The organism is Nitrosomonas marina (assembly GCF_900111605.1).
GTDB lineage: Bacteria > Pseudomonadota > Gammaproteobacteria > Burkholderiales > Nitrosomonadaceae > Nitrosomonas > Nitrosomonas marina_A.
On sequence record NZ_FOIA01000003.1, the window covers coordinates 1 to 57,671 of the forward strand.

General features: G+C 46.5%; 45 protein-coding genes (1 of these 45 running past the window's edge). 38 read left to right on the forward strand and 7 right to left on the reverse strand.

What is annotated here, in order from left to right:
* Nucleotides 1-2,768, reverse strand: a 2,768-nt coding sequence (locus BMY62_RS01905; protein WP_090655810.1) for an HzsA-related protein, incomplete at its 3' end; no start/stop codon positions are given.
* Between the two features lie 582 nt (nucleotides 2,769-3,350).
* Between BMY62_RS01905 and BMY62_RS01910 the strand changes: the two genes are divergently transcribed.
* The 9 genes from BMY62_RS01910 to BMY62_RS01950 all read left to right on the forward strand — a co-directional run bounded on the left by BMY62_RS01910 (nucleotide 3,351) and on the right by BMY62_RS01950 (nucleotide 18,120).
* On the forward strand, nucleotides 3,351-4,877 hold the full coding sequence (locus BMY62_RS01910) for a carboxypeptidase M32 (protein WP_256207390.1): 1,527 nt from the start codon (nucleotides 3,351-3,353) through the stop codon (nucleotides 4,875-4,877).
* Nucleotides 4,878-5,248: 371 nt separating this feature from the next.
* On the forward strand, nucleotides 5,249-6,622 hold the full coding sequence (locus BMY62_RS01915; protein ID WP_090655815.1) for a SulP family inorganic anion transporter: 1,374 nt from the start codon (nucleotides 5,249-5,251) through the stop codon (nucleotides 6,620-6,622).
* 131 nt (nucleotides 6,623-6,753) lie between these two features.
* Entirely contained in the window at nucleotides 6,754-7,161 is a 408-nt protein-coding gene (locus tag BMY62_RS01920) for a universal stress protein (RefSeq protein WP_090655818.1), read from the forward strand.
* A 420-nt stretch (nucleotides 7,162-7,581) separates the two neighbouring features.
* A complete protein-coding gene (locus tag BMY62_RS01925) occupies nucleotides 7,582-9,054 on the forward strand; it encodes a complex I subunit 4 family protein (RefSeq protein WP_090655820.1) in 1,473 nt (490 codons plus the stop codon).
* Between the two features lie 11 nt (nucleotides 9,055-9,065).
* On the forward strand, nucleotides 9,066-12,338 hold the full coding sequence (locus BMY62_RS01930) for a DUF2309 domain-containing protein (protein ID WP_090656149.1): 3,273 nt from the start codon (nucleotides 9,066-9,068) through the stop codon (nucleotides 12,336-12,338).
* A gap of 1 nt (nucleotide 12,339) precedes the next feature.
* Complete coding sequence (locus BMY62_RS01935; RefSeq protein WP_090655823.1) at nucleotides 12,340-13,908, forward strand: NADH-quinone oxidoreductase subunit 5 family protein; 1,569 nt, start codon at nucleotides 12,340-12,342, stop codon at nucleotides 13,906-13,908.
* A gap of 7 nt (nucleotides 13,909-13,915) precedes the next feature.
* Nucleotides 13,916-15,505, forward strand: coding sequence for a complex I subunit 4 family protein (locus BMY62_RS01940; protein ID WP_090655826.1), 1,590 nt, complete (start codon nucleotides 13,916-13,918; stop codon nucleotides 15,503-15,505).
* Nucleotide 15,506: 1 nt separating this feature from the next.
* Nucleotides 15,507-17,012 carry a complex I subunit 4 family protein gene (locus tag BMY62_RS01945; RefSeq protein ID WP_090655830.1) on the forward strand — a complete coding sequence of 502 codons (1,506 nt, stop codon included), beginning with the start codon at nucleotides 15,507-15,509 and terminating at the stop codon, nucleotides 17,010-17,012.
* A gap of 25 nt (nucleotides 17,013-17,037) precedes the next feature.
* Nucleotides 17,038-18,120, forward strand: a complete 1,083-nt coding sequence (locus tag BMY62_RS01950; protein WP_090655833.1) for a carboxysome shell carbonic anhydrase — start codon at nucleotides 17,038-17,040, stop codon at nucleotides 18,118-18,120.
* Between the two features lie 139 nt (nucleotides 18,121-18,259).
* On the opposite strand, the gene pip is transcribed toward BMY62_RS01950, so the two are convergent.
* Nucleotides 18,260-19,234 (reverse strand): prolyl aminopeptidase, encoded by a 975-nt coding sequence (gene pip, locus BMY62_RS01955; RefSeq protein WP_090655835.1) that lies wholly within the window; start codon nucleotides 19,232-19,234, stop codon nucleotides 18,260-18,262.
* 141 nt (nucleotides 19,235-19,375) lie between these two features.
* Between pip and BMY62_RS01960 the strand changes: the two genes are divergently transcribed.
* The 23 genes from BMY62_RS01960 (at nucleotide 19,376) to BMY62_RS02075 (ending at nucleotide 45,007) form a co-directional block, all read left to right on the forward strand.
* On the forward strand, nucleotides 19,376-19,615 hold the full coding sequence (locus BMY62_RS01960) for a hypothetical protein (RefSeq protein ID WP_090655838.1): 240 nt from the start codon (nucleotides 19,376-19,378) through the stop codon (nucleotides 19,613-19,615).
* Nucleotide 19,616: 1 nt separating this feature from the next.
* A complete protein-coding gene (locus tag BMY62_RS01965) occupies nucleotides 19,617-20,795 on the forward strand; it encodes a patatin-like phospholipase family protein (protein ID WP_256207391.1) in 1,179 nt (392 codons plus the stop codon).
* 85 nt (nucleotides 20,796-20,880) lie between these two features.
* Nucleotides 20,881-21,606, forward strand: coding sequence for a TerC family protein (locus tag BMY62_RS01970; protein WP_090655841.1), 726 nt, complete (start codon nucleotides 20,881-20,883; stop codon nucleotides 21,604-21,606).
* 40 nt (nucleotides 21,607-21,646) lie between these two features.
* A complete protein-coding gene (locus tag BMY62_RS01975) occupies nucleotides 21,647-22,072 on the forward strand; it encodes a universal stress protein (RefSeq protein WP_090655842.1) in 426 nt (141 codons plus the stop codon).
* Nucleotides 22,073-22,093: 21 nt separating this feature from the next.
* Nucleotides 22,094-22,858: a 3',5'-cyclic-nucleotide phosphodiesterase gene (locus BMY62_RS01980; RefSeq protein ID WP_090655847.1), complete on the forward strand. Its 765-nt coding sequence runs from the start codon at nucleotides 22,094-22,096 to the stop codon at nucleotides 22,856-22,858.
* A gap of 19 nt (nucleotides 22,859-22,877) precedes the next feature.
* On the forward strand, nucleotides 22,878-25,256 hold the full coding sequence (locus BMY62_RS01985; RefSeq protein ID WP_371264061.1) for a GspE/PulE family protein: 2,379 nt from the start codon (nucleotides 22,878-22,880) through the stop codon (nucleotides 25,254-25,256).
* Between the two features lie 86 nt (nucleotides 25,257-25,342).
* A complete protein-coding gene (locus BMY62_RS01990; protein ID WP_090655849.1) occupies nucleotides 25,343-25,846 on the forward strand; it encodes a DUF2141 domain-containing protein in 504 nt (167 codons plus the stop codon).
* 105 nt (nucleotides 25,847-25,951) lie between these two features.
* Nucleotides 25,952-26,776, forward strand: coding sequence for an alpha/beta hydrolase (locus BMY62_RS01995; RefSeq protein ID WP_090655851.1), 825 nt, complete (start codon nucleotides 25,952-25,954; stop codon nucleotides 26,774-26,776).
* Nucleotides 26,777-27,418: 642 nt separating this feature from the next.
* A complete protein-coding gene (locus tag BMY62_RS02005) occupies nucleotides 27,419-28,228 on the forward strand; it encodes a DUF547 domain-containing protein (protein WP_090656160.1) in 810 nt (269 codons plus the stop codon).
* Nucleotides 28,229-28,231: 3 nt separating this feature from the next.
* Nucleotides 28,232-29,086: a phosphate ABC transporter substrate-binding protein gene (locus BMY62_RS02010; RefSeq protein ID WP_256207392.1), complete on the forward strand. Its 855-nt coding sequence runs from the start codon at nucleotides 28,232-28,234 to the stop codon at nucleotides 29,084-29,086.
* The gene (pstC, locus tag BMY62_RS02015; protein ID WP_090655855.1) at nucleotides 29,076-29,918 is read left to right on the forward strand and encodes a phosphate ABC transporter permease subunit PstC; all 843 of its coding nucleotides are present in this window, start codon (nucleotides 29,076-29,078) and stop codon (nucleotides 29,916-29,918) included. The genes BMY62_RS02010 and pstC overlap by 11 nt, the downstream gene beginning before the upstream one ends.
* A gap of 4 nt (nucleotides 29,919-29,922) precedes the next feature.
* Nucleotides 29,923-30,777, forward strand: coding sequence for a phosphate ABC transporter permease PstA (gene pstA, locus BMY62_RS02020; protein WP_090655857.1), 855 nt, complete (start codon nucleotides 29,923-29,925; stop codon nucleotides 30,775-30,777).
* Nucleotides 30,774-31,604: a phosphate ABC transporter ATP-binding protein gene (locus BMY62_RS02025; protein ID WP_090655860.1), complete on the forward strand. Its 831-nt coding sequence runs from the start codon at nucleotides 30,774-30,776 to the stop codon at nucleotides 31,602-31,604. Before pstA ends, BMY62_RS02025 begins: the two co-directional genes overlap by 4 nt.
* A 733-nt stretch (nucleotides 31,605-32,337) precedes the next feature.
* Nucleotides 32,338-34,134: a hypothetical protein gene (locus BMY62_RS02030; protein ID WP_090655863.1), complete on the forward strand. Its 1,797-nt coding sequence runs from the start codon at nucleotides 32,338-32,340 to the stop codon at nucleotides 34,132-34,134.
* Nucleotides 34,135-34,175: 41 nt separating this feature from the next.
* On the forward strand, nucleotides 34,176-34,643 hold the full coding sequence (locus BMY62_RS02035; protein WP_090655864.1) for an Lcl C-terminal domain-containing protein: 468 nt from the start codon (nucleotides 34,176-34,178) through the stop codon (nucleotides 34,641-34,643).
* Between the two features lie 132 nt (nucleotides 34,644-34,775).
* A complete protein-coding gene (locus tag BMY62_RS02040) occupies nucleotides 34,776-35,054 on the forward strand; it encodes a type II toxin-antitoxin system RelE/ParE family toxin (RefSeq protein WP_090655867.1) in 279 nt (92 codons plus the stop codon).
* The gene (locus tag BMY62_RS02045; protein WP_090655869.1) at nucleotides 35,054-35,347 is read left to right on the forward strand and encodes a HigA family addiction module antitoxin; all 294 of its coding nucleotides are present in this window, start codon (nucleotides 35,054-35,056) and stop codon (nucleotides 35,345-35,347) included. The genes BMY62_RS02040 and BMY62_RS02045 overlap by 1 nt, the downstream gene beginning before the upstream one ends.
* Before the next feature lie 370 nt (nucleotides 35,348-35,717).
* The gene (locus BMY62_RS02050) at nucleotides 35,718-36,992 is read left to right on the forward strand and encodes an alpha/beta fold hydrolase family protein (protein ID WP_090655872.1); all 1,275 of its coding nucleotides are present in this window, start codon (nucleotides 35,718-35,720) and stop codon (nucleotides 36,990-36,992) included.
* Nucleotides 36,993-37,091: 99 nt separating this feature from the next.
* A complete protein-coding gene (locus BMY62_RS02055) occupies nucleotides 37,092-37,826 on the forward strand; it encodes an MlaA family lipoprotein (protein WP_218142916.1) in 735 nt (244 codons plus the stop codon).
* 138 nt (nucleotides 37,827-37,964) lie between these two features.
* The gene (locus BMY62_RS02060) at nucleotides 37,965-38,201 is read left to right on the forward strand and encodes a hypothetical protein (RefSeq protein WP_090655876.1); all 237 of its coding nucleotides are present in this window, start codon (nucleotides 37,965-37,967) and stop codon (nucleotides 38,199-38,201) included.
* 198 nt (nucleotides 38,202-38,399) lie between these two features.
* Nucleotides 38,400-41,078: a bifunctional acetate--CoA ligase family protein/GNAT family N-acetyltransferase gene (locus tag BMY62_RS02065; protein WP_090655879.1), complete on the forward strand. Its 2,679-nt coding sequence runs from the start codon at nucleotides 38,400-38,402 to the stop codon at nucleotides 41,076-41,078.
* Between the two features lie 100 nt (nucleotides 41,079-41,178).
* Complete coding sequence (locus tag BMY62_RS02070; RefSeq protein ID WP_090655880.1) at nucleotides 41,179-43,134, forward strand: DNA repair helicase YoaA; 1,956 nt, start codon at nucleotides 41,179-41,181, stop codon at nucleotides 43,132-43,134.
* A gap of 82 nt (nucleotides 43,135-43,216) precedes the next feature.
* Nucleotides 43,217-45,007 (forward strand): hypothetical protein, encoded by a 1,791-nt coding sequence (locus tag BMY62_RS02075; RefSeq protein ID WP_090655883.1) that lies wholly within the window; start codon nucleotides 43,217-43,219, stop codon nucleotides 45,005-45,007.
* Nucleotides 45,008-45,081: 74 nt separating this feature from the next.
* Here BMY62_RS02075 and BMY62_RS02080 read toward each other — a convergent pair whose 3' ends face one another.
* Nucleotides 45,082-45,606, reverse strand: coding sequence for a DUF2141 domain-containing protein (locus BMY62_RS02080; protein ID WP_090655885.1), 525 nt, complete (start codon nucleotides 45,604-45,606; stop codon nucleotides 45,082-45,084).
* Between the two features lie 87 nt (nucleotides 45,607-45,693).
* Nucleotides 45,694-47,967: a Tex family protein gene (locus BMY62_RS02085; protein ID WP_090655888.1), complete on the reverse strand. Its 2,274-nt coding sequence runs from the start codon at nucleotides 47,965-47,967 to the stop codon at nucleotides 45,694-45,696.
* A gap of 132 nt (nucleotides 47,968-48,099) precedes the next feature.
* Between BMY62_RS02085 and BMY62_RS02090 the strand changes: the two genes are divergently transcribed.
* Nucleotides 48,100-48,384, forward strand: coding sequence for a DUF2845 domain-containing protein (locus BMY62_RS02090; RefSeq protein ID WP_177170266.1), 285 nt, complete (start codon nucleotides 48,100-48,102; stop codon nucleotides 48,382-48,384).
* 152 nt (nucleotides 48,385-48,536) lie between these two features.
* Here the strand turns inward: BMY62_RS02090 and BMY62_RS02095 are convergent, their stop codons facing one another.
* Nucleotides 48,537-49,283, reverse strand: a complete 747-nt coding sequence (locus tag BMY62_RS02095) for a hypothetical protein (RefSeq protein WP_090655894.1) — start codon at nucleotides 49,281-49,283, stop codon at nucleotides 48,537-48,539.
* Nucleotides 49,284-49,504: 221 nt separating this feature from the next.
* A complete protein-coding gene (locus tag BMY62_RS02100) occupies nucleotides 49,505-50,134 on the reverse strand; it encodes a DUF4126 domain-containing protein (RefSeq protein WP_090655896.1) in 630 nt (209 codons plus the stop codon).
* A gap of 259 nt (nucleotides 50,135-50,393) precedes the next feature.
* Here BMY62_RS02100 and BMY62_RS02105 point away from each other — a divergent pair, with 259 nt between their 5' ends.
* Together BMY62_RS02105 and BMY62_RS02110 are read left to right on the forward strand one after the other, a co-directional pair.
* Nucleotides 50,394-50,765 (forward strand): thiol-disulfide oxidoreductase DCC family protein, encoded by a 372-nt coding sequence (locus BMY62_RS02105; RefSeq protein WP_090656167.1) that lies wholly within the window; start codon nucleotides 50,394-50,396, stop codon nucleotides 50,763-50,765.
* Between the two features lie 144 nt (nucleotides 50,766-50,909).
* Nucleotides 50,910-51,815, forward strand: coding sequence for a lipase family protein (locus BMY62_RS02110; protein WP_218142917.1), 906 nt, complete (start codon nucleotides 50,910-50,912; stop codon nucleotides 51,813-51,815).
* A gap of 147 nt (nucleotides 51,816-51,962) precedes the next feature.
* Here BMY62_RS02110 and BMY62_RS02115 read toward each other — a convergent pair whose 3' ends face one another.
* Entirely contained in the window at nucleotides 51,963-53,111 is a 1,149-nt protein-coding gene (locus tag BMY62_RS02115; protein WP_218142918.1) for a hypothetical protein, read from the reverse strand.
* Nucleotides 53,112-53,297: 186 nt separating this feature from the next.
* On the opposite strand from BMY62_RS02115, the gene BMY62_RS02120 reads away from it, so the two are divergent.
* The 3 genes from BMY62_RS02120 to mpl all read left to right on the forward strand — a co-directional run.
* Nucleotides 53,298-54,779, forward strand: a complete 1,482-nt coding sequence (locus BMY62_RS02120) for a glycosyltransferase (protein ID WP_090655902.1) — start codon at nucleotides 53,298-53,300, stop codon at nucleotides 54,777-54,779.
* Nucleotides 54,780-54,827: 48 nt separating this feature from the next.
* A complete protein-coding gene (locus BMY62_RS02125) occupies nucleotides 54,828-56,816 on the forward strand; it encodes a glycosyltransferase (RefSeq protein WP_090655905.1) in 1,989 nt (662 codons plus the stop codon).
* A gap of 64 nt (nucleotides 56,817-56,880) precedes the next feature.
* Nucleotides 56,881-57,671, forward strand: the 5' portion of a protein-coding gene (mpl, locus tag BMY62_RS02130; RefSeq protein ID WP_090655907.1) for a UDP-N-acetylmuramate:L-alanyl-gamma-D-glutamyl-meso-diaminopimelate ligase. It continues 595 nt past the right edge of the window; the window shows 791 of its 1,386 coding nt (coding positions 1-791); the start codon lies at nucleotides 56,881-56,883; the stop codon falls past the right edge of the window.

The following is a 57,671-nucleotide window of genomic DNA, read 5'->3' on the forward strand; positions in this document are numbered from 1 at the left end:
CTGCCGAGATCGACAGTGCCGACGCGCAGTTGCGATACGCTGCCGCTATCGGCCGATGCCAGATGCAGCGTCGGTTTCTGTGTATCGTAAAGTTCAGTTGCACCGCCACCTGGTGCACCGATATCGATCCAGCGAGACAATGTTGCCAGTTCATTGGCGGAAATCGAGGTTGGGTGGTTGGCGCCAAAATCGATATCGTCCGAAAACTGCGCATCGGTGCGGTTGTCGGTGCGCTGATTCGCGGCTTTCCAGTAGAGCAGACTGCCGCGGGAATTGAATGCGCGGAGGTAGCGTGTCATCTGCGGGCGTCTGAAGCTTAAACCGGCGGGTCCGGCGCCTGTTGCAACTTGCTTGTCAGGTGCGACACAGCTCTGACTTTTATCGGCGACCAGGCACCACCAGGTTGTATTGGGCTTGTTATTTGCGCCGCCGGTGTTATTGAGCGAAAGTCCGCCCGCAGGTGAATTCCCGCTGTGACAGGAAGCGCAGTGCTGGTCGAAAATGGGCTTGATATCGCGCGTAAACTCGATGCGCATACCGTAACCGGGCAGCGTGCGTGTTTGCACGGTATTGCCGGATTTGCCGGCTAGCAGTGGCACGGTACCTTCACCGAGTCGTGGAATGGTATATCCGGACTGTGCGGCAAAAGTGGTGTCGAATTGCGTGCGTCCCGGTCTGGAATGGACATGACAACCGTTGCAGGTTTTCTGTTCGCCGGGGCGCAGACTTTGCCAGGTCTGGTCGGTGTTGAGCGTGCGCCCGTCACAATCGATGCCTTGCATGAGGTATGGCATGTTGGCAGGCATGCGCACCAGAAAGCTGGTATCGGGATGGCCGCTGGCGTCAATCGCACGGCTGCCGTCGGTATGACGGTTCAATACCGGAAATTCACCGAGAATCGTTACGCGTTCGCCGGCTATATTGGCAATCTCGTTAACAACATTTCTGTTCCGGTTGGGCATATTGCCGAGAATGCGTACGCCGCACAGATCGTCGTCGGTGTAGTCAATGGTGTCGGTGCCTTGGAGATTGAACTGATGTTCACCGATGAAATGAATGCCGTGCTTGGGATCGGTTTCGCGATCGGTAATGGAAGCGGCGCCGAGCAGACCAAAAGGCGTGCCGGTTTCCAGGCTTGGATGACTGGTGCGTACATCCGCTCTTTCGATGGTGTCGGGATGATCGACACCATGGATATTGGCGTAGGGCACCACGGCGCGTCCCATGATTTCATGCCAGTCTTTTGAATCGACAACCATTTCCAGGTCGCCCGGGTGTTGAGACGGAATCTGTGTGGCGCGATAGAGCCCGACGTCGCACCCCGGTGTATCCATTTCCAGTGAGGTAACCAGGTTCATCGCAACACCGCTACCGCCACCACTGGTCAGTGGCGGGGCTTGCTTGCCAAGCTCGTTAAAAACCGAATTGTTTACCACTACACTGCACGCACCTTTACCCCATGCCATCATCAGGCCATTATTCGGTAAAGCTGCCGGATGACCGAGTTTGCCGGCAAATGGTAGCGGGTCAGCGTAATTGGGGTGTGAGATCGGTTGAACGCCCAGCCAGCCCACCGTAAAAGATGATGTGTCATCGCTGTGTGTCCAGTCTGCAAAATTAATGGCATCACGAGGAACAAAAAAATCAGCATGATTTGTAACTTCATGCGGGCTTTTGCCTTCCTGTCCTTTCGGCTCCGGCATGACACCAACTAAATAACCCAGTCCTTTGTTGTTTTGTCGATAGTAGTCAGCGAACCAGATTCGGTCATCGGATGTCTGCGTGATAAAGTGTGCAGCCTTGTGGTCTGCGCCAAAGTAGCTTTTTGCATGATCGCCGCTGTGCTGCCCGTAGATCGGGAAGTTTTCTGCACCATCAGGATCCTGTGCATAAATGTGAAACAGGTTATCAATTGTGGTATGCGTACCAGCGCCATTATTTGAATAGCGAAACGGCAGGCCGCCGAATATCTGCCAGCTTGAGTAGGCCAGGCGGCCGTCTCTGAGCATATACGGGTGCTGTTCCTGTGACAATGAATGGTGACTGGCCAGGTCCGGATTTTTACCATCGATATCCACGGTCCAGATCCGGGTGCCTTTTTTTGATTCGGTGGTACCCCAGACGACTGTAGTGGTATGGTCGTCCCTGGTCGAAGTAAATGCAATGCGCTGATTGCTGATGAACGCCGGGCCCGAATCGTATACGCCGGTATTAAACGGCATGGCCTGTATTTGTTTGGTTGAGACGGTATAAAAGTGCAGATGTGCGCCCGTCGTAACCAGATGTTTGTTTGGGAAGTCATAGTAACCAAGATCCACAGGGTCTGCGTCTGGATGCACAACCTGCGAATGGATGTGTTCGCGGTAATTGGCCAGGCTGCCGCGAAAAACGGAAAAAGCGATTGTGTTGCCGTCAAAAGAAACCGCCGCATCGAGCGCTGCACAAGCATTCGATTGTGTTGAAGTGGTCGAGCAGTCGAAAATGACAGTTTCAACTCCGTTAGGATCGCGATAAACTAAATCGCAAGGGGCGCTGAAGTTCGAGAAAAAATTCGTGACATCCGGCAGTATGTCGTAGATGTCGAGACCGGTCATGGTTCTTGTCACCGTTTGCGATTGACCATTGATGGTGACATTGGCAGTCAGTTCAAAAGTGTCGGTCGTACGTTTGCACCTGGAATAGACAATTGGCTCTTGAGCATAAGCGATAGATAGTTCAAAGAGACAGAATAAGATAATAGTAAAAATAAGTTTAATTCTTATACGCATTACAAAACCCTGAGTTAATTTGTGTAAATAATAATTACTCTTAACTGCGATCTATGTTGACTGGTGGTTTTTTTTATTCAGTACGTTCGCACCCTGAACATTCAGACCTTTTGGCGCCGGAATGAAGACGCTTTTTTTGTTTTATGGATATACCTGTTCAAAACAAGAAATCAGATATTTCAAATACAATCTTTAATTTGAATATTTGGCATGCAGAATATAGACGATACTGTTATATCAGCAGAATGCCGGTTAAATCGATGGATACGGCGGCCAGAAAATTACATACATAAAACGATCATGAGAAGTAAATTGATTGAATGAGTACAAGTAGGTGAACTTCATGCATGACAACGTCAAAATTTGGCCTGTAAATCAATATTCCGCGTTTTTCTTAGGAAACATCCATCACTGTTATCTTGAAAATCTGGTTGAAGACATCGAGATAATCCTTTCCCAAGAAAACGGGCGTAAGTATACAGGTAATTCATGACGCGCGTGTGACAAAATTACACAATATTTGACAACAGTGTAGTGGTAATATCGTAATTATCTGTTTTTATATTAAATAATGGAATTATTGTGAGTAAAAATAATCTTTATCAAAGCCTGGTTGAGAAACTGGAGGAAATTTCACATTTGAACGGTGTGATGAGTACGATGGGATGGGACCAGGAAGTTATGATGCCAGCAGGTGCAGCACAGGCACGTTCCAAACAGATTGCAACGCTCGCCGGCATCATTCATGAGCGTATGACGCATCCGTCTTTGGGCGAATGTCTCGAAATGTTGCAGGAAAAATGTAATCAGGAGAACGCAATTGAGCGGTGCAATATTCTGGAAGCCAGACGTCAGTATGATTTAATGACTCGAATTCCCAAACGACTTGTACAAGCATTGGCTGAGTTGGGCTCTCGTGGCCAGACCACTTGGGTGCAGGCGCGGCGGGATAATACATTTGATAGTTTTGCTCCAGTAATTCAGGAGTTTCTGACGCTTAAGAAAGAATGGGCCAGCTGTGCTTTTCCAGAGATGCAACCTTATGATGCTAATCTGGATCTGTTTGAACGGGGAACAACCTCAGCCGAAGTTTCCGTAATTTTTGATCAGTTGAAAACAGCCCTGATACCGTTGATCGACTCGATTAGGGGCCATGATTATCAACCGGATACCAGCTTCTTAAAAGGTTATTTTGCGATCGATAAACAAGCGGAACTGGCGCGGATAATCAGTAAAGATATCGGATTCGATTTTCAAAAAGGGCGCATGGATGTGTCGGTTCATCCGTTTTGTGGCGGTAGCCATCCGACAGATGTGCGTATTACGACACGTTATACCGAGCTGGATTTTATCGAATCATTATATGCCGCCATCCATGAAACCGGACATGCACTGTATGAACAGGGACGTATGCCTGGATACGAGGATTTGCCGGTTTCCGAATCGTTAACGATGGGCATACATGAATCACAGTCGCTTTTCTGGGAGCGCATGATTGGACAAAGCAGAGTATTCTGCGCCCATTATTTTGAATTGATTTCAAAAACCTTTCCAGATAATTTTCAGAATAAAACGGCAGATTCACTTTATCAGGCCGTCAATGCCTGTCAGCCCGGGTTGATCAGAGTGGAAGCGGATGAATTGACCTACCCACTGCATGTCATATTGCGTTTTGAAATCGAGAAGGATTTGTTTGAAGACAAAATCGCAGTCGAAGATCTACCGGCGGTATGGAACGAAAAAATGGTTTCGTATCTGGGTATTAGTCCTCCAAATGATTCGCTGGGTGTGCTGCAGGATTCACATTGGAGTGCGGGTGCATTTGGTTACTTTCCCTCTTATACGTTGGGTGCGATTTATGCATGTCAATTCTACGCAGCGGCACAAAAGGATTTAGGAGATATTGAGAGCAAGATTACAGCAGGGGAGTTTGCACCAATCAAACACTGGTTGAACGAGAAAATACACAGTCAGGGAAGACTGTACACACCTAGGGAGCTGGTGCTCAGGATAACCGGCGAGCCGCTAAATGGAATGCGTTTGATTGAATATCTTGAAGCCAAATATGGAGAATTATACCGGCTGAATGGCAAAGGGATTTCAGCCTGACCGGTAGATAAAAAATGCAGAAACTGTGCAGAAAACAACCCTGATCTGGATTTTTTCGAATTTAGCGTTTATTGAATTGATAAAACATATAACATTATGAATTTCAATATATAAAATAAAAATACTAAAATTTGGATGGCTATTTTATGAAATAGCGGAGCCGCCCGTATATATGTGCTCATAGGATGAATAACATGTTAATTACAAACAGATTATATAGGATAATTAAATAAAATTTTTTGATTTTCGAAACCATAATCTTTCTTCACGAATTTTTCACATCCCCTGTGTTAAATTTTCGCTGCACATTTAAGCAAGTCAAAAGTAAAACGAAATGAGTTTGATAATTATAATTGGGGAGAAAGTTTTATATGAGTTCTGAAAAAGAAAATAATCCGTCAAGCGGTGCGCCCGCTGCATCCGGTGAAAATCTGGCGCCTGATGGATCTGTTGTACTGACAGCTGACAAACATTTTGGCGCCGCTGCGTTCCAGGCGAAATATGCCATGCGCGATATGTTTGCCGGTATTATCACCGGTACTATGGCGATCCCGCTGTCGATCGGTATCGCGATGATGTCCGATTATCCGATTAAAGTCGGTTTGGCCACCGTCGTATTTGCCAGCTTTGTTGGCTGGACGATGGCCTGGTTCAGACCCGGTAACTACATTGGCAGTGCCGGTATTGCTGCCGGTCTGGCGCCTGCACTAGCGCTCGGTGTCGCTTCGTTTGGCATGGAAAACATGGCTTTTTGTATTTTCCTGACGGCTGCGATGCAGGCGGTTTGCTGGTATTACAACTGGCAGAAATATCTACTGGTTGCGGTGCCGGTTTATCTGGTTGAAGGACTGTTGGCCGGAATTGGTCTGAAGATCTTCTTGAAATTCTTCGAATTCACGTATGAAATTCCGGAAGCAGCCGTTACCGAAGAGTTCTGGAATACTGCTCGGATAATAATGTGTGCGATATCGGCGGTAGGTATGGCAGTATTTATTGTTTTATTCTCTAAATTCAAGGATATACAGCCAGCCATACCGTATTTTGTATTGATCATTGGTGGTGCACTTGTGGGTCTGTTTGTACAGGTGCCAATGATTACGGTTGAAGATGTCGATCTTTATTTTAGAATTCCATTACCCGCAGCTGATGTGACCATTATGATGATGGTGCTGATGATACTGTTCTGCGCAATGCTGGCGACGATTGACGTGATCGAGCAGGTGATGAGTAACGCCGCGATTGAAAAAATCGATCCGCTGAAGCGTAAATGTAACAGTAACAACAGTCTGCTGGCGATCTGGATCGCCAATATGGGTTCCAGCTTCTTTGGCGGTATGACCAATCTGGACGGCCTGGCGAAAAGCACCACCAACAGACTGGCAGGCGCGTATACCAAATTCTCGCTGGTATTCATTGGCTCGGTGGTCGCATTCTTCTTGTTCAACTCCGAATATCTGGAGTACCTGCCAAAATTTGCTCTGGCAGCGATCATGATGTTCTCGGGCTACAAGATGATTGCCGGTCTGGTACACGTAACGCACTACGGTCCGTATGCAATGATGCTGGCAATTGCAACAGGTCTGCTGGTTTTCGAACTGGGCATCTTCGAGGGTCTTATTATTGCATTGATTGCTCACGCCGTAATTCATTACATGGTATACACCAAGCATGACAACATGCCTGGAAGAGACGTCGTCAAGCGTTACTTTGAGAACCTGAAACGCGATAGCGGCAACTTGCAATAATCGAGAATCTTTCAAATTCATTAATTAGCGTGAGTAACGAAGGGCGGGCCAGACCATATCTAGACTAGATGGATTTTGTAAGGTAAGGCCTGTCCTTTTTAAACCTAGGATACGATCAAAAGGGATGCATAATGTATAAGAAAATCATGGTAGCAATAGATGGCAGTGAAACGGCACAAAATGCTCTGGAGGAAGCAGAGAATATCGCTAATTCATATAACGCCGGTTTATGTATCGTGCACTGTATTACGGGTGAGGAAGCTGCTGACAAAGCGGCAGGCCAAGCTCTATTGGAAAAATCAGAGGAATCGGTCAACGCATTGAGTATTGAAACCCGTTTGCTGGAGGCAAATATTGCATACGGCACGAATGGAATCTCAGATGCCATCGGAGATGCGGTGAAAGATTGGGGTGCGGATTTGCTGGTGGTAGGCACTGCCAACCGCAGGGGCCTGGAGCGTTTCGTTGTCGGCTCCGTGGCAGAACAGTTGGTAAGTCTTGTGGAGTCTTCCATATTGCTGGTACGTCCACAAAAATAAAGAGCTGAATATTCACTTGTTGATATAGTAATTAGCTCATAAAAGAAATAAGAAAATGTCGTGCATAACGTTCAAAGTGAATTCAGCTGTTTCTTTGAAACAGGGCGTTGGAGCACAGATGTACAACAAACACGGTTATTGCTCTCTCGTGAAAATAAGCAGTGTTTTACTTGTTAACAAATGCAAGTGGTCTGGCCAGAATCAGGAGGTTTGTTCCGTTGGCTGATAGATCAGTTATCATTTTTTTCATGTAGATGGGGCGTAAGTCAATGCTGACGAGTTTGGTTGGATTGCCGGGTTAAAATAGACTATCGCGTTTTAAAATGCGGTGTACATTGAACATGTGCTGAACATGTTCAGTCCTCATTATTTCTTTAACTGAGTAATTGCTTTTTTAAGTAAGAAGGTTAAATTGATATAATGGGGATACTCAGTACACTATTATTGACGCCGCTTTTAGGTATACTTGTTCTGGCAATCCTGCCGGGCGGTAATGCCAGTCAGATTCGCTTTACTGCGAATCTTTTTGCGACTGTAGTATTTTTATTCAGCTGTTGGCTTGTTGTCGACTACAACCAGCTATACGGCGATATACAGTACTACGAACAGTTTATCTACAATCCGAACTTTAATTCGGCTTTCGCTTTGGGTGTAGACGGGCTGTCTTTGCCAATGGTTGTTCTGGCAGCCATGCTGACCCTGATTGCGTTACTTGCGTCCTTCAGCGTCGTTCATAATATCAAAAGTTACTATATAAGCGTCTTGCTGCTTGAACTGGGCATGCTGGGCGTATTCCTCTCCCAGGATTGGTCGTTGTTCTATATATTCTGGGAATTAACGCTCATTCCGCTTTTTATTCTCATTGCACGCTGGGGTGGGACGCGCCGTCATGTCGCCAGTATTAACTTTGTGTTATATACCATGGGCGGTTCGATTTTCATGCTGGTCAGTTTGTTGGCGATCAGCCAGTATATGCCAGAGCACGGCGGTACGTTGATGGCTGATATGACCGAGGCTGCTCGTAGTATGCCAAGAGATGAGCAACTATGGGTATTACTCGGTTTTCTGATAGGTTTCGGCGTCAAGATGCCCGTTTTCCCGCTTCACGGATGGTTGCCTTTGGCGCATGTGGAAGCACCCAGCCCGGTCAGTATTTTGCTGTCGGGTATTCTGCTCAAGATGGGTGCTTACGGTTTGATCCGTGTTGTTGTGATGCTGCCGGAAGCGACTTTGATTGTACAGCCCTATCTACTGTTCATCGCATTGTTCGGTATGATATACGGCGGCGTGCTTGCCTGGCGGCAATCCGATCTTAAAGCCATGGTGGCGTACTCTTCGGTGAGTCATATGGGTATTGTGCTGCTTGGTATAGCAACCCTGAATTTTACCGGTCTGACCGGGGCCGTACTGCAAATGACCGCCCATGGACTGGTTGCCGGGGCGCTGTTTCTGCTGGTCGGTTTGCTGTATGAACGTACCCACACGCGGAATATTCTCGACTACAGTTCTTTGGTCCAGGTGATGCCGCGCTTTGCCTTTTTCATGACAATTACCTTATTTGCAGCGATGGGTATGCCAGGTACGGTCGGCTTTGTGGCTGAACTGCATGCAGTGATTGGCGGTTATCAGCAATGGGGTAATCTCATGCTGTTTCTCGGTTTGAGTATTCTCATCAGTGCTGCTTATGCTATGCGGACAGTGGGCATGCTGTTCACAGGACCGGTCAAGCCGCAAATGCGAGAGATTGAAGATTTAAAACTGTATGAACTGGTAGCGGCCATTATTCTTGTGGCGGCAATTGTGTTGATGGGTTTGTGGCCTTCACCGCTAATTGATTTGTCCGTAGCGACCATTACCCAGATGAATGACTTTATCAGTCAAAGTATTCAATAGGATTGATGCATATGACCTCAGAATCACTTGATCCACGCGAACGTATCATTGAAGCAATCCATCATATGGACCATGTCCTGCCCGGACAAGGTCCCATACATGAGTTTGTTCATCACAATACTATACATGGCTTTCAGCATTTTCCATTCGAACAGGCGTTGGCGGAGTACGAAGCATTGACAGGTGTCTTCGGATATTTATCCGAAGCGAAAAACCGTGAGCTATATAAACAGAACAGAATAACGGACGGTGATATTTTTGCTGTGCTCGCTCAACAAAAGGATTTGCAGGCGGAAGATATAGTATTTCAGACCAACAGGTCAGTTGTTAAAAATAAAGACATCTACCGGGTTGCAATGGTGCATGAACTGCCAACGCTTTCCATTAGTCAGCTTAACTGGCAAATCGAGGAAAATAATGCCTTGAGTACAATCCAGCCTGACGTATCAGATTCATCCCGTCAGCGTCTGCTTGCCGAAACTAGTGATCAGCGCACTGTCGTAAGACAGCTGTGGGAAAGTATTCTAAATAAACTGGATATTGAACTGGTGGATCTGCATCCGGAAAATATGCTGGATCTTTCGGAAGAAGAAGCACAAAAATGGTTGGAGAAGGTAAATACCAATCTTGCACGTGACGAAGATATTCCGGTGCATCAGAAAACACGAAAAGAAGCTGAAGTAATGCTTGGTGATCTGCTGTCCCAGATTGGAGATAAAATTACACTGCGTGGTCTTGTTAAGGCACTGAGCGGTATAGATATTTTATATTCCATCCGTCCACAGATGATTCGAATCTGTGCATCTGTGCTAGATGAAGGCGTTGCTGCCTGGCAATTACCGGAGCGCGGTAAAATGGGGCTATACGCATCCTGGCGCGCAACCGTACAGTTTGATGTCAACCCGTTCCTGCATGACTTGCCTGACTGGCAGCGCATAGTGAGTGAAACGCCTGAAGATCCGGTCGATTGCATCATCATGCAACTAACCCATATGGAAATACCGGAAGATAAATGGGAAGGCTACTTACGGCGCCTGGCACTCGAATTGCCTGGCTGGTCCGGGCTGATTAACTGGCGGCAACATCATCCGGAATATCAAACCGAAAATAACGCACCGATTCATCTTGCGGATTATCTGGCCATACGCTTGACACTCGACCGTTTATGGTTAAATCAGGCCTGTAAGGATAACTGGAAAATCGAAGCACGGCTTGGAACTATCGAGTATTATTTTCGAAAAAACCTGTCTGAGTTTATGGTCAGAAAATTTTTATACCAAGGGGAACTGCCCGAATATCTGACCACACTGGCCAACGATTTGATAGAGCGTACGGGATCAGAACGTCAACAGCAGGAGGAATGGCAGAATCTTGCAGATTTGATTTGGACCTGGCAATTCAGTCCATTGGTTGAAAGCGACCAGGAAAATGCTGCTTTTAACAGTGGCTGGCGTTTATTTCGATTATGCCAGCATCTGGGACTAGTCGCTGCCGATATACAACAGATTCAAAAAAACGATTTGCTGAGCATGTTGTCCATGCTGGATAAATTTACACCGGCCGAACGATGCAAGATCTGGCTTTATGCGTATGAATATCATTACCGTGAAGCTTTCTTAAATGCGATTCGAGCCAATCTCAAGCGTGGCAGATGGGCGACGCGCGAACAGCGTCCAGATGCACAAATTGTTTTTTGCATTGATGAACGTGAAGAAAGTATTCGTCGCCAGCTAGAAGAAATAAACCCACAAATAGAAACTCTGGGAGCTGCCGGTTTTTTTGGGTTGCCGATCAATTACAAAGGGCTGGATGATCATCATCGCACAGCCTTGTGTCCAATTGTTGTTGTGCCTTCTCATAATGTCGATGAAGTGCCCAGAAAGGGCACGGAGTCAATTTATCAGGCGCATCTGAAAGGTCACGGTTTTTATCATAAACTTGCATATCTTTTGAATCAGTCGTTACGACGCAGTCTGATTCTGTCCCATGCAATGATTGATGCATTGGCTCCAATCATTTTTATTGGATTGCTCGGGCGTACCTTTGTCCCTAAACAGATTCTGGCATTTAACAGCCGCATGCGTGAAAAAATTGATAAAAAAGTGCCAACTGAATTGCTGTTTAATACGATTGAACCGGACAAACCCGCGACACCTGAACTGCCGCGCCTTGGTTTCAATGATCAGGAACAGGCAGATCGTCTTGCAGCTTTCATGAAAGCTACGGGTTTGACGTATGGATTTGCAAAAATCGTTTCTTTAATGGCGCATGGTTCGACTAGCCAGAATAATCCCCATGAAGCGGCGCATGATTGTGGTGCCTGCAGCGGAAAGCGCGGCGGCCCTAATGCCAGGCTTTTTGCTGCAATGGCCAACCGTCCGGTTATTCGTCGGTTACTCGCCGAACGAGGTATACAAATACCTGATGATACCTGGTTTGTCGGCGCAGAGCATGATACCTGCAGCGACGTGATTACCTGGTATGATGTCGAGGATATTCCTGAGGGTCTTAAGTCGCATTTCGAATCGGTACGTATTGATCTGATTCGCGCAAGAGATGCTTCTGCGCATGAGCGATGCCGCCGATTTTACTCAGCAAAACATCCAAAAACACCTTCCGGAGGAATTGCTCATGTACATTTGAGATCGAATGACCTGAGTCAGGTTCGTCCCGAATATGGCCACGCAACGAATGCTTCGGCGATTGTTGGGCGACGTTCCATTTCGCAAGGCGTCTTTCTCGACAGACGCGCCTTTCTGATTTCCTACGATCCTACCCAGGATCCAGAAGGTAAAGCGCTTGAGAATGTTCTGCTTGCAGTGGGACCTGTTGGTGCGGGAATTAACCTTGAGTATTATTTTTCCACCATCGATAACGAACGTTTCGGTTGCAGTACCAAGATCCCACATAACATAACAGGATTGTTTGGTGTAATGGAAGGCACCAGCAGCGATATCCGTACCGGATTGCCCAAACAGATGGTTGAGATACACGAGCCAGTGCGTTTACAGATTCTGGTTGAAGCAAAAACCGAAGTTTTAGGAGAAATCTACGGACGTCAGCCGAGTATTCAGGAGCTTGTTGGCGGTGGCTGGGTGTTGTTGAGCGCGATCGATCCTGATACGGGACAGATATCGTGCTTTGAACGGGGTGTGGGCTTTGTGCCGTGGAATCCTGAGGCAATTGCGATACCGGAGGTTGAATCATCGATTGCATATTATCAGGATGTCGATGTGCCGCTGTCGCCGGTTCTGATCAAACAACCTGATATGACGGGAGCCTGACATGGACTATCTGGTCATCTTTATTCCATTGCTGCCTTTTGTTGCGGCTGCAATAATCGGCTTTGGTCATTTGTTCAACCAGATCAGTGGTCAAAAGGGTGAAGCTAGAAGTGCGGATATAGCAAAAAATGCGATTTATCTGTCTTGCGTAGCCGCGATAGCCCTGCTGGTAGCCGATCTTATGGGGCACAATGAAGGCAGTTTGACAGCAGTACGATGGCTGGACAGCGGCAATCTTGAAATTGAGCTGAATTTTATCACCTCAGGCTTTAGCGTGATTGTCGCTGTTTTGTTTGCGATCATCCTGGTTATCGTAACTCGCTTCTCTACAAATTATATTCATAAGGAATCTGGATTCCATCGTTTCTTTTTTGTATTAAGCCTTTTTTCCTCGTCAATACTGTTTCTAGTACTTTCGGGTAACGCGGCAGCTACCTTTTTTGGCTGGGAAATAGCCGGGCTGTGTTCTTACTTGTTAATATCCTTTGCATACGATCGCCCTGTTGCAGGAATCAACGCGACACGCGTATTTGTAACGAATCGTATTGGTGATACCGGATTTATTCTTGGCATAGCGCTGGCTTTTTATTTTGGCGACACGATCAACTGGACTGATTTAAATAGTGCGGCGGAAAGTATGGCAACCCCTACCGTGACTATCATGAGTCTTTGTTTTGTGGTTGCTGCTATGGCCAAGTCGGCGCAATTGCCGTTTACGCCCTGGTTGGCTCGTGCGATGGAAGGACCGACCCCGTCCAGTGCAGTATTTTATGGCGCCGTAATGATACACGCAGGTATTTTCCTGATTATATTATTGCGCCCGGTCATCGAACAGGCTCCCTTAACCATGGGTCTGCTGGTAGTGGTTGGTTTGTTGACCGCAGTCTATAGCTTCGTTGTCGGGCTTACACAAACAGACGTCAAAAGCTCACTGTGCTTTGCCATTTCAGGACAGCTTGGACTGATGTTTCTCGAATGCGGATTGGGTTTATGGGAACTGGCAATGTGGCATTTGTGTGCGCATGCCATTGTAAGAAGTTATCAGGTCCTTACCGCTCCATCGCTATTACATTATGTGCATGGCAATCCAATGAAACCGGTGCCTGAAACAGTCGCGAAGAAAAGATGGCTGTATATTGCTTCATTGCAACGATTCTGGCTGGACCCCATAACCGACAGAACGCTGGTGAGACCTGTAAACGGGTTAGGTTACGATCTTGATCGTTTTGACAAAAATATCATAGACCGTGCAATGGGTGATCCGGCATCTTCATTTTCTGCTATAACCACTCTCACACAGCTGGAGAATAAAACGCACAAGAATAGACTGGAAGCAGTTCATGTTGAATTTGTAAAAGGTAAAGGCATTGTTGGTAAGTTGCTTGAATGGATTGCAAATATCATGAACTGGTTTGAAGAGCGTTTGGTTCTTCGGGGTATCGGGATGGATCTGGTTACGATGGGACGAAAACTCGGTCAGGCGGCTAACACTTTTGAACTGCTGATACTGAAGCCGCGCTATCTGGTGTTATTTGTTTTCATTGTGTTAATGCTTGCCGCTTCAATTTGAGGGATTCATGGATAATGCGAATATAATTTTAGGTACCGATATAGTGGGTTTTCCCATTCTGTCGGTGCTGACACTGATTCCACTGATCACCATGGTGCTGGTAATCATAACCTCCCAGCCTGGTGTTGCGTTGCGATTGGGTATTGGAGGCGCGGTACTGACGTTATTGTTCAGTTTGTATATGCTGAATACCTTTGACCCAGCACAGGTGGTAGGTATTCAATTCTACGAAAAATACCAGCTTTCTGGATTGACTTATAGTGTTGGTGTTGACGGCACCAGCATACTCTTTGTGGTGGTAACCGCCGTATTGGCTGTGCTGGCAATGATTTACACGCTGACGACCCGGCGTGTGTCCGACAAAATACATATTGCTTGTATGTTGGGTTACCAGGGTATTTTAATTGGTGCATTTACTGCAATGAATGCGATGCAGTTCTGGTTCTGGTGTTTTCTAGAGCTGATCCCGGTTGTTTTGATGACGCTCAGGGCCGGGTCGGGACAGAATCGCCGCTGGGTTGTTGCGCTGCTTTTACAGCACTGGGGAAGCGGGCTGTTTATGGTGCTGGCCGGGTTTCTGATGTTGGGTTTTGGCATTATGATAACTACCGATGTGCTGTCGTTCGATTGGCTGGTATTGAAAGAAAATGACGTCAAGCTCGAATATGCAACCTTAATCTTTTTCCTGCTGTTTTTTGGTTTTGCCATACGCATGCCGCTTTTTCCGTTTCATGGATGGCTGCCCGTGTTGGCTGAACAGGGTACCGTGGCAAGTGTCAGTATTTTCCTGGTAAGTTTAAAACTGGGTATCTATGGCGCAATGCGTTTTTTGATTCCACTGCTTCCAGAAGTTGCGGAGCAATGGACATGGTTTGTTACTACATTGGGGTTGATCGGTATCTTTTACGGCGCATTGCTGGCACTGATGCAGATTAATATCCGTCGGCTGCTGGCGTTTGCCATTATCAGTCAGACCGGCCTGCTGGTAATAGGATTGTTTGACTTTAATAAACACGGTATGGAGGGCAGTATACTGCTTTCAGTCACTTACGGACTGGCCGCGGCCGGTATGTTTTTAAGTCTCGGGATGATTTATAAACGGACGCATACCGCGTACATTCCCCGGCTTGGTGGTATGTATGATGTCAACGCTGCTATTGCTGTCTTATTTGTAGTCAGTGCATTAAGTACGATGGTAATGCCTGGAACGCCAGGCTTCGACGGTATCCACCTATTGCTCGAAGGTACGGTCAAAAGCCAGGGATGGCTTGTCTCCATTGCGATTCTGATTGGAAACGTACTGACTGTCGGCCTGCTGCTCCGTGCATTTCAGCAAATATTTATTACATCGCCAAAACGATATCAAGGTCCGTTTAAATTTAAAAAGTATGGCAGTACACAGCCTTCGTTAAGAAATGAATGGATCATCGCGATCGCTATTTGCGGCATACTCATAACAGCCGGGGTGCATACATCACCGTGGCTGGATATTATCGATCAGAATATTCAGGTTGTCAGTGACGTCTATACCAGTTCAGAGGTAGTTCAGACAACGGAGACGCTGGCTGTTCAGCATGTTATAACAAAGGATCATTAACATGATAGAAGCAGATTTTCCATTTTTAAGTTTTATCATCATTATTCCGTTGGTAGGCGCAATATTGACCGGTTCAATACGGAGTCTCGATATTGCCAAGCATATCGCACTTTTTGTAGCCATACTGACGCTGCTTTTATCAATCTTTGCGCTTATTTTATTCGATACCGAGCACGGCGGATTCCAGCTAGTAGAGCGCTATGAATGGATACCGCTTCTCAATATTGAGTATCTGGTCGGCGTAGACGGTATTTCAATTTTATTTTTACCGATGACAGCATTGTTGACTTTAATTACGATGCTTGCAGTCTGGAATTCAACGGCACATTTGCCCCGGTTTCATTTCTCACTGTTGCTGGCATTGGAAGGTGTAAGTTTTGGAATATTCTGTGCACTGGATACAGTATTGTTTTTCCTTTTCTGGGAACTGACGCTGCCACCTTTTTTCTTCTTGATTGGATTATGGGGGATCGGGTCACAACGAAGAAGCGCGGCAATGAAATACCTGTTATATATGATTGGGGGAGGCGTACCGATTCTGCTGGCATTTATACTGCTGGCTTCAAATCATGCGTATTATGTCGAAGGTCTGATTCCGCAGGAACTCTCATTCAGTCTGCCGGTATTGCTGGATACGCCACTGCCTGATAATTTGCAGGCAATTGTGTTTCTGCTCTTGTTATTTGGATTTGCAATTAAAGCACCGCTGGTTCCATTACACACTTGGATGCCCACAGCGGCCATGGAGGGACCTACGCATATAGTTGCATTATTGGTTGGTTTAAAGCTGGGCGTTTACGGTATTTTGAGATTTGCTATGCCGCTGGCACCTGCGGCAGCTGTCGACTTCAGTTGGTTGCTCAGTGTAATAGGTGCGGTGACGCTGATTTATGCTGCTCTGATCGCGTTGCAACAAACTAATTTACGCCGGCTACTGGCTTATGCTAGTGTTAGCCATGTGGGTTTGGTAATTGTTGGTATTGCCTCATTAACGGCTCAAGGTTTTCAGGGGGCTATCTTTCAGCTGTTAAACTTTACCTTTATAGCCAGTTCGTTAATGTTGATTGCAGGCTTTATCCATCATAGAATTGGAAGTACTGAAACGATTCATTTGGGTGGGCTTGCTAAGGTAATGCCTAAATTAACTTTTTTTTACTTTTTATTTATGTTGTCGAGTATCGGGTTGCCAGGGACCAGTGGTTTCCCGGCTGAATTGTTAATGATCATTGGTGCACTCAATACGCATTCGATTCTTGGGTTTGCAGCATTATCCGGTGCGATTTTAAGTGCTGCATATATGCTGTCGTATACCCGAAAGGCTTTTTTAGGTCCTGTTGTCCATAAAGACATAGAGCAGGTTATAGATATCAAATCCAGAGAGCTGGCTTTGCTCTTTATACCTGCTTTGCTGGCTTTGATATTCGGACTGTTTCCTGAGTATATACTTAATATCAATCAGGCTGCTTCTGATGCATGGCTGTCGAGATTAACAATTCAATCGCCTTAAATTTTTTAATACTTAGGATGGAAAAATGACTGATACAAATAATACAGGTATAGATTATCTACTTGATTTGAATGCGCGTCACTCGCAGGCATTCATGGATTTATCATCAGAGCGTCGGAGATACCGGGGAGAACATCCCACTGAAATTGCCGCGCTAAAGTGTATGGACGGAAGACTGCATTTGCCTGTCATGACGCAGACTGCGCTGGGAATTATTCAGCCTTTTCGTAATCTGGGTGGCAAATTCGATTTGGGCTGGCCTTTTTTCCAGACTATCATTGATCAATGGGTGCAATATTCAATTGGTCGTGGAAGACATTGCCTGGTTTTCGTGACTTATCATTATGCCCGGGGTGATGCGCATCGTGGTTGCCGTGGTTTCAATTACGATACAGGTGCTGCCAGAGACGCCGCGATTAAACTGAAAAACCAGTTTCTCAATGTATATGGAAAAGGTGCAGTGGTGCCTATTGTCTGTGGCATAGAAACAGACCTGGAGGCGCTGATCCTGCATGGTGAGGATGACGGCACCGTAGTCGACCTGGCCAAGATTAAGCAATCTTCGCAAATTGAATTAGAGGAATTGTTATCTTCGCTTTACCCGTCCATGACGGAAAGGATCATACGGGATATGATACCGCTCGTTCGTGGTAACATCAGACACATAGCTGAAGTGCGTGCTTCAAACAGGCCAATTGCTGATGCCGAGCACAAGGAATGGGTTCTGGGTATAGGACGAGGATTTGACTGGCTGCACGCCATAAATACTGCTTTTATCGTAGGCCCTTTTGATCCGCATTTGTCAGTTGCCATTGAAACTGCTGCCAAATTGCTTAAGGGAAATATTGATGACGGCCGTGTCGACCCGAACGGTATTGTTTTGCTGACTTCAGCGGCGTTTCGTGACGAAGCAGGACCAGAATACCATCTGGCCAGAGAAAAAGCGCTTTTCCTCAGTAAATTCGCACAGGATATTATCAAGGCGAAGGTGCCGGATTTGTTACCACACTTGCAGGTACTGACAGGATTCACCGATATGGATACCCGGAAATTCGAAGTGATCGAGCGACTGGATGCTGCACCTGTCAAGAAGAAAAAGATTGCTTAGTTACTGACATATTTAACGAAATTTGACAATCCCCATGGAAAATACAGGTTTTCCATGGGTTTTTTTTATATTTGGACGGCAGAATTTCCTGGTAGTATTGAATCGCCAAGGAAACAATATAATCTGATCGCTTTTGGGATCACGACCTGGGTGATGACAGAATTTGTTTAAACCGTTCGGTTGTCTCTATTAACGCAGATAATATCCCCGGCTCCCAAACCGAATGACCGGCGTTGTCGATAATCCTGTATTCGGCCTGTGGCCATTTCTCATGTAAATCATTTGCGCTGATAATCGGACACACGGCGTCATAGCGACCTTGAACAATGGTCGCTGGAATTTCGTGCAATTTATAGACATTGTCCAGTAATGCATTCTCCGGCAGGAAAATATCGTGACTGAAATAATGCGCTTCCATGCGTGCCAGTCCCAGCGCTACCGTGTCCTGGGCAAAATAATTCACAGTTTCCAAGCTTGGCAGCAGTGTGGAGCATGATCCCTCATAAATGCTCCAGCTGCGCGCGGCGGGCATATGAACGGCAGGATCAGGGTTTATCAAACGCTGATAATAAGCGGAAAGAATGTCACTGCGTTCCGTTTCACTCAATGTGGCAACAAAGTTCTGCCACGCTTCCGGGAAAAAGTTTTTCAGTCCGTACAAAAACCAGTCAATTTCCTGTTTTCGACATAAAAAGATACCCCGCAGAATCATTCCCAAACAACGTTCCGGGTGGGTTTCACCATATGCTAGCGCCAGCGTACTGCCCCAGGACCCTCCAAATACTACCCATTTCTCGATACCAAGATGCTGTCTCAGTAGCTCAAGATCGTCGACCAGGAGCGGTGTTGTATTGTTGCGTATTTCTCCCAAAGGGGTTGAACGCCCGGATCCGCGCTGGTCGAATACAACGATTCTGTAATAGGATGGATCAAAAAAACGGCGGTGGGCGGGCGTAGAACCGGCACCGGGGCCGCCATGTAAAAATACAACGGGCGTTCCATCGGGATTGCCTGATTGTTCCCAGTAGATTGTATGGATCGAATCCACTGATAACATGCCTTGTTGATACGGTTCTATCTTCGGAAATAACTGGAATGCGCTGCTGTTTTGCATAATGTCTAAAATTCAGTCAGTGTCGGGGAAAAGTATACGAAAAAGGTGACAAATAGCACAGAGTTCAAAATTTTAATGATTTAACGTTCTGATATATTTATTGTCATATTTTAACTGCATCTATAAATAAAGGGTAATATCATGCATCATACAATTTTAAGAGAACAGGACGTTTCACTGTTGCGTGCCGAAATCGAGATGTTGATGGTAGAGCGTCAGAGTTTATTGAAAACAGTCGGTGCCGCTGCGAAATTTATTGCCTGCCTGGATAGCCGAAAGCTGCCTGAGGAGGCATGCGAAACGGCCGAAAGATTAGCGAAGTCGTTGAATCAGTTAAGTGAGGATACTTTGCAGGATGCACTGGAAAAAATAAAGGCGTAATTTGTCATCACGAACGATTTACAAGAAACAGAAGCTTGATAATGATAAACCAAAAATCGGCCTGGTTCTGACCGGGGGTGGTGCGCGGGCTGCCTATCAGGTAGGGGTGTTGCGCGCAATTGCCGAAATGTTGCCCGATAAAGCACCGAATCCGTTTCCCGTGATATGTGGAACATCGGCGGGCGCAATAAATGCTGCAAGTTTGGCTGTGGCTGCAAATGAATTTCAAGAGGGCGTGCGCCAGCTGGAGGAGGTATGGGCCAATTTTCACGTGGGACATGTTTATCGTGCTGATCTGGCAGGTGTACTGAGAAATACTATACGATGTTGTATATCGCTGTTTTCACATGAGTACGGACGGCATAGAGCAATATCTCTGCTGGATAATTCACCGCTGGAGTCACTCTTATTACGCAAAATACCTTTTCGAATGCTTCAACATTGCATCCGCTCAGGATCTTTGCATGCATTAGGAATTACAGCCTGGGGGTATACTTCCGGCCAATCGGTGACATTCTATCAAGCTGCACATGAAATCAGACCCTGGAAACGTGCACAACGCGTTGGTGTATCAACACAAATACGTGCGAACCACCTGATGGCCTCTTCGGCAATCCCGTTTCTTTTTCCGCCGATGAAATTAAACCGTGAATTTTTTGGAGATGGATCAATGCGCCAGTTGACACCGATTAGTCCGGCGCTTCATCTGGGTGCGGAAAAAGTATTGATTCTGGGCGTGCATAAGGTAGCAAGAGAGCTGCCCGGACGCGTGAGCGCCTCCGATTATCCTTCGCTGGCACAGATTGCCGGTCATGCCATGAATAGCATTTTTGTTGACAGCCTTGACGTGGATCTCGAACGTTTACGGCGGATTAATGAAACATTAAAACTAGTGCCGTATGAAGCCCACCAGGAAAAGAAAATTACATTGCGCTCGATTGATTCCATGATGATATCGCCGAGTATTGAAATTAACGAAATTGCTCAACAGTTTGCACAGTCATTGCCGCTGACAATGCGCTCACTTTACCGCGCTGTGGGTGCAATGAATCCGAATGGTTCAACACTGTTAAGTTATGTTTTGTTTGAAGCGTCATTTTGCCGGGCTTTAATTGAACTGGGTTGGAATGATGCAATGCAACAAAAAGATGACATTCTGCATTTCATTCAATGTCAATAATTTGTTGTTGAACAAGGCGCATTTCATATGTATGCGTCTGTTACTTCTGATTGATGTAAAGGGTAAAGGGTAAAGGCGAAGTCGAATGGGATTTGATAGTCCTCAATTTTGGGTGGCGGTAGTACAGATTATTGCAATTGATATCGTTCTGGGCGGAGACAACGCGGTAGTCATCGCTCTGGCTTGCCGTCGATTACCAGAAAAACAGCGTAATCTTGGAATTTTCTGGGGTGTCGTCGGAGCAATAGCTTTGCGCGTCATTTTGATTTTTTTTGCTTTGAGTCTTTTGACAGTACCTTACTTGAAAATTGCTGGAGCCTGTTTATTGATCTGGATCGGTATCAAATTGCTTCAACCGGAACCGGCTGGCGATGGCCATGAAGTTGCTGCAAGTACGACACTGATTGGCGCTATTAAAACCATTATTATCGCTGATGCTGTAATGAGTCTCGATAATGTCATCGCGATCGCAGGGGCTGCCAAGGACAGCATGACTTTGGTTATCTTTGGGCTTGTTTTCAGCGTACCAATCATCGTCTGGGGCAGTAAACTTGTCCTGAAACTCATGGACAGATATCCGATCACAATAGTAATTGGTGCCGCTTTATTGGGCTGGATTGCCGGAGATATGGCGGTTACCGATACGGTTACTCAGGACTGGATAATCCATAATGCTGCTTTCCTTCAATGGCTGATTCCTGTTGCGACTGTATTGATTGTGATAATTACCGGAAAGCGGCTGGCTGCACATGCGCACAGCAGAATAGAACCGGTGGTGGATCTGGGTGATAAACCGAAGCGAACACGCTAGAAACGATCTTTTTCTTGGACTTTAACGGGGACCTTGAACAATGTTGAAAATTTTGTTGCCAATTGACGGATCCGATAACTCCAGCAAAGCAGTAAAAAAAATGGTTGAAATGATGGACTGGTATAAAGCTGCACCGGAAATTCATTTGTTGAATGTGCAATTCCCGCTGGACGGGAACGTATCTTTATTTATTCCTCAGGATGACATCAAGCAGTATCACCAGGAGGAAGGGATGAAATGCTTGCAAAAAGCAGCTCAATTACTCGATCAAGAACAGATTAAGTACAGCTATCATATTACGATTGGTGATCCGGCCATGATGATTGAACAGTTCGCGGCAAATTTAAACTGTGACCTGGTTATTATCAGCGCGCGTGGTCACGGCGTCATTAAAAATCTGTTATTGGGTTCGGTGGTGAGCAAGGTGATACAGTTGTCTTCAACACCGGTAATACTTGTTAAATAGTGTAATCATGCGGAGCAAGATGTGAAGCTGAGGGTACTAGGATGCAGCGGAGGTATCGGTAGTGATTCGGATACGACATCATTACTGGTCGATTCCGATGTTTTGATCGATGCGGGTACCGGTATTGGAAATTTAAAGCTGGATGAATTGGTTCAGATAGATCACATATTTGTAACGCATTCTCATTTGGATCATATTGCATTTATTCCATTCTTGGTTGATACCGTAGGATTTCTGCGAACAAAACCGGTTATTGTTTATGCAACCCGAGAAACGGTCAATATTTTACAGAATCACATGTTTAATTGGCTGGTGTGGCCGGATTTTACAAAAATTCCGAATATGGAAGCTCCATACATGCAATATGAAATTATTGCAGAGGGTGAAGTGATTGATCTGGATGGCCGAATGATAACACCGTTGCCTGCCAACCATGTAGTACCAGCAGTCGGTTTTCAGGTTAATTCAGGCCGGTCCAGCCTGGTGTTCACAGGAGATACGACCACTAATGATGCGCTCTGGTCTGTCGTAAATACTATTGAAAATTTGAAATATCTGATTATCGAGGCTGCATTTTGTGAAGCGAAGCGCGATATCGCCATACGATCTAAGCATCTGTGCCCGAGTCTATTGTGTGCCGAACTGGAAAAGCTGAAATTTCATGCAGATATCTATGTTACGCATTTAAAGCAGGGTGAAGATGAATTGACCATGCGAGAGATACAGGCATGTGCCGGAAAGTTTAACCCGCGCAGATTACTGAAGAATCAAATATTCGATTTTTGAGTTTCGTGGAGAGAATTGAATGAATACAATGATCGCAATCAAACCTGCCGATGAGGAATCCGCCGACATCAGCAATCGCTTGACCTTTTCAAAAAAACTGCAGGATGTTACCAATAAAATTCATGCTGCTACTGACATCGATGAGATCATGCTGGAGGTCAGCAAGGACATTTGCAGTTTATTCAACGCTGATCGATTGACCATATACACGATCAGTGAAGATAATACCTTCCTGTCTTCCAGAGTAAAAACCGGTCTCGACTCGTTTCAGGATTTGAAGCTTGCGATTAACGAACACAGTGTTGCAGGCTTTGTAGGACTGCAAAAAAAAACGATCAATATTGAAGATGTTTACAATAAGCGCGAATTAAAGTCGCTGAATGAGAAACTGACTTTTCTACAGGACGTTGACAAACGTACCGGCTACCGAACCAAGCAAATGCTTGTGGCGCCAATTTTGAATGCAGAAGACCAAGCATTGATTGGTGTCATTCAGGTTATCAATAGTAAAGACGACAAACCCTTCACGCCAATGATTGTCGACGGTGCCGAGGAGATTACCAGAACACTGGCCATCGCCTTGAAACAGCGTCAAAAATCATTCAAGCTGCTAAAATCAAAATATGATCACCTGGTTATGGACGCGGTTATTTCTGCCGGTGAATTTGAGCTTGCGACACGGTCAGCGCGAAAAAAAAGCTGCGACCTGGAAGATGTACTGATTGATGAATTTCAAATAGCCGTACCTTTGATCGGTCAGGCGCTGGCGTCATTTTTCGACGTAAAGTATGAGTCTTTTAAAGCTGACCGTGTAAAGCCGATCGATTTGTTACGTAATCTCAAGAGAGAGTACGTTCAAACGAATGCATGGCTGCCGATTGATGACAGCAAAGACGGACTGGTTGTAATGACGCTGGATCCGGACCGGATAAGGTCGCTTCGGATTGTTAACAATATCTTTCCCAAGTATAAAGTTATTTATACAGTTACAACCAAACGTGAATTCAAGCAGACTGTTGATCTGTTTTACGGTGGCGGTTCAGAGGATATTGATACCGGCGACATTAACGACATGCTGGTTGGCCTGGAAGACGAAACTGATGAATTGCAGGAAATTGATGAGACTTCGGCCGCTTCGGATAACGAACTGGTCAAGCTGGTCAACAAAATTATTATCGATGCATACAAAATGGGCGTTTCAGATATTCATGTTGAACCGTATCCAGGAAAAGAGAAAACTAAAATCCGGTTCCGTAAAGATGGCTCGTTGATGCCTTATATTGAGGTGCCTGCCAGTTTGCGGAATCCTTTGGTCACCCGTATCAAGATAATGTGTGATCTGGATATTTCGGAAAAGCGCCGCCCACAGGATGGAAAGATCAAGTTTAGAAGATTTGCACCACTGGATATTGAACTCAGGGTGGCAACCATTCCATCGGCAGGCGGAATAGAAGATGTCGTGATGCGTATTCTGGCAGCCGGAGAACCGATACCACTCGATAAAATGGGCTTCACACCGCACAATTTGAATGAGCTGAAAAGTATTATCAGCAAGCCTTATGGCCTGTTTTTTGTTTGTGGTCCGACTGGATCTGGTAAAACGACTACACTGCATTCCATCCTGAAACATCTTAACCGGGCGGAGACCAAAATCTGGACAGCCGAGGATCCGGTTGAAATTACGCAGAAAGGCCTGCGTCAGGTACAAATGAATCCCAAGGCGGGCCTGACATTCCCGGTTGTCATGAAATCTTTTTTACGAGCTGATCCCGATATCATCATGGTGGGTGAGATGCGCGACAAGGAGACAACCAGCATTGGTATCGAGGCTTCTCTGACCGGCCATCTGGTTTTTGCAACATTGCACACCAACAGCGCACCTGAATCGGTGATCCGATTGCTTGATATGGGCATGGACCCGTTTAACTTTGCCGATGCTTTGCTTGGCGTACTTGCACAACGTCTGGCCAAACGTCTGTGTAAAAAGTGTAAAGAAGCTTATACAGTCAGCGACCGCGAAATCAGATCGCTGTTAACCGAGTACTGCGAGGAATTGCGGCATATTGATCATTTCAAAGCGGATGCTGAAAAAGCCTACGAAGATATACTGGCAAACTGGAAAAAGCAATATGGAGACGAGCAGGGGCAGATTACTCTGTATAAATCGGTAGGCTGCGAAGACTGTGCCGGAACAGGTTATAGCGGGCGTGTTGGTCTGCATGAACTGTTGACTGCATCGGATGCACTGAAAAAAAATATCCAGGAGCGGGCGAGGGTTGCGGAGATGCTGGTGACCGCATTGAACGAGGGTATGCGGACTTTGAAACAGGATGGAATTGAGAAGGTGTTGCAGGGTATTACCGATATTCATCAGGTACGGCTTGTTTGTATCAAATAGCCGGAGTGCCGGTGGGACGAATCGTCGTTTTTTAGAGTCAACAGGAATCTGATATGATTGAATTAACACATTCTTGAAGATTCGACATGTCAACTTTAAAAAACAACACTTTCATTGTAATCCTGGCTGTAGTATTGCCAGGTCTGGCAGACTCAACGACAGCACAGGCTGCACAACAGTTGAAAATTCACCCACATGAAGCTGCTGATGAATGCAATCCGGATATTTCACAGATCAGGGTGACAGTTAACGGAGTCAGTTTTGGCGGAATGTTGACTGTGGGTTTGTATGATGACCCGAATCATTTTTTGATGAGGCACGGACGTAAGCGTCATATTCGTGTGCCTGCGACCGGCGAACAGCATCTTGTGTGCATGAACCTGGACCGACACGGCACATATGCTGTCTCGGTCTATCATGACAAGGATGCAGACCGTAAATTAAAACGACAGCAAAATATGATGCCCGGTGAGCCGTTTGGATTGTCCAACAATCCCGAACCGGTAATGGGATATCCAAAATTCAGCGATTCTGCGTTTAATACGAGAGGGTTCGGTGCAGACATCACTATCAACCTGCGCCAGCCATGACTGCTCGGGCTGTATTCTTTTGATGACGGGCATGAGCGGCTTATGTGAATGCCTGCCGGATACAAACCAGACTACTGTATTCCCGCGTTATCGGAAATGTAACCGATGAAAGCACTACTCAATCTGCTTATGTTGCTTGGGTGTGGGTATGGCGTGATTGTTTTACTGATTTTTTTCATGCAATCGCATCTGGTTTATTTTCCTCATATCGGACGGGAAATGATAGCAACACCCGGCCAAATCGGTCTAAGCTATGAAACTGTTGAAATAATTACTGACGATGGCGAAACCCTGCATGGCTGGTTTGTTCCGGCTCCGGATGCAACAGGCACGGTGTTGTTTCTGCACGGTAATGCAGGTAATATTTCACATCGGCTCGACTATCTGACCATGTTTCGTGCATTTGGCCTGAATACATTGATTTTCGACTACCGGGGATATGGAAAAAGTAGTGGCACTCCTTCCGAGAGCGGCACATATGCCGATGCCGATGCGGCCTGGCAGTACCTGACCGGCATCAAGGGAGTGAGACCGGACAGGGTGGTGCTATATGGAGAGTCTCTTGGTGGTGCAATAGCTGCCCGGTTGGCTGCAGACAACAATCCAGCGATACTGGTACTTGCCTCTACATTTACCTCGGTGCCCGACCTGGCAGAAACCATTTATCCCTTTTTGCCGGTACGCTTGATTGCGCGCTTTGAATACAACACATTGGCGTATCTGAAATCAGTCAGCTGCCCGGTATTTGTGGCGCATAGTCCCGATGATGACATTGTGCCATTTTCACACGGCCAGCGTCTCTACCAGGCTGCTGCGGAGCCAAAGCACTTTCTGGCCCTGTCGGACGGCCATAATGATGGCTTTATAGCGATGCGCCAAGAATGGATCGACGTATTGGGAACATTTATCAATACTAACTTGAAGCACTAGCCATCGTTTGATTCAGCAGGGGTGAATGATTCGAAAAATAATTAATTGTTTTTCCCTGTCTTGCAATCGCTTCTAATTCCATAGTGCGGCTGGTTAAGCAGATTTCATCTATTTCTAGTACTGTTGCAGCAAACAGCTGCCATCTGTAATCGAGCGGAGCCGAGATTCAATTGCTGCGGTCAGTATGTTGAATCCGAGACGTTGCTGTTACGAAAAGACGTTTGGTTGCGTCATTCCGCCCCGTTTCACCATAATCAGCATGCAGGCCGGCGGAAGCAATTCCGGACGATGCTGCAGTCTATTAATTCGCGCAGACCAAGCGGGATTATGATCGCAGCGATTGATAAACAATAATCCCAAAAAATTGTGTTAATCTGAGTAACAGGCAGCGGTTGGCAGGACAAGTTGCAGTGCCATGACTGATGTTGCGGACAGACGTGCTGGTAATCATGAATGCATGACATTGTTTATCGTGATAAATCTGATCATATAATATACTTTTTTAGCGCCTGTATTCGTGATTAGACAGGCATGTTGTACAAACCGCTGTGTATGGGGGCGGTTGTATTTTATCGTTTGCGGTTAAAATGCATATTACATTCCGAACAGTATCGGGTATTGAATGAAACTGGGGATTGCAGAATGACAGGCTTAATCAGAACTTTCTCAACAACATTGCTGTTGTGCTGGACGGTTTCCGTGTGGGCAGAGCGTTTCGACCATGCTGCATGGGATCAGTTGCTGCGTGATCATGTGGTTATGATCAATCAGGGGCGAGCCAGCCAGGTCGATTATTTCGCTTTTTTACAAAATCGTCAGACACTGCAACGATATTTGCGGCGCTTGTCAGCTGTCAGCGAGAATACGTTTATAAGCTGGAAAAACCCGGAGCAACTGGCGTTTCTGATTAACGCCTATAACGCCTTTACCATAGAGCTGATTCTGACACGCTATCCAGAACTTGATTCAATCAAAGATCTGGGTTCATTTTTGCGTAGCCCCTGGAAAAAGGAGTTTGTGCCGCTGTTTGGAAAAATGCGTTCGCTGGATGATATCGAGCATGGCATGATTCGCAAGCCCGGTATCTACAATGAACCGCGCATTCATTTCGCGGTGAATTGCGCTTCAATCGGCTGCCCTGCATTGTTGAATCAGGCTTTTGTCGGTGAAAAGCTCGAACAGCAACTGGAAGCCGTTACCAAAGCGTTTCTCCAAGACCGTACGCGCAATCGTTACAATCCGTCGGCTGTGCGTCTGGAAATATCCAAAATATTTGACTGGTATTCTGAAGACTTTGAAAGTGGCTGGGGTGGCTGGCATTCACTAAACCAGTTTTTGGCACATTACGCAGACAGTCTGACTGATAACGAGCAGGACAGACAGGTGGTTGCATCGGGCCACTTCAAAGTGCGCTATCTTGACTACGACTGGCAATTAAATGACAGGCAGTAGCGTATGATAACAATGACGGGAATATTTCCGGCCAGCCGACTGGTTGCAGCAAAAGCGGTTATTGCGATTTGCGGATTGATCTGGACTGTGTCCGGCGCTGCCAATGCCGGGCCACAGCGACTGGTACTGACGGGTTCGAGTACAGTTGCCCCCCTGATCAATGAAATTGCACGGCGTTTCGAAATGCAATTTTCCGGCGTACGTATCGACGTACAGACAGGCGGTTCATCTCGCGGGATCAACGATGTGCGCAGGCGCACTGCCGATATCGGCATGGTGTCACGCCCACTGAAACCAGACGAAAACGACTTGCATGCCTTTACTGTTGCGCTGGACGGCATCAGTCTGCTCGTGCATGCGGATAATCCGGTGGCTGCGCTCGATAAGAGTCAGATTGCCGGTATTTTTACCGGAGACATAATGCGCTGGCGAGATGTCGGTGGAAAAGATGCGCGTATTACCGTCGTGAACAAGGCCGAAGGGCGTTCAACGCTGGAGCTGTTTTTGGATTATCTGCAACTGAAAAACAGTGCCATTACACCGCACATCATCATCGGCGACAATGCACAGGGTATCAAGACGATAACGGGCAACCGCAATGCCATCGGTTACGTATCCATCGGCGCGGCTGAATACGAGGTACAGCGTGGTGCGCCTTTACGGCTGCTGGCACTAGATGGCGTCGAAGCTTCTGAGGAAAATGTACGTAACGGCACGTTTCCGTTGTCGCGCCCGCTCAATCTGGTAACCGCAAGTGATCCGCAGGGGGTGATCAGGCAATTCATCAGGTTTGCGCAATCACCGCAGGTGCAGGATCTGATCAAGGCACAGTATTTTGTTCCGGTTGATGCAGACTGACCGCGTTCTGACCGGTATTCTGCGTGCCGGCGCGTTGCTTGCCGTACTGGTTATGCTGCTGATCTTTTGTTTTCTGTTATTCGAATCCTGGTCTGCTTTAACAGGGCTTTCTATTGCCGGATTTCTGACAGATGTTTCATGGCATCCGCTCGAGGGCACCTACAATCTAATGCCTATGCTCTCCGGCACGCTGCTGGCCAGTATTGGTGCGATAATGCTGGGGGCGCCTTTGGGCCTGGCCTCTGCGTTGTTTATTGTGTTTTTTGCGCCACTACACCTGGCGTTACTTTATAGGCGGTTGATTGAATTGCTCGCAGGTATTCCCTCGGTGGTTTTTGGGTTCTGGGGACTAACGACACTGGTGCCCTTGATCAGTGAATGGCAACCACCCGGCGCAAGTCTGCTGGCTGCTGTACTGGTACTGACACTGATGATTCTGCCGATGATAACAATAACCGCCTGCGCGGCGCTTACGGCGGTACCTGAGGAATTATTTCGAAATGCGTCTGCGCTGGGAATGTCCCGCTGGGGCACGATTGCCGGGGTTGTGTTGCCTGCGGCGCGGGTCGGTATCACGGCCGGAATCATACTCGCTGCTGCGCGTGCACTCGGGGAAACTATGGCGGTATTGATGGTTGCAGGCAATGTAGTGCAGCATCCTGAATCACTATTTGATCCAGTCCGCACGCTGGCGGCCAATATTGCGCTTGAGGTGGCTTACGCCATGGGCGATCATCGGTCGGTCCTGTTCGTATCCGGTTTATTGCTGATGCTGCTGGTAATGGTGTTGTCAGCCATGGCCGGTTTGCTGGAAGAGCGTCAACAGGTTTAGGTCGATGTTGCTGCGGGCCAAACAACAAATCCGCGATGGTGTGATTCAGGGCCTGATTTACCTGGCGGTATTGTTGGTTAGCCTGGTATTTTTCTGGATGCTTTTTGATCTTGCCCATGGCGGTGCGGCACATCTTTCCTGGCAGTTCCTAACCGAATCTCCAATCGATGCCGGGCGTGCAGGCGGTATTGCTTCGATTCTGGTATCTACCGCGCTGATTCTGCTGGTGGCGCTGACCGCCTCAGTGCCGCTGGCATGGGCGACGGCAGTCCTGCTGGCAGAGTTTGTGCCGGCCGAAAGCGCTTTCGGTAAAATTGTGCGCTTCAGTTTATACGTACTCGCGGGTGTGCCCTCTATTGTGTTTGGCCTGTTTGGTAACGCCTTTTTCAGTATTTATCTGGAACTCGGTTTTTCCATTCTGTCCGGCGGGCTGACACTGGCCTGCATGCTATTGCCGATTCTGACAAGTACCGCTGAGGCCGGTCTGCGCGCAGTGCCCGACACTTACCGGTCATCTGCTGCTGCATTGGGTTTGTCGCGAACGGTGGCGTTGACTCATTTGATCCTGCCCGCTGCCGCGCCTACACTGGCTGCAGGCCTGTTAATCGGTATCGGACGAGCACTGGCCGAAACGGCGGCGCTACTGTTTACCAGTGGCTATGTTGACCGCATGCCCGGTTCGTTGCTGGACTCAGGTCGCGCACTGGCGTTGCATATTTTCGATCTGTCGATGAATGTACCGGGCGGCGACAATCCAGCGTATGCTTCAGCGCTGGTGCTTGTAAGTTTGTTATTATGTATCAATATACTGGCAATGAAACTGGCTTATGGTTTGCAACGCAAAAAAATCATGACATGAACGACGACCCGAACGCCTTTACCCTTGGGCCGCTGCAAGCCGGGCCGCCCTGTTGCGAGCCGCAACCGGTGATTCAGGTGCGCAATCTGTCATTGCGCTATAACAGGCAGGCTGCGCTGGACAATGTTTCGCTGGATATTTACAAAGGCTGCATTACTGCGTTGATCGGTCCGTCCGGCTGTGGAAAAACCAGTTTTCTGTCGGCAATAAACCGCATGACCGATCTGATTCCGGGCTGCAGCATTGACGGACGTATTTTGGTTGACAACCAGGATATTCATCATCCTCAGTGCGATGTGCAGGCATTGCGGCGGCGCATCGGTATGGTATTTCAGAAACCCGCACCTTTTCCGCTGTCCATTCGCCGCAACATCGCGTTGCCACTCAATGAACATGGCACCACACAAAAAACGGAAGTGACGGCGATTACTGAAACAGTATTACGCGATGTCGGTCTGTGGGACGAGGTATGCGACCGTCTCGACGTTTCTGCGCTGAGCCTGTCCGGCGGGCAGCAGCAGCGTCTGTGCATTGCCCGCGCGCTGGCACTCAATCCGGAAATTCTGCTGATGGATGAACCATGCAGTGCACTTGATCCCATTGCATCCGGTGTTGTAGAGGATCTGATCTGCAGCTTGCAGGGTCGCTACACCATCGTCATCGTTACCCACAATCTGGCGCAGGCACGCCGAATCGCCAACTATGCAGCATTCTTCTGGGTCAAAGACCAGGCCGGGCAACTCGTCGAATTCGGCCGCTGCCGGCATATATTCGAATCACCCCGGGATGAATTGACGGCGGCTTATGTGAACGGGGCGAGAGGATAGTTTTCGGAAACAAAATTGCCGCCGCTCTGATCGACCAGAATCTGTCGAAAAATCTTACACCTTATTTTATGCTGACTATTACAAAATGAAGAACGAAAATCACTATTAATTGTATTTTATATCAGCCTAATACACAGGTTTTATAACAAATAACTTCAAATTAATCATTACAAATATGCGTTTATATGGTGTTAAAAAACTGTCGTGTATTTTTACATAAGGGTTATTTGGTTCGTTTTATTTTCGAGAAATTTTCACCTTACGAGGCAACAACCCTGTATTAGTGCGAGTTTGCGCATGTGTGCTGTGCGTTGGTATAAAAATTGCTTATCATCTTAATTGGAATAGAAAAAATGATAAAACTAAGAATTATAATGAATTAATTAGATTATATTATCTGATTACTGTTGTTTTGTTCGAATAACAATTTGATTGATTAATCATCATTTCAAAAAATTTTTAAGAGAAAATTATATGAAATTGTTTTATAAAGTTTTTTTTTGTTTTCTTATCTTATACTGTAGAGACGCCACAAGCGGCTATTGTACTTGATTTTGAAGGATTACAAAATCGGGAGCCTATTCTAGATTATTATAATGGCGGAAAAGGTGGATTTGGAAGCACCGGTAATTCAGATTTTGGTATTAGCTTTGGAGAAAATGCTTTAGCATTAATTGACTCTGATGCCGGTGGTAGTGGAAACTTTGGTCACGAGCCAAGTCCGGATACTGTTATGTTCTTTTTAACAGGGTCTGCTGTATTAAATATACCGCAGAGTTTCGAAACTGGTTTTTCCTTTTCTTATTCAGCGATAAATGAACCTGGGATAATCAATGTTTATGATGGTTTAAATGCTGCGGGAGATTTAGTAACATCTTTAAATTTACCAGTAACACCAAGTGATGGCGGTGATCCAAGTGGCTCTTTTAGTCCATTTTTCAATCTTGGAGTTGGGTTTCAAGGGAAAGCATATTCGATAGATTTTGGTGGAACGGTAAATCAGATCGCATTTGATGACATAACAATTGGTTCAGCAACACCCGGTACAAACGCGAATATACCATTCCAAGTTGGCGATATTGTAACAAATCCGATTTATGCATCTAAATTATCATCACATATTTTTGTTGATGGAGATGGCCCCCACTTTAGCTTCCAAGAAGGGTTCGACCGAAATATACCCACATACATAATTACTCACGGATGGCAAAATAATGCTGATCATATCGATCCAGATTTTATTTTTGATGGTGATAACTGGAGCATGCCCTTAACCCAACAACAAATCCAGCTCGCAATACTTGGCAGATTATCAAATGAAGAAACAAGTGCACTTAAGGCAAATATAATTACATTTGAATGGGAAGGAGCATACACTGGTGGGTTGGGTGATGACAGTGAATCATTAATTAATGCTGCTAAAGAAGCAAGAATAAACGCTGATTACGCAGGTGTTCTCTTGGGCCGTGCTCTAGAAGATAAACTAAAAGAGGATTATAAACAGGACATTCATTTTATAGGTCACAGTTATGGCACTGTAGTTAATGGATTGGCCACACGTTATTTGGAAAGTACTGGAACGTTAGATAAAGCAGACACAATCCAATTCACAGTCCTTGATGCTCCAACAGATTTTTCTTCTTCTATTGGAGCTCCAAAATTAAATAAAGATTGGTTTGTTAATAATCTTTCACCCAAAGTTAACTATGTCGATAATTATTATGGATCTACTTTCGAGAAAGCTTTTGGCCAACCTATTGATGGAGCCGGATTAAATCAACAAGTAAGTTATGATCATTCAGGAGTTGCAGGTACTTTTTATCCTGATCTTATTAGAAATGGACCGAATGCCAATACAAATCCTGATGGAATAGGAACAAATTTTCCACACGGATTTAAAGATTGGATTACCCCGATTCTTTCAACATATGATGAACGAACAGGAAACGATTTTGTTTCGAGTACAGAAGGTCAGAGGATAAAAACTATATCGGAAAGTTTTGAAGCTGCACTTGGAACCCCATTTATAGCAACAAGTCTTCCCGGATATGATTCATTTGCCTTTAACGGGCTATTTCTAAAGGAACAATCACCGGTTTCAGCATATTATGACTTGGGCATACCATTAGATGCGGAATGGCTTTCTTTTGACTGGATGGTTGATGTCGGAGGTGATGGCGATTGGTTTACTGTTCATTTTGGCGCTGATCTTTTATGGTCAATGGGTATAGACAGCTTATTTGAAGGTACTCTTCTTAACGCTATGGTGGATGTTTCCGACTATGCTGGAATGTCAGGTGATTTTTACTTCACATTAAACAGCGTGGGTGACTCTAATGCTGCATTCTATGTGGGAAATTTTGCGTTTCGAGGTACAAGCTCAGTTCCAGAACCGTCTGTGCTTATGCTTGTCAGTATCGGTATACTTGTAATTGCTTTTATTAGATTTAATCGGGTTCTGATGAACCAATACCTGCTGAAGCGTATGAAATCATTGCAGTTCTCGGGTCTTCTCCGGTTGAATGTATAAAGAAGGATGGCATAAAATATCACTGTATAAAGATAGGTACAGTGCAGCCGCTGCACGCGCAAACCTGCCACAATGACATTACGCCGACGACGCCGACCCAGGACTTCACCCGCCATGACGACGGCACCGTCACGCACAACAAAACCGGACTGATTTGGATGCGCTGCGCGCTGGGACAAAACTGGAATGGCGCAACCTGCACCGGCAGTGGCCAGGCTTACACATGGCCGGCAGCATTGCAGGCCGCCGAGGGTTTCAGCTTCGCTGGCCACAATGATTGGCGGCTGCCCGACATCAAGGAATTGAACAGTATTGTCGAACAGGCTTGCATGAGCCCCGCAATCAACGCCATGGTTTTTCCTGCCGCGCCATCAACCTGGTTCTGGTCTGCGTCGCCGTATGCCGGTTACGTGAGAGACGCGTGGAGCGTGAGCTTCGGCGGTGGCAGTGACGGCGCCTTCCTTAAGACCGGCAGCGACCGCGTTCGGCTCGTGCGCGGCGGACAGTGATTTTTTGAGGTTTGTTTTTGTTTGCAGTGGCGGATTGAAGTGAAGTATGGATGTCTTTATACCCTCTACTTTACATTGGCAAGTGAATTTATCTATTATTGCGCAATACGCAACTACGGATAAATCCTGTCTGTGATAAAATCATTCAAACATAAAGGGTTGCAAGCTTTTTATGAAAGTGGCAGTTTGTCTGGTATTCAAGTTCATCATCAGCAAAAACTCAGGATGCAGCTGGTTGCGCTGGATACGGCATCAGTTATTGATGACCTAGATTTGCCTGGTTATCGCCTGCATCTGCTTAAAGGAAACATGAAAGGCTTATGGTCAATAGCGGACAACAAAAACTGGCGGCTTACGTTTGAGTTCAGATCGGGCGATGTCTATTGTGTCAATTATGAGGAGTACCATTGATGGGTATGCACAAACCGCCACATCCTGGCGAATTTATACGTGAAGTTTATCTGGAGCCATTGAGGGTGAGTTTTCGTGTTGTGGCGAATAAATTGAAAGTCTCGCCTTCCACCTTCCACAGACTGATAAAGGGTCAAAGTAATATCAGTTCTGAAATGGCGCTGCGTTTGTCTAAAACATTGGGGCGCACGCCGGAAAGCTGGCTCGCCATGCAGGATAATTACGATCTGTGGCAAGCAAAACAACGGGTCAATCTCGATGAGGTCGAGAAATTGGAATTACTTGATTTATAGCCCGCGGAGTCCATTCCATGATCTGCGCGGGTTGTGTATCCGCATTCGTCAATGCGGTACGTGTAAGGGTCAAATCTGTTTATTAATTATAAAAACAGGCATATTCAGGTTAGTAAATAAGATGCATATTTAACAGAAGCAATCTATCAGGCGTGGGTCATAAAACAATAGGTGTATGATTTCATCTGGTTTTTGGTTTGGAAAATGTCTAAACGTTTTGGAAAAACAGTCATATGATTTATAGTGTGGCAGTAATGACACGTTTTGAGGTGAGCAGTACAAGGCATTCATGGGTATCTATCCAGTGATTGGTTTTTCACAGGGTTGCCGCATCAATTTATCTTAATATTCAAAATTTTAATCATAAAATATGAATAGCAAAAGACTGGTCTGTATTTTTTTGATGCTTGTATTAACAGGTATTTATAAGATTTCTCTGGCCTATGGGTACCCGATAACGGACCCTTTTGAAGCATCGGTTCTTGGTACGCCTAAGGAATTGAAAGCCAGGGTGCCGGACAAAATAGATATCAAGACTCAACAAATAAGAGTGTTTGAAGATCGAAAAACACCTGAAGTCTTTTGGTACAATGAAAGCCTGACATATACCATGGCCACTCAGGCCGAGGCTGCGCCGCTGATTTTTATTATCGCCGGGACTGGGAGCAATTCCAATTCGCCCAAGGCTGATGCGTTACTTAAAATTTTCTACCAGGCCGGCTTTCATGTTGTTGCACTGGGTTCTCCCACGCATCCAAATTTCATCGTTTCTGCTTCAACAAATTCGGTTCCCGGCAATATCCAGGAAGATTCTGAAGATCTTTATAACGTGATGCAGTTAATCTGGAAGAATATTCGAAACGACGTGGCTGTGACCGAGTTTTACCTCACGGGTTACAGCCTGGGCGGCGCTCAATCGGCGTTTATATCAAAATTGGATGAAAAACGGAGAGTATTTGATTTCAGTAAGGTTTTAATGATCAATCCACCGGTCAACCTGTACAACTCCGTGAGTATTCTTGATGACCTTCTGGTCAACAATGTGCCGGGAGGATTGAATAAAATAGACGAATTCATGGTTGAAACCATGGACCAGTTCTCAACACTCTACTCGTCGGGTAATTTCATCGACACTGATGAAGAATTCCTTTACGAGGCATTCAAGCGTTTTAAAGATGATCGGAAGAAACTGGCTGCTGTTATCGGTATTTCATTTCGAATTTCCGCCGCTGAAATGTATTTTACTTCGGATGTCGTGAATAATGAAGGATATATCGTTCCAAAAAACCTGGTATTAACCAGTACCAGTTCATTAACCGACTATATGATTGTCAGTCTTAGAATAAGCTTTGTGGATTATTTTAATGAATATTTTTATCCATATTTTCAGACCAGACATTCTAATCTGAGTAAGCAGGCGTTGATCGCAAGTACCAGCCTGGAAAGTATTGAGGATTATTTGGCAAATTCAACAAAAATTGGACTGATGACGAATCAGGATGATTTTATTCTGGCACCGGGTGAAATTAATTATTTAAAAAAGGTTTTTAAATCAAGAGCCAAAATATATCCCAACGGGGGGCACTGCGGAAACATAGACTATAAAGAGAATGCGGCATATATGGTTGATTTTTTTAATAATTGAATGATACATAAGTGACTGGCCGCACGTGTATTGATATTCAGTGAAGTGTGGCTTTGTTTGAAAATGCTAAATAGTTATTTGTCAAAATTACTCGGAATTATGATGCTGTCATTAGGTGTCGGTGCAATAACCGGTTGCAGCACGGCGCCCAAACAACAAAAGGAAATTATTCCGGCGCAAAGAACTTTAAATGAAAATGATGGTGAAAACTATCCAATGCGGATTTATGATCCGCTGGAACGCTTTAACAGGGGTGCCTATAAATTTAACGCCAAATTTGATCAATTCGTATTTCTGCCGGCCGTACAGGTTTATGAATTTGTCACGCCGGAAATTGCACAGACCGGAATCAGCAATTTTTTCTCGAATTTAAATGAGTTAACCAACCTGACAAATTCAATTTTGCAATTAAAACCCAAATCATCCATGTATGCTGTATCGCGCTTTCTGATAAATTCGACTGTGGGTATCGGTGGACTCTGGGATCATGCAAGCGTCTGGGGAATTCATAAACATCCGGAAGACTTCGGCCAGACTTTGGGGCATTATGGGGTCGGTAACGGTCCTTACCTAGTATTGCCTATCCTGGGCCCTATGAATGCACGCGATGGCACTGGCCGGCTGGTCGATTCCCTGGCTTACAGTGCCGTTTTTTACTGGCAGGCTTTTAATTTAAACGCTCACAGGGGCGCTGGAAGCGCCTTTGCTGCAACGCGTGCCGTTAACACCCGCAAGCAAATCAAATTTCGCTATTATAAGAGCGGCTCCCCATTTGAATACGATTTAATCCGGTATCTGTACACGCAAAAAAGAAAACTTGAGATAGCAAAATAGGACGGATTGCGGCAAAATGAATATTGAGAAAAAATCAAAGATTGACAGGGTTCAGATGAATAGCCATAGTAATATCTTTGTATGTGAGGAAAAATTAGCATATGATCAAGCTCTGAATGACAGCCGTTAGTATCGGACATGATCGAACTGATAGGATGGACCGGAGTGGTGATCTGTTTTGTATTGATGATGTATCATCGCTACATGCACACCAATCATGATCAGGTTTATGCCTATATCAGGAAAAAATATACTGAAGATGACGATCAAACGGAATTTCCTTCAAAAGAAGATCACGCCCGGTATTCCCGAAAGTACTCCATATACACTATCTTTTTTGCCTGTCTGCTGATTATTCTGAATTTCTTTCGCTAATATGCACTGACAACTTCAGGGCTAGCACCGGATTACCAGATAATAATCATGCCTCTACAGTCCAGACCGATTCAGACTGTTTTTGACTGTCAGTTTCTCGATCCCTGTACGTTGAAAGCTGAAAACATGTCATGCTGTGTCTTTATAATGATGGTTGATGGTTGTTTGTTGACAGGCAAATAGGCCAAGAGAGGACGTATGAGCCGGCATTTCCTGGATCCGTTGTTTGCACCCGCTGCTGTTGCCGTGTTCGGAGCGAGCCAGCGCAGCGAGGCTGTAGGTACGCGTTTGTACGAAAATCTGTTGCATGCGGATTTTTCTGGCGCCGTTTACGCGATCAATCCAAAATACGAAAGACTGGGTGATGAAACATGTTACGCGAGTATCGAACAGATCCATGAGAAAATCGATCTGGCAGTTATCACCACCCCTGCCCGAACAGTGCCTGAAATCGTTCGGCAATGCGGTGAACACGGTGTGCGGGCGGCAGTAGTTGTTTCTGCAGGGTTTGGAGAAGGCAAGGGAGAGGGCGCGCATCTCCAACAGCAGGTGTTACAGCAGGCCGGACAGTATCGAATGCGCATACTTGGCCCGAATTGTCTTGGCATAATGCGGCCTGAACGCAGACTCAACGCCACTTTCAGTAACAACATGGCACAATCCGGGTCGCTGGCGCTGGTGTCACAATCCGGTGCGTTGTGCACGGCGATACTGGACTGGGCGGATGCGCGTCACATCGGTTTCTCTGCGGTGGTTTCATTAGGCGGCGCTGCAGATATTGATTTTGGCGATATTCTGGATTATCTCGCGCTGGATCAGAAAACGCGCAGTATACTTTTGTATGTTGAAGGTATTCATCAAGCGCGGCGTTTTATCAGCGGCTTGCGTGTGGCGGCACGTTTTAAACCGGTTGTCGTTGTAAAAGTAGGACGCCACAAGGAGGGATCGCGCGCTGTTGTGTCCCATACAGGCGCCATGGTAGGCGAGGATGATGTATTTGACGCAGCACTGCAACGAACCGGCGCGGTGCGGGTGATGACGATCGAACAGCTTTTTGCTGCAGCGCAGTTACTGGCAACGCATCAGCGCGTGAAAAATAACCGTCTTGCTATTGTTACCAACGGCGGCGGGCCAGGTGTGATGGCAACTGACCGCGCCGTCGATCTGGGTATAAGGGTCGCGACTTTAAGTGAAGACACAATCAACAAGCTGAATGAGGCGCTTCCCGGACAATGGTCGCATGGTAACCCGGTGGATGTTTTAGGGGACGCGCCGCCGGAGCGCTACCAGACTGCGGTGCAAGCCTGTTTGCTCGATGAGAACGTTGATGGCGTGTTAACGATGCTGACACCACAGGCAATGACCAAACCCGAAGCAGTCGCCCGACTGCTGGTTGAATTGAAGAAGAATGCACACAAACCCTTGCTCGCGTGCTGGATGGGTGAAACACAGGTTAAATCCGCCCGGGAGTTGTTTGCCCGAAATCAATTCCCCTATTTCCAGACACCTGAAGCGTCCGTTGAGGCGTTTGCCTATTTGAATAATTACCATCAAAACCAGCAGCTGCTGATGCAGGTGCCCGGGCCTTTATCAAGACGCGGCAAAGCGGACACTGAAGGTGCGCGCTTGATAGCCGATGGAGTGCTAGGCGAACACCGCACAGTGATGAATCTGCTTGAGTCCCAGGCGTTGCTGACGGCTTTTGGCATTCCTGTCAACACAGCGATTCTGGCGCGTTCGGCCAATGAAGCACTGGTTGCGGCAGAATCCATCGGCTTTCCGGTCGCTCTTAAGATTCAATCGCCCGGTGTAACCCATAAATCCGATGTGCATGGTGTGCGGCTTAATGTCATCGATGCCTACAGCATTCGGCATGCTTATACCGATTTAATCGCAGGCGTGAAAGCGGTCAGACCCGACGTTTGTGTTGATGGTGTTACGGTTGAGAAAATGATCAACAAACCCTATGGGCGCGAGATCATTATCGGCGTTGTACGCGATCCTGTATTTGGCCCCGTGATATCTTTTGGCCTCGGGGGTACGGCAGTCGAGGTGCTGCGTGATCGTGCAGTCGCATTGCCGCCACTGAATAGTTTTATCGCGCGTGCGCTTATTCGGCAAACCAGGGTGTCGAAGCTGCTGGAAGAATACCGCGATTTTCCTGCTGCGAATCTGGATGCGCTTGAGCATGTTCTGCGCTGCGTGTCGGATATGGTATGCGAATTGCCCTGTCTGAAAGAGTTCGACATCAATCCGCTGTTAATTGATGATACCGGTGCTATTGTGCTTGATGCGCGTATCGTGATCGATAGTGAAACCAAACTGCAGAGTCAGTACGGGCATATGGCGATTTATCCGTATCCCAGCGAGCTTAAAACCAAGTGGCAACTGGCCGACGGTACCGACATTGTTATTCGGCCGATAAGACCGGAAGATGCCAGGATAGAGCAGGATTTCGTGCAGAACCTATCGCCGCGCTCGAAATATTTCCGTTTTATGCAGACACTGCAAACGTTAACGCCGGAGATGCTGGTGCGGTTTACGCAAATTGATTATGACCGGGAAATGGCGTTTATCGCTGTGGTTGAACAGGCGGGTGAAGAGATTGAAATTGGTGTGGCGCGTTATGCCACCAATCCCGACGGTGAGACCTGCGAGTTTGCGCTGGTCGTCGATGACCGATGGCAGCATAAAGGAATCGGCACACACCTGATGAACGCGTTGATACAGGTCGCAGCGGCACGCGGATTACAGTATATGCAGGGAGAAGTGCTTGCGGATAACGAAGGTATGCTCAATTTGGCGCTTGCGCTTGGATTTGTTAAGACGCGGCACCCGCAGGACATAGGTATTGTTGTCGTTACCAGACGATTGTAGCGACCGGCTGTCTTTAACGGCTGAACCATGCCTTGCGGGTTTTACCCGCTGGTAGCTTGCTGCGTATAATAGCGGCAAGTAAATAGTAGTGTAATTTTTTATGCTCGATCTTAAATCGATTTTTGCGTCGGACGGCCTGTTGTCCGGACAGATACCGGGTTACCGTGAGCGCAGTCAGCAGCTTGAAATGGCTGAAGCTATTGCTGAAACCATGGAAAACAATGGTGTGTTGATCGCTGAGGCTGGTACGGGTACCGGAAAGACATTTGCCTACCTTGTGCCTGCTTTGCTTGCGGGCGGAAAGGTCATTATTTCAACGGGCACCAAAACACTGCAGGACCAACTGTTCAACCGGGATATTCCCGGTGTTCGCGCCGCGCTGAATGTGCCGGTGAGCGTGGCGTTGCTCAAGGGCCGTGCCAATTATGTCTGTCGTTATCATCTTGAGAGAACGCTGCATGACGAACACCTGGCTTTTGTTAACCGTAGTGAAGTTAAATACTTGCAGCAGATCGAGCGCTACGCGGCACAAAAGAGCAGTAATGGTGACAGAAGCGGGTTGACCGCGGTACCGGAAGACGCATCCGTCTGGCATCATGTGACAGCTACGCGCGAGAACTGTCTTGGCACAGAGTGTCCGCATTATAAAAACTGTTTTCTGATGGAGGCCCGAAAAAAGGCGCTTGCAGCAGATATTGTGGTGGTGAATCACCATTTGTTTTTTGCGGATGTCATGCTGCGTGATGAAGGCCTGACCGAATTGCTGCCGGCATGCAATTCAGTAATTTTCGATGAAGCGCATCAGCTGCCGGAAACGGCGAGTCTTTTTTTCGGTGAATCAATCAGCACCGGACAGTTACTCGATCTTGCGCACGACACAAAAGCTGAAGCGTTGCAAGCGGCACGGGATTGTTTAATCCTGCCGGATACTATCGCTGCGTTGGAAAAATCCGCCAGGGATTTGCGTTTGACAATTACTGAAGATCATGTTCGTTTTTCACTGCCGGTCATGAAAAAAAAACCAGCTTTCACCGCTGCACTGAAGTCGCTGCAGGAAAAACTCGTGGAATTGGCCGACATACTGGAAGACCAGGCAGAGCGCTCCGAAGGTCTGGAAAACTGCTGGCGGCGCGCAAATGATCATATCAGTCTTATCAAACGCTGGTGTGACGATGCAGAAACTGCGGAAAATGTGCGCTGGGTGGAAGTATACAGCAGAGTAATGCAACTTAATTCAACGCCACTGTCGATCGCAGAAATTTTTGGCCGTCAACTGGCGGCAATGCCACGTGCCTGGATTTTTACCTCGGCGACATTGTCGGTGAACAAAAATTTCGATCACTATGTTGGTGAAATGGGACTGGGGGATGCCAGATCAGTCAGCTGGGACAGTCCGTTTAACTTCCCTGAACAGGCGCTGATGTATGTGCCGGCAACCATACCCGAGCCCCATCATAAGGACTATATAGGCTATATTGTCAGGGCGGCAATGCCTGTATTGAAGGCCAGCCGTGGCCGGGCTTTTTTTCTGTGCACCAGTCTGCGAGCCATGCAGCAGGTTCATGAACAACTGACTGTTGCTTTCGAATCCGAACATATCGATTATCCACTGCTGCTGCAGGGAGAAGCGTCACGATCAGGCATGCTGAAACGTTTCAGCGAACTTGGCAATGCGGTATTAATCGGCAGTCATTCATTCTGGGAGGGCATCGACGTGCGAGGCGCGGCGCTATCGCTGGTGATTATCGATAAACTGCCTTTTGCGCCGCCGGACGATCCTGTGCTGTCCGCCCGAATTGATAAAATTAACAGTCAAGGCGGCAATGCATTTATGGATTATCAGTTGCCGCGTGCCGTGATCAGCCTGAAACAGGGTGCCGGTCGCCTGATTCGTGATGAATCTGATTGCGGGGTATTAATGATCTGTGATCCGAGATTGACAACAAAACCCTATGGACGGAAGATCTGGAAGAGTCTTCCACCGATGAAGCGAACGCGACAATTAGTCGATGTGGAACATTTTTTCCAGCAAAAGTCACTTTCGCCAGCGCATTGAGTGGTTAACAGCGAACCGCCCCGTAAATTTAAGTGGCGATAGATGCTGTCGCTGCCAATGAATTGAATACAAAAAATATATTATGATTTACGCAACTGATTCAGCCAACTTTTCCATAAGCAGATCAATCCTGGTTTTGCTGCTGATATTGCTTTGCAGTGTCTTTTATTCGGTGCAGGATTGCAAAGCGGAAGCCAATGCCAAGCCACAAACCGGCAATGGCGAAGTGGTTCAAGATGAGGCAAGCGGATATCCTTTACCGAAGAGAAAACCCTCGATTGAGTCGTCGACAACCGGGAACTTGTCTACAGATGAGTCGGTTTTCAGCAAACTCAATGCCATCATTGATGCGATAAGCGCATTAGAAAAAGAGCTTGAAGCCAAATCCAGGTTATTGAACAAAGCCAATACCGAAACGGAAAAAACAACGATCCTGAATGAAATCGACGAGATTAACCGATTAATCAAAGAACAGGAAAATACATTTGAATTGATTCAGACCGGTGGTCTTGATCTGGCCAAAATCGAGGATTCGGACGATAAAACGTTTGATTGGCAGAAAAATCTGCTCGAGATTCTGCAGCCGATCATGAATGAGTTGCACGAGTATACGGAGGGCAAACGTAAAATACTCGAACTTCAGAATAAGATTACCTTTTATCAGTCCCAGATTGACGATAGCAGTAAAGCACTGAAGAAAATGGCGCGTATAGACCAGGAGGCACTGGAAGACAGGGCGCTGGACAGGTACCTGCGGGTCAAGAAAAAATGGGAGAGTCTACTGGAAGACAGCAGACACCAGTTGGATGCCGCAAAAATCCAGCTGGATGGCATACGTCTGCTGGAGCAGGAAGAAGCCGTATCGTTCGGTGATCAGCTGAAACAGTTTGCATTGGGGCGAGGCACTACTATTTTGATGGTGTTACTGGCGTCTCTGTCCGTGTTTTTAATCCTGTCACTGCTATGGAAAGGTATTTTATGGCTGATTGTACGTGAACAGAATGGCAGGATGTCCTATGTACAGCGCATTGCCAGTCTTGTTTTCAGCGGAATTACCGTATTGCTCTCGATCGTGACCGTTTTTATCGTGCTGGATATGCGTGACGATCAGGTGCTGGTCGCTGTAACAGTGTTACTGCTGGTTATCGTTGTCTGGGCGCTTAAGAACTCTGTACCTCGTTACATCAAAGAACTGCAAACTATACTTGATGCGGGGCCGGTAAGAGAAGGGGAGCGTATTCTATATAATGGCGTTCCGATGAGAATCGGACGGTTGAATTTTTTCAGCAGGCTGGAAAACCCGGCCATGCCGGGCTTCAAATTAAGACTGCCATTATCGGAATTAAATAACTATGTATCGCGTCCACATACGGATGACGAACCCTGGTTTCCCTGTAAACAGGGTGATTTTGTATTACTTGCGGATGGCAGATGTCTCAAGGTCAGGTCTTTAACACCTGAACATGTGGTGCTGGCACTCGGCAATGGTTCGATGCCCCAGTTCTATTCAATCCATGATTTTTTGAGCGCATGCCCGAAGAACCTGTCCTCAGGATTCATTATAACCAGCACAATGGGGATAGATTACCAATATCAGCAAGAAAGCACGACGAGTATTCCGAAAATATTTCAGGAAGGCATTCTGAACAGAATGCAGCATGAAGGCTACGGTCAAACCATCAGAGACATTTCGGTATATTTCGAGCAGGCGAATTCATCTTCGCTGGACTTCAAAATTATCGGCACCTTTGATGGCGCGGCAGCGTCCGATTACTATATGATCAAACGCGATTTGCAACGGTTTGCAGTGGATGTCTGCAACCAGCAACAATGGACGATTCCATTTAACCAGCTGGTGGTGCATCAACAATGACTGAATTGGAATAAGTCTGTTTGGTAGTTGGACACAGGCTCGATTCCCGAAAAAATCGTGTGATTTTGGTCAATTCAGGGCTGTCGAAGATCTATAGTAATGTCAGCACCGGATTCGTCGGTAATGAACGCCGACTCGCTGAATTCTGGGAATCCAAAATGTGGTTCCGGGTTGTTTGACAGTCCGAATGGTTCTTTGGGCATCATATTCCATTTTTTGTTGAGCTTACGGTTGCCGTCGACATCGTGGTACGCAGCAACGGCGTAGGTGCCTTGTTTTTCAAGATCCATACAGATTTTATGCTGGCCTTCGGATGCCGGAATCCGAACGCGTTTTGTGCGTCCTTTTTTGTACAAAAAATAATCCGGGTCGTGATACAGTTCAACGCTGAGAATACCGCCTGAACCGACACCATTTACAGTTACCCTGACCTGGGCGATTGTCGTGTTGCACTGGTCCGGTGCTTCATAAGGACGAATGTCCAGCTTTTCCATAGCTGTTGCAGGCTGTACATATTGTATGCATGTCGCGCAGGCCAGAACCAGCGCAGTTCCTTTTATAAAGGAAAGTATTGTGCTTTTTTGTTGATTGTGATCCATTTTCGTAACTATGTGTCTCCCGAATAGACAATATAAAGTAACTTCAAAAATAACATAAAAAATGTAGAGCGAAAAATAGTGAATGTTTCAATAGTTGTCGGAATTCGTTGAATTGGCGCTACTCTGGTGTCTGTCTTTCGCTTTCATTGACAGAGTGATTCGTTTTCGCTTCTCATCGATATCTATCACAGCGACTTTGACAACCTGACCGGCTTTGACAATGGTGTGTGGATCCTTGACGTAAGAATCAGCGAGCATGGAAATATGAACGAGTCCATCCTGATGTACGCCAATATCAACAAACGCACCAAATGCCGTAACATTGGTGACAACGCCTTCAAGCACCATTCCGGCGCGCAGATCCCTGATCGATTCAACACCGTCTTTGAACGTGGCTGTGGCAAATGTCGCCCGCGGGTCTCGTCCTGGTTTTTCAAGTTCCTGCAATATGTCTTTTACGGTCGGCAAGCCAAATTGTGTGTTCGTGTAATGTTCCGGGCGAACTGACGTCAGCGCTGCATGATTGCCGGCTAATGCAGTAATATCCAGTTTGAGATCTGCTAGTATTTTTTCCACAAGTGGATACGATTCCGGGTGTACCGCAGATGCATCAAGCGGGTTCAGGCCGCTGTAAATACGCAGAAATCCGGCAGCCTGCTCGTAAGTCTTTTCGCCGAGACCGGGGACGTTTAACAGTTCGCCGCGCTGCTGGAATATGCCGGTACTGTTGCGGTAATCAATGATATTGCCTGCAATACGGCTGTTCAGTCCGGCGACATAGCGCAACAGGGCGGGAGAGGCTGTATTCACATCCACGCCAACGGCATTCACGCAGTCTTCAACGACCGCATCCAGCGTCTGGGCTAACTGTTTCTGATTTACATCATGCTGATATTGACCGACGCCGATGGATTTTGGATCGATTTTCACAAGCTCCGACAACGGATCCTGCAAACGCCGTGCAATCGAAACAGCGCCACGCAGCGATACATCCATTTCGGCTAATTCCTCAGATGCCAGCGGGGAGGCCGAGTACACCGAGGCGCCAGCTTCGGATACCATGATTGATTTCAGCTTCAACTGCGGGTATTGTTTGATCAATTGCTTGACTAACTGATCAGTTTCTCTTGAGGCGGTGCCATTACCGATGGCAATCAGTGAGACATGATACTGTTCGATCAGTTTTTTCAGCGTTTCAACCGACTTGTCTCGTTGATTATGTGGCGGGTGCGGATAAATCGTGACGGTTGTCAGGACTTTTCCGGTAGCATCAACGACGGCCGTTTTGACGCCAGTCCGTAATCCGGGGTCCAGGCCGATGGTGATATGCGGACCGGCTGGCGGTGCCAGTAACAATGCTTTAAGATTTTGTGCAAACACCTCGATGGCCGAGGTTTCGGCCTGTTGCTGTAGTTGATTCAGCAATACTGATTCCAGATGCGTAAAAATTTTATTGCGCCAGCTTGCACGCACGGTATCGATCAGCCAGGCGTCTGCAGGGCGTTTGCGATCGTCGATTTTGAATTGACGAGCAATCATGGATTCGCATGGATTCAGTACGCTGTTGTCTGCTGTATGTTCCAGATCGGAATCAAGGCACAGCTTTAATTTCAAAACCGATTCCCGTGCCCCGCGTAATAAAGCCAGCACGCGGTGGGATGGAATTTTGCCGATTGCTTCAGCGTATTGGTGATAATCGGTGAATCTGGTATCTACGGTTTGTTGCACTCTGGCCACTCTGGCTGTCAGAACAGCATGACGGTGCAGATATTCACGTAATTGTTGCAGCAAGGGTGCATGTTCGGCAAAATGTTCCATCAGAATCTGCTGCGCGCCCTCCAGCGCCTGACTGGTGTCGGCAATCCCCGGATGATCGCCTGCCTCTGTCGAGAACGGTTTTCTCAAAAACTGTGTAGCTTCAGTATGGGGTTGTAATTCCGGATGGCGCAACAGTCGATTCGCCAGCGGTTCCAGGCCGGTTTCGTGCGCCATTTGCGCTTTGGTGCGGCGTTTTTTACGGTAAGGGAGATAGAGGTCTTCAAGTGTTGTCGAATTGTCTGCGTCCATAAGTGCATTGCGCAACGCAGGCGTCATTTTGTTTTGTTTTTCGATTGCGGCGATAATTGATTCGCGCCTTTTTTCAAACTCGCGCAAGGCATTCAGTCTGGTTTCCAGCAGGCGCAGCTGATCAGCATCCAGGCCGCCGGTTATTTCCTTGCGATAACGGGCGATAAACGGGATTGTGGCACCATCGTCAAGCAGCTGAATAGTCGATCGAATACGTGACTGATTGACTGCAATTTCTTTTGACAGGCGTTGTTCGATGCGCTGCGTTGAAACTGATTCGGTAGTTGGGGGCATGATATTAATTCGGACAGCAGGATGGACTATACAGGATGGCAGCAGTGCTTTTCTGGTTTGCAAAAAACGCCGTCAGGCGTATGCTGCGAAGCAGACTATACAATAATTTTACCGATAAAGGCGGAAACTTACATGAAAAAGGTGTTTGCATTGTTGATATTGTTGATGGTGCTGCCCGTTCTGCCGTTGTGGGCGGGTGAGTCAATGCGTTGTGGATCGAATCTCATCGTGCCAGGTAATACAAAACTTGATGTGTTGAAAAAATGTGGAGAACCGAACTATATTGAGGTGATATCAAGCGCCATTGAACGCCGTACGGAGGAATGGTACTACGACGCGGGCGCCGCGAGTTTCCCGCGGGTTTTGACGTTCGAGGGATATCGGCTGATCAGTATTCAGACCGTGTCGCGGCGTTGATGTTGTCAGAATTCTTATCGTTTGTTTAATAGAGACGAATTCAGAGTTTAGATTCATGTTGGGTTGGTTAGCAAGACGATGTGTTTGAAACAAAGTGTAGTAAGGGATGTAGTTGGAAGCTATTGGTATTTAACGATAAAATATGTTTTCTCTTATCCTAAGAAACTGATGCCAACCAATGTCAATCCACCTATTCCGTAAATAAAAGGACTGTCCCAGGTATGAGGCGAAAATGCTTCAGCCAGAGTAATTAAAAGCGGTAACGTTATCAACGCGATAATCAACTGCACTGTATTGAAATGATGGTGATAAAGGAGGACGGTGATCAAAGTTGTAAGGTATACACAGGCGCTGCCTAGATAAGTGCGGACATACTTTTTTTTGGTAAATAGTGCAGTAGTGGCGTATGACCATTTGCCAAAGCGTATTCCGATCGGCTCGGCTAAACCGTCGCCAATACCGTTGGCCAAAATAATAATCATGATCCATGGCAGCATATCTTGGTTTTCGAAGTAAGCAAGCAGCGGGATCAGCACCAAATAACTCGCAATAAACTGGGTATATAGCCAGATTAGTGTCAGTGGCCGGTCTTCAGGTCTGTCAATCGACCGAAACATTATCAAAATCGGTTTAATTCTGTTGCGGATAGGTGCAATAAACAAAGTAAGATAAATCAATGCAAATACTATATCCATGAGAAATGTAGCAGCGCTATATGGATATTCAATAACAGATAACAGTAAAACCGGTAAGAAGAAAAATGCGAAGTGATTAATTTTTCGTGTGTAATTGACTTTCAGGTCGTGGTGGATCACCAACTGGCCATTTACATAATTGATCGAACAAAGCAACAAATAAAATATTGCATGGTGCAGCCAGTATTCTGGAGGAATATACATTTCAGTATCAATTTTCTGAACTTGTAAACAAATGATTAATACACACTTACAATTGATTATTTGCGGGTTGAGTTATATGTACATGAATAAAATAATCTATATTGAACTTGAGAGCCAGCAAATAACTACTACTAAAGAATTGACTCAAGCCTGAAACTATTCTCTGAAATGACATAGTAAAATTATCGTATATTTTGTGGACGTTCTTCTATTTTTAGTAACTATGTTTTCGGGTTGTTTTTTTCTTTGATTCCAAGATAATTTACTGTTTTTGTGAAAAATAGTTTGATCATATTCCACAATTTCGGCAGTAACCAGATGAATAGTATTATGAAAGTAAGAAACAACAAAAGAAATACAGTCGGATGATTCAGTGCTGCCCATAAACCACCTAATACTAAAAGGTCTTCCGAAACAGATGCTGACCAGTTTGAAACCGGCTCGGGTGAGGTATTAATCATCAACCGCGTACTTGCCTTGGTTGTATGAGTGGCCGCGGCAATGCCGCCACCCAGTATACCGGCGGCTATCTCCATCGCAGGTGTGACATCACCTACCGTGCCTGCAGCCAGCATAGCGCCGGCAGGTATGCGGACAAAAGTGTGTATCGCATCCCAGGCTGAATCTATGCCGGGTATTTTGTCTGCAAAAAATTCGATAACATACATTATCCCGGCAGTGCCGATAATCAGTGGATCTTCAAGTATCGACAATTCAGCAGGCAAATCGATATAACCCGATGAACCGCCCAGACCCAGTACGAGTAACACGGCGTATAGATTGATGCCGCTGGCCCAGGTGGTGCCCATCAGTAACGCGAGCGTAGTCAATAAGGCTTCATGATTTTCCATACATATGATGTAACAGCGAGCAATCAGTCACCAAAACCTGAATTGTACTCAGTATTCGGATTTATGCAGAATGAATATCTGCTGCAGCGCACGACAGGCCAGTCAGTCTTTGCAATCAGTCTTTGGACTGCCAGGATCAGGCGTTGCATGGAATTTGATGCCGATTTATTCCAAATTTTTATTGAGCCTGGTCACTTGTGTACAAAAACTCATATTCGGCTACAATGCATTAATCTGTTGTTATATCCGGGTATTAAGAATGGAACAGACCAAGGAAAAAATCACTGTTTATTACGACGGTGCATGCCCAAGCTGTGTTGAAGACCGGGAAAATTATGAAAAAATGGCCGGTGAAAAGGGTGCGGAAGTTGACTGGTTTGATATTACCGGCCAGGATGACCAGTTACGCTGCATGGGTATTGATCCGTACAAAGCAAAAACGGAGTTGCATGTGCGCGATGAAAACCAGCAAGTTCATTCAGAACTGGACGCCTATATTCTGTTAATGCGTCGAGTCCCACGACTAAAACCGCTGGCCTGGCTGATCGGTTTGCCGGTGATTCGACCTGTATTGTCATCACTTTATCGCTGGATGGTCAAGCGGCGACTGCAGGCCAGCGGGCGTTTGTGATATAAAATCAGCTTAGAAAGTACCTGTGCCTCTGCAGTGGTTCAGCTTATTTCTTCATGTATTTCTGATAGCATACAAATTGACTGACTGAAACAGCTGACCAAAGCAATTCCGATATATTATTGAAATCAGGAGACTTAAATCATGCGCGTACAGCGATCAGTATTTTCTATTATTGCACTGATCCTATCCGTTGGTTACGGTTGCAATATGCAGCAGAATAATGTGGTGTCGCAAGTACCGGATGTCGAGAAGAATATCGATTTCAATACCATTAAATGGTACGCCGCGCGTGCGGGCGCAGCTTACGATTCGGAAGCGGAAATTAAAGCAACTTTTCCCGATACTGTGCGTGTCGCACAGGTTGGCAGTACACAGGTACAGTATTTTCTAGAATTCGATACCGCGCGCAAAATTCAGATTGTCACTATTCGCGGAACTGCCAACCTTAAAAATATCATAGAAGACGTTGAATACATCGAGTCAAAAAATGACAGGCTTGGCATCCATGTCCATAAGGGGTTTGACGAGGACACATTCAAGATTTACCAGGATATTCTGCCTTTCTTGAAAAAAGATTATGCAGTGAGGCTGACAGGTCATTCACTGGGTGCGGCAATTGCCACTTTATTAATGATATATCTGCATGAGGATGGTTTCGAGATTCAGCGGCTGGTAAATTTCGGCCAGCCAAAATTTACCAATAAACAGGGTGTAGAGCGGTACCACACGCTTCCGTTAACACGAATCGTTGATGAAAATGATGTTGTTCCGCTACTGCCGCCTGCGACACTGGTGAATGCGCTGCACGGCGGCTATGAACATATGGGCGACGAGGTGATTCTTCTGAAAGGTGAAGAATATATCTATCTTGAACAACATCAGGCCGATACGAAAAAAGTGGAAGGCTTCTGGAACAATCTCGATCATGAAAGCATCAAGGAACATTTGATTGCCAATTATCTGAAAAACATAAACAGCAAGCTTGCCAAAGCTGAACAAGTGCCTTATGCGGCGCGTGACGTTTATCTGGACCGGCATGCAGATTGAGAGGACAGATTTGTGGGATGACTGTATCTATATGCGACATAGGGGTAGTGCATGGGCAAACGATGGGCCATGGATCCGCTTCAAGTCGATCGGCACCTGATTTCAGGCAATATCATATTGATAGAGTACTAGTTCACAAAGAAGCAATTAATTCATATTCACTTCGGTAATAAGAATAATGGTTATCAGGGTTGACGGCCAGTACGCCAGCTTGGGTATCAGATTGTCGCGATAATGAATAAGAGTCAGCCATCTGGCGATACCCACTGAAAAAATGTAGGTATTCACGACTGCAGCTACAAGAAAGACATACATGAGTATATAGAAATATTCCATGTACACGATTCCGGAGCCTGAGAACTGTTCTCTGAGTTGAATGTGTGCGAGCATCACGACAAAAAACAACGCAGAGCAGGCGCCAATAAAACCTGATGTGTTAAAGCCGTGTTTATTGATCAGCTCCGGTTGCTTGCTGACCGTCAACAGGGCGGCAAAAAGCAGCGTGGCGACCAGTACAATCGGCAACAGATAAATAATAAACGCATTCTCGAATTTGCGCTTTACCACAATATTGAAATGCAATTCGGGAAAATTTTTTTGCCCGATATAATTTTCGATGCCAAAATCCGTGTCATAACTGGAATGTTTGTAATCAAAATACGTGCTTTCACGATTCCAGGTACCCAAAACGATATTTCTTTCGATGCCGAAGACACTGCCAGGCGCAGTTGACTGGTAGGCATCAAAATCCGGTACCAGCACGATGTTTTTTGAAAAATCATAATGCCACATTCGTAGCCAGACAGTTTTGTGGTCAAAAGGGTAAAGCCTGTATTCAAAAGGTTGCCGGATTATGGATTCGAAATACCAGCCGATTACTTCTTCGCCGTCGGCGCTCACCCGGTATACTTCCCGAGGTGCAACAGTATCTCCAGAGTTGACTTGTTCCGGTAAAACGAAACCGACTTCGGACTGAGAGGGTTTGATCGCATCATGAACGCCATCCTGATACCGTTGCCAGATATATCCGGACAGCTCGACATCGGATGCATTGGAAAATTTCAGCGATTGAATATAGACACCGGTTTTGATCTTTAGTGTGGGCTGAGAGGCGTAACCATATTCTCCAAGTGCGCGTTCCCAGTTTTTTTGTAAATAAGCACTCGTCATGGATTCATCGACCAGTTCCGTTCGGGCTACTTCGTACGTGTTCATCCTGATCCACTGATAAGATAAAAGCATCAGCAGTGCTACAGAGATCACCGCTGAAATCAGCCACCATTTTTTTTCGTTCATCATCTGGTCATTGGTAAATCATCACAGTAGAATGTTAGCATAATAAAATTGCAATCAATTGGTTACTGCTGTTGTAATGCAAATGACCGAAAAGAATAATTGAACAAATATCACGCTAGAATGCATTAATATGTAGCTGCACAACTTGCATCTATACTTTCAATTTTCAACCATTTTCATGATTCAATGACAGAGACCTTATTATTCAGTATTTATGTTCTCTGCATTTTGGCGCTGTTTGTTTATGGCGTGAATTGTTATTACATGGTGTGGCGGTTCTGGAATACCCGTCCGGACGCCTCCCGGTACACAATTTCGCAGCGTACTGTAAATGTCACTCCGAAGCGGTTGCCACATGTGACCACGCAAATTCCGTTGTATAACGAGGCAAATGTGGCTGAACGTGTTATTCGGGCGGTTGCTGCGATGGATTATCCCGTGTCACGGCATGAAATCCAGATACTCGATGATTCAACCGACGAAACCGCATTGATAGTCGATACGGTGGTGACATCGTTACGCACCTCTGGCGTGGATATACACGTGATCAGGCGTAAAAACCGCCAGGGATACAAAGCCGGAGCACTTCAGGAAGGATTGCAGATTTGCAAAGGCGAACTCATCGCGATTTTTGACAGCGATTTTGTGCCGCCAGAAAATTTCCTGAAGCGTATGGTGCCGCCTCTGCTTGCCGATAGCGGGCTTGCTTTTGTTCAGGCGCGCTGGGGGCATCTTAATGCAGGCCATTCTGTTCTGACGCAGGCCCAGGGCCTCGGTATAGACGGGCATTTCATGATTGAACAAAGCGCACGCGCCTATAGTGGCTTCTTTATGAACTTTAATGGTACAGCTGGGCTATGGCGTAAAGCTGCTATCGAAGACGCGGGTGGCTGGCAGGCGGATACTTTGACCGAGGACATGGATTTATCTTACCGTTGTCAGTTGACCGGCTGGCGTGCTGGTTTTCTTGCCGATGTCGTTGTGCCAGCCGAACTGCCCCAGTCCTATACTGCGTTTAAGAGCCAGCAGTTCCGCTGGGCGAAAGGTTCTATACAAACGGCGATCAAGCTTTACCCGCGGGTATTGCGTTCACAGGCCCATACGATGGCCAAGATTCAGGCGTTTTTGCATTTAACGCATTACAGCATTCACCCGATTATGACGTTTCTGTCCACGCTGACCCTGCCCGTGTTATTAACGCTGGATATGCAGGTTCCCTGGCAATTGATGATTATCTTCATGTTGTGTATTCTGGTAGCGGTCTGCGGACCCAACACGCTGTATCTAACCAGCCAGGTTGCTACCCGGGCAGGTCTAAAAAAACTGCTTTTTTTACCGGCATTGATGTGCGTTGGCGTGGGCATTGCGCTGTCAAATACGCGCGCGGTTTTTGAAGCGATTTTCAACATCAGAAGCGGTTTCGTACGCACGCCAAAAAGTGGTAACAGTGACTCGAACAAATCGGACAGGCGTTTGCGAGCTTACCGTGTAAAAGCCCCAGTATTACCAGTACTCGAAATAATCCTGGGATTGTATTGCGGGCTTAGTCTTGTGATCTATCTTGAAGCAGCGCATTATATGGTCGGGCCGTTTTTGCTGATTTATACATGCGGTTTCTTATGGGTGGGTCTTTGCTCTCTCAGGGAAGGAATTAAGAATGATGCATAAAGCGCAAAACCCGATCTGATCAATATCATTGCATAGACGGCAGAAGCGATGACTCAAATTCGCATGGTTGGCTTCGCTGGTTCGCTGGTACTGGTTGTTTTTGCAGCAATACTGCATTGGACGCCCTGGGCCGTTGCAGACAGGGCGTCGCTGACGATTGTATCCTACGGTTTCCTGTTTACAGGATTTATGGGTGCCTGGCTAAGCTTCCCGGACGGATTTAGCATTAACCGGAAAATTGCAGTAATCATGCTGATATCACTGGTTGCGCGAATGCTGATGGCTGGCGTACCTGAGTCTGATGATGTATACCGCTATTTGTGGGAAGGAAAGATCGTCAGGGCAGGAGAGAGCCCATACCGGTTTGTGGCTGATCACGCGCATTATGCCGTGTACCGTGATGTCTACTGGGAAAAAATGAATCACAGGGACAAGCTGACAGCGTATCCACCGTTGGCGGAGCTGATATTTGCTGCTGTCAGCAGTTTGGCGTATTCGCCATGGGCGTTTAAACTGGTGTTTATCATCGCCGACCTGTGCGTAGTGGCTTTGTTGGTGCTCATGCTCAGGCGATATGCCTTGGATGTGCGAAATGTTTTAATTTATGCGCTGAACCCGTTAACGCTGTTCGCGTTCGCAGGCGAGGCGCATTTTGACGTGCTGATGATACTGGCAATCATGTTATCAGTATTTTGTGCCGAAAGACGCGCCTATGCCGGGGCCTGGCTATTCCTGGGCATGGCTATTCAAATCAAGGTAATTGCCATTGTACTGATACCGTTTTTTCTTTGGCGCTGCAACTGGCGATATTGCTGGCTGCTGCTTGTTCCACTGCTGGTACCTTCATTGTATTTTCTGGGAACACTGCACAATATGCTGCAGGGGTTGTGGGAATTTGGTGGAATGAATGCATTCAACGGCCCGGTGCACAGTGTAATTAATGTTGCGCTGCAAGGCCAAACCGTTTGGTCGATCTTTATTGTAGCGGTCTTATTTGGTTTGATAATGTTAAGCACCATACGTATAAGCAAAAATCCGGTCAAAGCAGCTTATCTGTTAATCTCGGCGCTGGTGTTGCTTTCACCCGTTGTGCATTATTGGTACATTTTGTGGATTATCCCATTTGTTGCGTTGTATCCTGCTTTGTCATGGCTGGTTTTGAGCTTCACCAGTGGCCTGTATTTTGTATCGTTATACAGTGTCCAGCAGGAAGCAGCATGGCACTTGCCGGAGTGGGCCATGTGGTGGATGTGGTTGCCTTTTCTGCTGGTGCTGGTGTATGAGCTGCGGTTTTTTGCAGTGAGCGGGTTGCAACCGGAGACAGACTGGGGAACACCCAAAACGCTGGCGATCATCATACCCGCGCTGAATGAACAAGACCGGATCAAGGCTTGTCTGGCAGCGGTTTGTTCTCTGAATCCCCCAGCTGATGAGGTTATTGTGTGCGATGGCGGTTCGATTGACCTGACTCCGGCGCTTGCCAGGCAAATGGGTGCTAGTGTGGTGAACAGTCCGCCTGGACGAGGGACGCAAATACTGGCAGGCGTCAGGCATTCACATTCGGACGTGGTGCTGGTTTTGCATGCCGATTGTGTGTGTGAAAAGCCGGTTGGTCAGCGAATCCTTGATGTATTGAAATGCAATCCGGATGTTGTTGGCGGAGCAGTCGGGCAGCGATTCACCGGTTCAGGCATATACCTGCTTGTCATTGAAATGCTCAATGATGCACGCGCAAGGCTAGGTGGAGCGAGTTTTGGCGATCAGGGTCAGTTTTTCCGGACAGCAGCCATCAATCGGGCAGGTGGTTATCCGGGTTATCCGCTGATGGAAGATGTGGAACTCAGTCTGCGCATGATGAGGGTCGGTCGTACTGTGTTACTGGATGGAGGAATCCATAATTCAGCACGACAATGGCAACAGGGTAGCATGAAACGTATCTGGTTAATTTTAAAACTCGTAGCCGTCTTTCGTTGGAATCGGTTACTAAGGCGCGATGTGACGCAAAAACTGTATGCCATTTATTACAACCGGAAATAATCCGTACATTGCGTTAACATTACATTCGAATGAACATAGACTGTATAAAAACTAAAGAATAACCATGCATATTCATATCCTTGGAATTTGTGGGACTTTTATGGGTGGCATAGCCGCCATTGCAAAAGAATCCGGCCATACTGTTACCGGGTGCGATCAAAATGTTTACCCACCCATGAGTACCCAGCTGGAGTCTTTGGGAATTGCGCTAATTTCAGGTTTTTCAGCGGATCAGATCCAGCTCAAGCCGGATATATTTGTTATTGGCAATGTCGTTACGCGCGGTAATCCACTGATGGAGGAGATACTGAATCAGAATTTGCCCTATATTTCGGGGCCGCAGTGGCTTTCTGAAAACATTTTAAATACCCGCTGGGTATTGGCGGTAGCGGGCACGCACGGGAAAACGACTACGAGTTCAATGCTGGCGTGGATTCTGGAATATGCCGGTATGCATCCAGGTTTTCTGATAGGCGGTATTCCAGAGAACTTCGGCACGTCCGCACGTATTGGAGCGATACCGTCAGTACCACATTCGACAGTACGCGAGGTATCACCGTTTTTTGTGATTGAGGCAGACGAATACGATACGGCATTTTTTGATAAACGGTCAAAATTCGTTCACTATCGTCCCAAAACTGTTATTTTAAATAATCTGGAATTCGACCATGCCGATATTTTTGATGACCTTGCTGCAATTATTCGCCAGTTTCATCATTTTGTCCGGATTGTGCCAAACCAGGGAATGATTGTTGCAAATGGAAATGACCAAAATCTGGATCAAGTGTTGAAGATGGGTTGCTGGACCCCGGTTGAACGGTTTGGTACTCAGGCAGAGTGGTGTACGGTTATCCA

Coding starts and splice junctions, on each gene's coding strand:
- BMY62_RS01915 (WP_090655815.1), top strand. CDS start 5,249: ATGAGTTCTGAAAAAGAAAATAATCCGTCAAGCGGTGCGCCCGCTGCA.
- BMY62_RS01920 (WP_090655818.1), top strand. CDS start 6,754: ATGTATAAGAAAATCATGGTAGCAATAGATGGCAGTGAAACGGCACAA.
- BMY62_RS01925 (WP_090655820.1), top strand. CDS start 7,582: ATGGGGATACTCAGTACACTATTATTGACGCCGCTTTTAGGTATACTT.
- BMY62_RS01930 (WP_090656149.1), top strand. CDS start 9,066: ATGACCTCAGAATCACTTGATCCACGCGAACGTATCATTGAAGCAATC.
- BMY62_RS01935 (WP_090655823.1), top strand. CDS start 12,340: ATGGACTATCTGGTCATCTTTATTCCATTGCTGCCTTTTGTTGCGGCT.
- BMY62_RS01940 (WP_090655826.1), top strand. CDS start 13,916: ATGGATAATGCGAATATAATTTTAGGTACCGATATAGTGGGTTTTCCC.
- BMY62_RS01945 (WP_090655830.1), top strand. CDS start 15,507: ATGATAGAAGCAGATTTTCCATTTTTAAGTTTTATCATCATTATTCCG.
- BMY62_RS01950 (WP_090655833.1), top strand. CDS start 17,038: ATGACTGATACAAATAATACAGGTATAGATTATCTACTTGATTTGAAT.
- pip (WP_090655835.1), bottom strand. CDS start 19,234: ATGCAAAACAGCAGCGCATTCCAGTTATTTCCGAAGATAGAACCGTAT.
- BMY62_RS01960 (WP_090655838.1), top strand. CDS start 19,376: ATGCATCATACAATTTTAAGAGAACAGGACGTTTCACTGTTGCGTGCC.
- BMY62_RS01970 (WP_090655841.1), top strand. CDS start 20,881: ATGGGATTTGATAGTCCTCAATTTTGGGTGGCGGTAGTACAGATTATT.
- BMY62_RS01975 (WP_090655842.1), top strand. CDS start 21,647: ATGTTGAAAATTTTGTTGCCAATTGACGGATCCGATAACTCCAGCAAA.
- BMY62_RS01985 (WP_371264061.1), top strand. CDS start 22,878: ATGAATACAATGATCGCAATCAAACCTGCCGATGAGGAATCCGCCGAC.
- BMY62_RS01990 (WP_090655849.1), top strand. CDS start 25,343: ATGTCAACTTTAAAAAACAACACTTTCATTGTAATCCTGGCTGTAGTA.
- BMY62_RS01995 (WP_090655851.1), top strand. CDS start 25,952: ATGAAAGCACTACTCAATCTGCTTATGTTGCTTGGGTGTGGGTATGGC.
- BMY62_RS02005 (WP_090656160.1), top strand. CDS start 27,419: ATGACAGGCTTAATCAGAACTTTCTCAACAACATTGCTGTTGTGCTGG.
- BMY62_RS02010 (WP_256207392.1), top strand. CDS start 28,232: ATGATAACAATGACGGGAATATTTCCGGCCAGCCGACTGGTTGCAGCA.
- pstC (WP_090655855.1), top strand. CDS start 29,076: ATGCAGACTGACCGCGTTCTGACCGGTATTCTGCGTGCCGGCGCGTTG.
- pstA (WP_090655857.1), top strand. CDS start 29,923: ATGTTGCTGCGGGCCAAACAACAAATCCGCGATGGTGTGATTCAGGGC.
- BMY62_RS02025 (WP_090655860.1), top strand. CDS start 30,774: ATGAACGACGACCCGAACGCCTTTACCCTTGGGCCGCTGCAAGCCGGG.
- BMY62_RS02030 (WP_090655863.1), top strand. CDS start 32,338: ATGTTCTTTTTAACAGGGTCTGCTGTATTAAATATACCGCAGAGTTTC.
- BMY62_RS02045 (WP_090655869.1), top strand. CDS start 35,054: ATGGGTATGCACAAACCGCCACATCCTGGCGAATTTATACGTGAAGTT.
- BMY62_RS02050 (WP_090655872.1), top strand. CDS start 35,718: ATGAATAGCAAAAGACTGGTCTGTATTTTTTTGATGCTTGTATTAACA.
- BMY62_RS02055 (WP_218142916.1), top strand. CDS start 37,092: ATGATGCTGTCATTAGGTGTCGGTGCAATAACCGGTTGCAGCACGGCG.
- BMY62_RS02060 (WP_090655876.1), top strand. CDS start 37,965: ATGATCGAACTGATAGGATGGACCGGAGTGGTGATCTGTTTTGTATTG.
- BMY62_RS02065 (WP_090655879.1), top strand. CDS start 38,400: ATGAGCCGGCATTTCCTGGATCCGTTGTTTGCACCCGCTGCTGTTGCC.
- BMY62_RS02070 (WP_090655880.1), top strand. CDS start 41,179: ATGCTCGATCTTAAATCGATTTTTGCGTCGGACGGCCTGTTGTCCGGA.
- BMY62_RS02075 (WP_090655883.1), top strand. CDS start 43,217: ATGATTTACGCAACTGATTCAGCCAACTTTTCCATAAGCAGATCAATC.
- BMY62_RS02080 (WP_090655885.1), bottom strand. CDS start 45,606: ATGGATCACAATCAACAAAAAAGCACAATACTTTCCTTTATAAAAGGA.
- BMY62_RS02085 (WP_090655888.1), bottom strand. CDS start 47,967: ATGCCCCCAACTACCGAATCAGTTTCAACGCAGCGCATCGAACAACGC.
- BMY62_RS02090 (WP_177170266.1), top strand. CDS start 48,100: ATGAAAAAGGTGTTTGCATTGTTGATATTGTTGATGGTGCTGCCCGTT.
- BMY62_RS02095 (WP_090655894.1), bottom strand. CDS start 49,283: ATGTATATTCCTCCAGAATACTGGCTGCACCATGCAATATTTTATTTG.
- BMY62_RS02100 (WP_090655896.1), bottom strand. CDS start 50,134: ATGGAAAATCATGAAGCCTTATTGACTACGCTCGCGTTACTGATGGGC.
- BMY62_RS02105 (WP_090656167.1), top strand. CDS start 50,394: ATGGAACAGACCAAGGAAAAAATCACTGTTTATTACGACGGTGCATGC.
- BMY62_RS02110 (WP_218142917.1), top strand. CDS start 50,910: ATGCGCGTACAGCGATCAGTATTTTCTATTATTGCACTGATCCTATCC.
- BMY62_RS02115 (WP_218142918.1), bottom strand. CDS start 53,111: ATGAACGAAAAAAAATGGTGGCTGATTTCAGCGGTGATCTCTGTAGCA.
- BMY62_RS02120 (WP_090655902.1), top strand. CDS start 53,298: ATGACAGAGACCTTATTATTCAGTATTTATGTTCTCTGCATTTTGGCG.
- BMY62_RS02125 (WP_090655905.1), top strand. CDS start 54,828: ATGACTCAAATTCGCATGGTTGGCTTCGCTGGTTCGCTGGTACTGGTT.